This is a genomic window from Pseudarthrobacter sp. NKDBFgelt (genome assembly GCF_046097905.1).
GTDB lineage: Bacteria > Actinomycetota > Actinomycetes > Actinomycetales > Micrococcaceae > Arthrobacter > Arthrobacter polychromogenes.
The window spans coordinates 1-43,603 of record NZ_JBJURL010000034.1 but is presented as its reverse complement, the minus strand read 5'-3'; the positions used below and the strand labels follow the sequence as shown (position 1 = coordinate 43,603).

Here is a 43,603-nt window from a genome sequence, read left to right as displayed (position 1 = left end):
GGGGAAAGGGAAGCTGGCCGGTCACCTGATCGCCCCACACCCCCCACGTCTCTGCAAGGACAAAAACCATGACCGCAACACCCACACTCGAAATGCTCGATCCGGCCGCCCTGACCGTCGATATCAACGTCCGCAAAGACGCCGCCCTGACCGCCGATTTCATCGCCAGCATCAAGGAACACGGCGTAATGGAACCAGTGATCGCCCACCGCAAGGACGATGGCACCGTGCACGTCCTGATGGGCCAGCGCCGGACCCGCGCCGCCGTCGAAGCAGGGCGGGACAGCATCCCGGTAATGATCATCGAAAGCCCCGAAGAAGCCGAACGTATCGTCACGCAGGTTGTGGAGAACATCCAGCGCGCCGAACTGACCGAAGCCGATGAGGCCGACGCCTACCACCAGCTGTCCCTGATCGGCGTCTCGGCCGCCGCGATCGCCAAGAAGACCGGACGGACCAAGACCACCGTCGAGTCCGCCCTCAAAGCCAAGGCCACCGAGACCGGAGCCGCCGCCCTGGGCAAGGGCTACACCATCGAAGAGGCTTTGGTACTCGCGGAATTTGAGTCAGACGAGGAAGCCACCGCCGAACTCGAGTCCGTCATCATGGACGAACCCGACATGCTCGCCCACGTCACCCAGCAACTGCGCGACAAGCGCGACCGCGCCGCCGCGCTGGCCGCACTCACCGCCGAACTGGAAGCGGCCGGAACTACTGTTGTTCCCGAATGCGGCTACGGGGAGGACAGCGAAACACTCCGGGTCACGTCCCTGAAAAGGGCAGACGGGGAACCGGCCACCGACGAAGACGGAAACGCCGTCTACATCGAGACGAACTATCGCGGCGAACACTCCGGCGTCGCCGTCGTCACCGGCTGGAAAGACCTCGGCTTCACCCTCCGCTACTACAGCGGCTACGGCACGTCATCAGCCCCGAAAGGCCCGATGACCGAGGAACAGAAGGCCGAACGGAAGACCCTGATTGAAAACAACAAGCTGATGCAGTCCGCAACTGTGGTCAGGCGTGAATGGGTCAAAAACCTGCTGGCAAAGAAGCAGGCCCCCAAGGGCTGGCAGTACTTCACCGTCCACGCGATCACCCACCACTCGGAAACCGCCAGCGGCTACGAGGGCAAGGTGGCCGCTGAGATGGTCGGGGCGAAGTTCGAAGAATCCAACCAGTGGGCGTGGAACCCGCTCAGGGATCACGTCGCCAAGACCACCACACGGCCCGAGTTCTCCCTGATCGCGCTGATCTGCGCCGGGTATGAAAAGACCATCCAGAAGGACTCGTGGCGCTCACCCAGCCAAACCCACCGGGACTACCTGAACCAGCTGGTCGCATGGGGATATACCGCATCCGAGACTGAGCAGATCATCATCGACAGCGGAGAGAAGGCTGAGAAGGCCGGATAGACCACGGCTCCTGTGCCGGGCGGCGGATCCCGAACCCCGCCCGGCACAGACCCAATCACCGCAGGAAGGCCAGGAACCTTCCAGAATTCGGGCGGTCCGCCGCCCAGGGCGAACCACAGCAACCACTCACCAGCGGCGGACCGCCGTCCTGCGCCAGGAACCAGGAACATAGAACAGGAGCCGCGCTCCAGCAATGAGGCTGGGAAAGAACGCGGCGATCACGTCAGATAGACTGACCCATAGATTTCTTGCAGAGAAACCCGAAAGGAGCCGGCACACATGCCGGCTCCTTTCCGGGTTAACGGGGGGAATCGGATCCCCGCGTTGACTCAGCCCGGGACGTTCCGGGGATCGTTGCCGTAGCTGTTCTTGGAACCGATCTGGCCGTCCTGGTTCTTAATGACGTGTTCGACCTTGTCCGCCTGGGCCGCTTCCCGGCCTGCAGCTTCTGCTTCGTCCTTGGTGCCGTAGCCGGCGCCAAACGCCCGGGTGGTGCCCTCGCGCTTGTTCTTCCACTGGCCATCTTCGTAATACGTCTCGATATCGCCGTGAGCCACTGCACACTCCCTCTGCCGTTCCGGATACTGACACCCGCTGCAAAGCGCGGGTAGCGAAAAGCCCCGCAACACGATGAAGTGGCGGGGCCTCCCTGGCAACCACTCCGCCTGATGGGGGCCAGGCGGAGAAGCTGACACCAACCTAATAGAAAGCATGCTTACTGTTCAAGTTGCTGCACCCAAGACCGCCCGCCGAAATCACGGCTGAGTTTCCCATGGTCCAAAACCCCAACGCCGCCGACGCACCTATTTCCGGGGCCGGCGTTCTTTCGGCAGGGACGGCACCAATTCACTGGGGGAGTTGGACTCTCCAAGGCATGTCACCAACGGTCCCGGGATTGGCTTTTCAGGCACATGGGGGCTGCCGCCGTGGCGAACCAGCGGGGATGACCACAGCCGCCGGCGGCGAAACTCACCGATCGTTGTTCCCGAAGTAGCGAACCAGGCGAATCGTGCCTAGCGAGGGTGCGAAATAGTACGAAGAAAACCGCGCAAATACGCGGCAAAATCCCTATTCATTCAGTTGAATGATTGGTAGAATTGGAGTAGCAAGTCAGCCAGACGAACGAAACTAATCTTGATACGAAACCAGGTGCTGAAAATGACTGCAACACCGACCGCTTACACGGTCTACACCAAGCCGAACTGCCCCAACTGCGAGAAGACGAAGGACTACTTCGATTCCAAGGGCATCACCTACACGGCCGTGGACATCACCGAAGTGCCGGCAGCGCTGGAATACATCACCGCCGAACTCGGCTACCCCCAGGCGCCCGTTGTCGTGAACAACTCCGATGACCAGGACCGCTGGTCCGGCCTGCGCCGCGACAAGCTCGTCCAAGCGGCCATGACTCACAAGGCGGCGTAAGGACCGTGGCCACCCCGCGCCCGGTCGTCGGGTTCAAGCTCAGCCCACGGATCCCGTTGGAGGTGGATCTGTTCCGGCAGGTCAACCCCAGCGGCAGGATTCCGCACAACGCTGTGGACCCCTACGTTGTGGAACCCGCCATTGTGGAACCCCTCGTTGAGGACCTGTACGACGGCTACCCCGTCCCAGATGAGGGAGGGGATGACCGGTACCTTGAGGCGATCACCCGCGCCCGGCTCGGGGAGGGCGGGCTCTGGGACGCATACACTGCGAACCAGTACCAACCCAACGACCTCACCCACGAAGAACCGGTTGGGACCGAACCTCAAAACGAACCCACAACGCACACCGAGAACATCACCAGCACACGAGGAAAAGGAACCATCATGGCCGGCGAAACCACGCTTACTGTCATTGGAAACCTGACATCAGATCCAGAGCTGCGCTTCACCCCGAGTGGGTCGGCCGTAGCGAACTTCACCATCGCTTCAACGCCCAGGACCTTCGACCGTCAGTCCAACGAGTGGAAGGACGGCGAGACGCTTTTCCTCCGGGCCAGTGTGTGGCGGGAAGCGGCGGAGAACGTGGCCGAATCCCTGACCAAGGGCATGCGCGTGATCGTCACGGGTCGACTGAAGTCCCGGTCCTACGAAACCAAAGAAGGCGAAAAGCGCACCGTGATCGAACTCGAAGTCGATGAAATCGGCCCGTCCCTGCGGTACGCGAACGCCAAGGTCAACCGCACCCAGCGCAGCAACCAGGGCGCACAGGCCAGCGGTGGATTCGACGGCCAGGGAAACAGCAACCAGGGCACGCAGTCAGCCCCGCAGGATGACCCTTGGGGCATCCCGGCGACCAGCAACGCCGGCGCCGGCTGGGGCAACGGACCCGACTCCGAACCCCCTTTCTAACCACTCTATCTGTCGGGGTCAGCAGATACGCTGACCCCGACAGGCAGCGCCCGCTAACCCAGACCACGAGCAAAGGGAAATACCACCATGACGCATGCAGACGACCTCCGCGCCTGGGCAAGGGGCATGTACACAATCGAAGCAGCCACAGAGTTGCTGATACGGGGCTTTGGTGGGAAGTTTGCCGCCCGCGGTAACCCATGGGTGCACACCAGCACCGAGCCGCAAGGCCCCGGCCAGGTGAGTGCCTGGATCGACTTCACAGCCATCCCAGAGGAGGCGGGTGTGCTCTCCGGTGGGGAGCGTCGTTTCCTGCTCCTGGCTGCGTCATTGGCCGAGGATGTGCCGGTAGTTTTGGGTGACCTTGTGCCAGGCCTTGACCGGGATAACCTCGACCTCCTGCTTGCTGCCATCGCGCATGCCGGAGGAAGTCACCAGCACTCCGACGTCCGCTTTAATCAGGACGGGTCCATGTCGCTGGGGAAGGGCTACCTGGACAGTCTGCACCCGTGGCCGCCGGTGCTCCGTGCAGTCCAGTAAGGCCAGCGTGTGGTGATGGCGAAGCCAAAAAAGATTGCTGCGTTCACGCCCTACTACACCGAGGAACAGGCCGACCAAGTCCGTGCCGCCTTCGTGAATGCCGGCAAGACCGAAGAGGGTGACGCGAGCGTGTCGGACTTCATTGTCCGGGCCAGCATGCGCGAGGCGAAGCGTCTGCAGCGCAAGTACAACGGCGGCAAGCCGTGGCCTCCGGTGAAGGCCGGGGAGCTGCGCCGAGGGCAGAGAACGATGGATGAAATGCAGCACCGAAACGAGGAAACGTAGAGATGGGTCAGTGGACCGAAGACATGAACAAGCCCGGCGCCCGGATGTCCCTGCCGTTCCCGAAGATGCTGACGATGGACGATGTCCAGGAGATCCTGAACCTCGGTAAACCAATGGTGTACGCGCTGCTGAGAAGCGGTGAAATTAAGGCGGCACAATTCGGGCCCAGGGGCATTTGGCGGGTCCGGGAAGATGACCTGGCCTCGTACATTGATGCCGCTTACGAGAAGACGGCGGAACGGATTGCCTCGGGCCAGGTACCGGAGGGCGAGGCAGCCGCGGAGGACACAGCCGAATCCGTTTGAAGCAGATGTGGAAAGGCAACGAGACTAAGCCTCGCCTGCAAGCCCGCCCCTCGCTAGCCGCACTCGACCGTTAGGACCGGACCATGTTCATCGTCATCTTCCTCGCAGCTTTCGCAGCGATTGCCCTGGTGGGCTGGATCATCTACGCACTCACGCATCCAGTCCTGGCCAGCCAAGGCATCCTGATTTTTCTGTGCAAGGCCGCCGGTGTTATTGCCTTGCTGTCGGCCCTCGGCCTTTGGATCAGCCAAGGCTTCGCCCAGGCAATTCCCGGCTTCCTATTCATGGCAGGACTCTTCTTCGCGGCCAATAAACTCGAACTGCGTTGGCGCACCTGGTGACGTGGACATGACCCGCCTACCGGAGGACCGTTTCTGGTCCAAAGTCATCAAGGGGCCCCGGCCTGGTGACTGCTGGTTATGGTCCGGCGCCGTATCCGATGACGGGTACGGGCGGTACACCTTGAACTCCGGAGGCCACACCCAGGCTGTGCGGCCTCACCGCTACGCGTTCCATCTCGCACACGGGATCGGACTGGACGCCTTTGGGGATCTGATGCACCGGTGCGATGTTCCGATCTGTGTCCGCGCGACCACCGGAGACGACACCCATCTGCACCCGGGATCAAACAGGGAGAACATGGCTGACCGGCTCGCCAAAGGTCGGGACTCGAATGGATCCCTGTTCAGATGGCGCGGACTTTCCCGCGCTCTCTTCGCCCAACGCTCCCGAACCCTTCGCGATGAAGTACGCGCCCACGGCTGGGAACGCGGGGAGCGCATCCGGGCACTTCTTCACGGGGCTGACCCGGATGCACCAACACTTTTCTGAACGTCAAAGTTGTTAAAAAACTGTGGTCCCGGCGAATCGCCGGGACCACAGTTGGCTTAGTGGATTATGCGGCCTCAGCCGCAGTTCCCTCGTCATTCTCGGGCGCTATATCGCCTACAGCTGCTGCCGGGCCGGCTGCAGCTGGTGCCTGGTCAAGAAGCTTTTTCAGCTCGGCTCCGGTGATGCCCAGGCGGGCGGCAACGGATGCCTTCGGTTCGCCTGCGGCGACCATCGCGGCAACAGTACCGGCGGCGCCGGCGGTTGCTGCTGCTGCTTCTTCCTCAGCCCTGGCAAGGATCGCCTCCGCCTTGGTCTGCGCATCCGCACGGACCTGTTCGGCCTGTTCCTGCTGTTCAAAGAATTCCGCAGCGAGGTCAATGAGCTTTTCATGCCTGGCGGTCAGCTCCTGAGCTTTCGCCCGTGCTTTCTCGCGGGCCGCTACCTGCGTTGCGGACTTTCGTGGTGCTGCCATGTTTCGGGTCCCTCCCCTTGGACTGATCCATGGAGCAGACCTAACGGCTAGCGCCGTGTCTGGTCCATGTCCGGACGTGGCCGTTGGGGTTATCCCCCGGCGGAATCCACTCGTGACAAACCTACAGGATCGGACCTCGCTGCGCTCGGATTGTCGCCTGGATTGTTTGTCCACACGTGGACAGCTCCGAGAGGAAACGTGTCTCTACCCTGCCCACCTGTGGACAATTCAATCCGTGGCGGTTCAACACAATCGAACGAACCGTGGATAACGAAAAGCGTGTTACCCACCGCCCATTCTCATGTGCAGAACCGCATCAAAGTCTTGATGGCCAAAAGCAGCGGAATTTGCCTTCTGTATTTCTCCCCTGTCGAAAGGCAAATCGCGCTGAATCTGTCACACCTCTTGCATCATCGATAAGTGAGGTTCCTTTGGCGGTATGCTGGGTTTATGATGACCGTGCACAAGCTCAGTGCCGGCGATGGATACACGTACTACACGCGTGAAGTCGCTACCGGTGATGAGCTGCGCGCAGGGAACCGTTCGCTGGGTGATTACTACACCGTGGACGGCAACCCTCCTGGCCAGTGGGGCGGCGGTGGAGCCGCCCTCCTGAAGGTCTCAGAAGAGGTCAGCGAAGCGCAGATGAGCGCGCTTTACGGGGAAGGACTGCACCCGGATGCGGCCGCGATCCTTACGAAGGACCCCACCGCGAAAGTTGCCCTGGGGCAGCGATATAAGAGGTTCTCCCAGACCGATAACGAGCTTCAGTTGCGTATAGATCGTGGCATCGGTGACTACACACGCATGAACCATTCCGCTCCTGATGCGGATAACAGGCGATTGATCCGCACCAAGGAAGGTGCCCAATACTTCCGCGAGCTCAACGGGCGAAACCCGGCCGACAAGGAAGAACTAGGCAAGTTCATCACGGCTCAAACCAAGCCAGCAGCACAGGCTGTCGCGGGTTATGACCTTGTATTTGCGCCCGCTAAATCGGTCTCCGTTTTGTGGGCCACTGGCGGAGATGAAGCGCGCCAGCAGATCGAAGCGGCCCACCACGAAGCCATTAAAGAGACGATGGAGTTCCTGGAAAAGGAAGCGACGTTCACCCGCCGGGGACGTAACGGTGTCCGGCAGGAAGACGTTGAAGGCGGACTCGTTTATACCGCCTTCAGGCACTACGACTCCCGCAACGGTGACCCCCAGCTCCACGATCACATCGTGGTGGCGAACAAGGTCATGGGCGCTGACGGTAAGTGGTCCAGCCTGGACGGCAGGCTCCTCTACCAGTACGGGGTTGCAGCGTCCGAGCACTACAACCGCACGGTAATGGAGAAGGTCTGCGCCCGTTTGGGGGTCGGTGTCACCACCCGCAAGGTCACCGGTGACCGGCCGGTCATCGAAATTGCCGGGGTGAACGTCGCGGCAATTGAAGCCGGATCATCGCGCAGCGGCGACATCAAACCTGCCCTGGATAACCTCGTCCAGGAGTTCACCGAGAACCACGGTTACTCCCCTAACCAGAAGCAAATGATCGCGCTGGCCCAGCAGGCCACCCTGGCCACACGACCGGCGAAAAAGTCGGCCCGCCGCCTTTCGGAACTGGTCACCCAATGGCAGCAGGAATTCGCCCAGATCCCCGGCGTGCTCGTCGGGCCGGCGGCCGTCGAAGCTGCCCGTGCGCACCGTTACGATGCCCGGAATGCGGCGGACCGGAACAACACACCCCTGGTCACCCACGCTGACGAAGTAGATCCTGCCGTTGAAGCCGCCCAGGTCATCCGCACCCTGGAACGGTCCCGCGGGACGTGGGGAGAGCACCACATCGACGCCGAAACGCGGCGCCAACTCGGAATCAGGTTCGCGGAACTGACCATCCCGAAAGAACTCTTTGAACAGGTCAAGGCCCGTGCCATTGACCAGTTCTCCCTCCGCATCACCACCGACGTTCCAGCCACCGGACCGGAAGCCCTGCGCCTTCGCAACGGTGCGAGCCGATACGGGAAAGTCCACTCCACGCTCTACACCTCTTCCGGTGTCCTGCACAGTGAGGACCGGCTGCTGACTGCCGCGCAGCGGACTGTCATCCCCGCAGCGACTACCGAATTTTTCGACACTGCCGCTGCGTCCCAGGAAAAGACGTTTGATGCCGGGCAGCTGCGCATGGCCAGCGAATTCGCGTGCAGCGACAAGCTGTTGGTCATCGGTGTTGGCCCTGCCGGTGCGGGTAAAACCACTGCGCTGAAACTATCCGCGGACGCGATCCGAGCGGCCGGTGGAAACGTCATTGGCTTGGCGCCCACAGCGGCCGCCGCCGCCGTGATGGGCAAGGAGCTGGGAGCCAATGCGACCACCATCGATTCCTTTGTCCTCGGGCATCGGAACCACAGCCCGAACCGAATCCCGCTGAATCCAGGGGACGTCCTGTTCATCGATGAGGCCGGTATGGTCGGCACAGAACTGTTCGCGGCTGCGGTTACCATCGCCGAGCAGCATGGCGCTCTCGTCCGTGCCTTGGGTGATGACCAGCAGCTCTCCGCCGTCGCCTCCGGGGGTGCGATGCGCTACCTGAAGAACACCGTTGGCGCTGTGTACCTCGAAGACCTCCATCGGTTCCGCAACGCAGACGGCACCCCGAACACCGCAGAAGCCGCCGCGACGCTGGCGCTCCGCGAACCGCCGGCCGTTGGTGAAGATGACCCTTGGGAGTTCTACCGGCAGAACCGTCGCGTGGTCGGCGGAGACGTCGAAACGATGACTTCACAGGTGTATACCGCTTGGGAAAAGGACACCGCAGCCGGGAAGCATTCGGTCATGATGGCCTTCGACAATGCCACTGTCACGGACTTGAACGCGCGCGCCCAGGCCTACCGCCTCGGTACTGGTGCACTGGCTGACGGGCCGGCCGCTGCGCTGCGTGACGGGCTTGCTGCCCGCGCCGGCGACGTCGTCGTAACCCGGAAGAACGACCGTCGCCTGAGCGTGAACCACGGCAAAGACTTCGTGAAAAACAATGATGTATGGACGGTGCGGGAAGTCCACTCTGACGGTGCCATGACCGTCCGCCACCAGGACCACAACGGCACCATCACCCTGCCGGCAGATTACGTGCGGGACAACGCGATGCTCGGCTACGCAGCAACGATCCACCGCACCCAGGGCATGACGTGCGATACCACTCACGCGATGATCGGCGCAGGCCTCTCCCGCGCCCTCGCCTACGTCGCAGCGTCCCGCGGCCGGGAATCAAACCACCTTTACGGTGTCCTCACCGACGGCGAAACCCTCACCGATGTGCTGCGGTCCGTGGCAGGAAACCATGACGGTAACCTCACCGCACACGAACAGATTGACGCCGCCCGGGCAGCGGCCCGGTCCCTGCCCGAGATGGTCACCGTCTACAAAGACATTGACGACCAGGCCAACGAGCTGAGGATGGCCAACACCGCCCGGAGCATCCTGGGCGAACGAACCGCGGAACGGTTCATTGCCTCCAACGCCTGGGGAGCTGTCGCGACGCACCTGCGAAAAGCGGAATCCGAAGGCTTCAATATCGCCAACCTTCTCACTGACGCCACCGGGACACCTTTCGAAGAATCCCAGGACCCCGGGGCCGTCCTGGCGTGGAGGGTCGAGGACAAACTGGACTACTGGCGCACCCGCGCCGAAGCCCCGGCCCGCCGCCCGCTTGAAGCCGTCAGCGATCAGGCACTGGAACGCCTCGCCCGTCGCGCCACCGGGGATCTTATGCGCGCCCGCGCAGACTCCGCTACGAACCCCGCCTCCACCCCGGACCGCCAGGAACTGCACCGCAACTGGTTGAAGGAAAACAAGGAAACCCCGTGGCAGTCCCGACTCCACGGACACCTCACTGACGATGACCTCGATACCCGGATCCACCGGGCCAAAGAAACGCTGCGGACCGATGAAACGGTCAACGACTCCCCCGCTGCCGCGAAAGCCAACTGGCTCGCCGGTTCCCTGCAAAAGGAGAAGGCCTTGCGTGAACTGATGCCAGAACCCGTCCGCGCAGATGAAGCATACGAACGTGGCTCGACCACCAACTACGCCCGCGACGAATACGCCCCACGCGTCCGCGCAGCAGAACAGATCCTCCGCCGCATCGAAGCCGAACAAAACCTCCGCCGACGCCTCCCCGAACCCGTGGCCACCACACCCGCCCCGGACGGCCTTGCCCCATGGATGGCACCTGCGGACGTCATCACCCACAAGGACACACCCGCACCGTGGAGGACCGAGCTGCAGGCACGCCGCGAGGCCATGGCACTGGAAGTGAACCGTCTCGGGTCCCAGCTCGCGGCCGAACCGCCGGCGTGGGCGGCCGCCCTTGGCCCCGTCCCGTCAGATACCGCCAAGCAGCAGCAATGGCGGGATCTGGCAGTGGAGGTCAAGACCTTCCGCGACACCTACCGGATCCCCGAATCCGACACCACCGTGATCCCGGATCAGTACACCCAGCAGGGCACCGGCGCCGAGCTGAGGACCCGTGTCACCGCCATGCACAAATACTCTGCGCAGACCGCCAAGAAGCCCCTGGCCGCCGCTGACGCAGCACTTATGGCAGAGGCCGCGAACGTGGAAGCGACCGTCGCTGAAACACCCACACCCGCCGAGCAGGTAGTGGACCAGTTGCGCCAGGAACGGTCCCAGGACACCACCCTGACCCCGGAACAGGAACGAGCCGAACGCATCGCCGCGATGGCACGCCGCATCAGAGGCACCAGAAAAACGTCCACGCCAGAACAAACCCCGGAAGCAGTCACTGAAGCCATGAAGGACATAGCCGAACGCCGGAACGCTGAGAAGGACACCCAGCCCTCAGCGCCGGCAGAATCTCTGCGCGACCGGCTGGCCCGGGTCCGCCAGGAAACCGAGGCCGCGTTGGGCCAGACACCAAACGCCGCCGAGAAGATCCGCCAAGCACAAGAAACCCAGGAAGCCGAGGACGCCAAGCGGCAGGCACAACAGAACGGCCCTGCAACCGCCCCCGAGGCAGGACGCCGAGGACCGCGGCTATAACACGGCATAATTCCTAAAGTCCCCTTTATCACATGTGGTCTTGACATTCAAGGTTAAATTTGTTATACTTGTATGTATAGGGCAAGGAAGAAAGTTCCTGCGATTCGTAGTCGCGTTGCTCACTAACCGGAAGGTCGAGGGTTCGAACCCCTCCGGAGCCACTTCATGGCTCTGTAGCTCAGGTGGGAGAGCGTCCGCTTGATTTAGGTAGGGCATGGGAAGAGAGTTCTCCGCCGGTTCGCGACCGGGATGCTCACAAAACAGAAGGTCGGGGGTTCGAGTCCCCCTGGGTCCACGCCATGGGCCCATAGCTCAGTTGGTAGAGCAGCTGTCTCCTGTGGCACTCAGCATGGTGCAAGGAAAAGCACGGAACCATCGGTTCCGTGCTTTTCCTTATTCGGCCCTAGTTTTAGGCGGTGGAAGGTTCTTTCGCGCCGAGTTCTCCAAGAAATTCTGTGAATTTGTCGTCGGTCGAGTCCCGGAACGAGGGCCGGGGATCCACGTGTTCAGTGTGGCAGTTGCTCAGCCCCCAAGGTTTGGATGCGATGCGTTCAAGCATGGGCCAGAAGATGTCCCTGTGCCAGCTGGCCGGGTCGGTTACGGGGTCTTTGTGGCCGTAGTTGGCTGCCCGCCAGCTGAGCCAGGCTGCCGTGAGCTCTTCCACAACCGGAGCGTGCCGGTACCAGCAGCCGTAGATGCGGGAGGCGTCCGATACGCCGTACCGGTCGTTGATCCAGTCCACCCACTCGCGCAGCGCCTCCATGAGAGCGACGGACTTCTCACCATCTAGTTCTTTCCAGTTCCAAGGAGCTGGTGTCTTTTTCGGCGGTGATGCCAGGAGGTCTTCGACCGCCTGGCCCATCGCTTCGACGGATCCTTGCAGAACGGTAAGCCGTTCCTCGTGCTCGACCAGAACCTCTTCAATGCCCTCGGCCACCACCGATTCGCCGCCGTCCGCAGGGGAGGGCGGAAAAGGATCGCGAGTTTCTTCGGTCATCGGATTGCTCCTTGCCTGTCGCGGCTTTGTTGCGCGGTGGCCTTGTCTTCCTTAATTTGATTTGCGTCCGCGCGTTCCCACCAGGGCATGAGTTTGACCCTGGCCGGGGCGACGTTGCTGTAGTGCATGAACGCTTCTCCTACCGGCAGCTGCTGAATCTCGTTGCCTCGGATCACGGGCCGTTCTTCCTCGCTGACGGTCCGAGAAGATCCGCCGCGCCCCTGGGAAGTGGAGACGCGTTCTTTGCGGGTAGTCCCCGCGGCCCGGGCGATCTTGTCCAGTTCATCGATTTCTTCCAGGCCGGGCAGGAACAGCCTGATCGATGACGTTCCACGGATTGCCGTGGCTGCTTCGGCTCCCCACCTCTGCCGGTTCTGGGCAAAGGACTGGCTGAACCCGATGATGCGGATCCCGCGGCCGCCGGAATCCGAGAGGGCACCGGCCATGTCCGGGATGGCAGCGACATTGGGGGCTTCGTCCAGGACCATCGTCAGTACCGGCCAGAGCCGGCCCCCGGGCATGCCCTGGGAAATGCGCTGGGCTTTGCGGAACATGAAGTCGGCAAACATCGCCACGAGCGGGGCGACCGGAGAGCGTTCCCCGTCCGTGAGCAGATAGATCGTGTTCGGCTTTTCCAGGAACTTCTCCATGTCGAATCCTTCTCCCTTGGGCGGGGTCAGGGTGTCGAGGGCTTTGGGGGACGTCAAGGGTTCCAGGAGCCCGGCGAGGGTTTCCTGGATGGAGTCCACAGTTTCCCCGGCCCGGGAGGTTGTGAGTGTCCGTAGGCGGGCAGTGAACGCTGCGGGGGCCTTGTGCTGGGTCAGTATTTCCAGAGGTTCGGAGTCGGTGAAGTCATTGGCCCACTTCACGACGTCATCGATGCTCTTGTCTCCCAGCGCCGCCGCGTGGAGGAACCTGCCCAGGATCGCGGCGGCTTTGGAGTTGAAGAAATCCCCGTTCTTCACGTCTCCCATCGGCTGCGCGCCCGCCCAGGCTTTACCGCGGGCCAGCGCTTCGTCGGGATCTTCGCAGCCGTCAACGACGTTCCACCTGACCTTGTTCGACCACCCGGAAATGTCCTGAAGGTCGAACACGGAAACATCGCCCCGGCGTTCGCGGGCGATGGCGGTGAGCATGAGCAGGTCATTTTTGGTGGAGGTGGCAATCACGGCACCTGGTGCGTCCAGGGTGATGCCTACGGCCAGGAACAGGGTTTTACCGGAGCGCTGCGGGGCAAATACCCACATGGAGTCTTCGTGCTGGACGTAGAGGGTCTGTCCGTCGAGCTTGCACAGGGCGACGATCATGTCTTCTTCAGTGGCATCCGCCGGCAGCTCCAGGGATTGCTTGGCTTTGGCCAGTGCTGCGTTCTTGCCCATGCGCTTTTCGAGGTCCTTGTACCGGGGCAGCCCGTCGTCGCGGTGCTTGTTTCCGCCGAAGATGGCCGTGAGCATGCCCGTCCCGACGAGGGCCAGGACAGCAAGAACGATGAGGATCCAGGTGGCAGCTGCGGGCCAGAGGAATTCGCCGGCCTTGATCTTGGCCCATAAGGCGGAGAAGTCCGTCCAGGGCATCCCGGTGGGAGTGATCAGTTCTCCCAGGAACGCCGAGACCCAGCCCAAAACAACCAGCCCGGTGACGAGGGCGGCCAGAGCGATCTTCATGACTGAATCCGTGGACATGGGCTTGGTGGTGCTCATGCTGCTTCCTCCTGCGCGTCGGCTTCGACCTGGTTGATTGTGGCCGTGGATTTCATGGCCTTATCGGTGTCGGTGAGTTCGATTTCCAGGGCGCTGCGGACGTGGATGGCAATAAAGGGGTCTTTACCGCCGATCCGCATCATGCAGGTCCCTTTGGTTAGGCCGGCGATATCGGCCGCGGACCCGGCGGGCAGGTTGAACATGCGTTCGCAGGCCCAGGCATCATCGGATTTTTGCTGCTTGTAGAGCAGGACCGTTCCGCATTCTTTGAGCATGGCGATGGCCGGTGAGTCTTCGGGAATATCGGAGATGTGGTGGAATGCGAACATGCACGAGAGTGACAGTGCGCGGGAGAGCTTGGTGTTGCGGCGGGTGACCTTGGCAACCGAGCCCTGGACGGTGTGCCAGGCTTCCTCGATGACCAGGACAGTGGGGACCGCTTCACTCTGACGGTAGAGAGTGTTCGCCAGCCAGGTGTTGATGATCGTCATCACGATAGCCAACGCGGGCCCATCCTCCGGGAGCAGGGACACGTCAAAGACGGTCAGCCCGGCGTTCAGGGAAATTTCCTCACTCGTCGGTCCGTCTATTAGGCCGGCTAGGTCATCTTCAATCATGCGTTCAAGCTCAAACGCGGGATCCTGTCCCCACTGCCGGATTTCTTCCACGCTCAGGTTCGAGGCCGTTGCCGCGTCCGCGTCGGGTGCGTAGAGAGCGGAGAGGACGTGGCGGATATGGGCGATTTCATTGTTCGCTGCCGCCGTGCGGAGAGCCTGTTTGTGGGCCATGCGGACTGCTTTGCCTTCCTTGGGCAGCAGCGGCCGGCCAAGGGCTTCTTCAACAACAGCACGGACCAGCATTGACTGGCCCGCCGGGGTGGAGAGCGCGGTGTCGTCGTGGCTGTCTTCATTCAGCCGGGCAGCGATGCGCGGGTCCAGGATGTTGATTCTGGCCCCGCCGCCGCCGACCATGAACTTCACCGGTGTGATGCCCAGGCGTTGGGCAAGCGAGGTGTATTCCCCGCCGTTCTGGTCTAGCTGGTACTTCTTATCGATCACGACGACCCGGCGGCCAAGGAGCAGCTGCCGCAGCACCGCCCAGGTTTTGATGCCGGAGGACTTGCCTTGGCCAAGATCCCCGATGAAGCAGACGTTCGGGGATTCGAGCTCGTTGCCGTAAGACGTAAACGGGTCGTGGACGACCATCCAGCCCGATCCGGCATCGATCCCGAACGCCAGGCCCCGGTGCGAGGTGGGAGGCGAGGCGATGGCCATGTGTGAAAATTCCATCTGCCGGGTCGAGGACAGCACTCCCGGGGCCGCCGGATCGTAGTATCCCAGGCGCGAGGCACGCGGACTCTTGCGCTCACAATGCCACTGCACGGCTGCCTTGCTCTGGGCATCGTTAGTGCGCTTTTTCTTTCCTGCCCGGCGTTTGGCTGCCAGGGCATCCCCAATCGCCAGTGTGGCGCCGTGTTCGGCGTTGAGGCGCTGCTGCTTAGCGCGGGAGCGCTGGGTGCGGCGTGATGTGGTGGACAGGGCCCAGGGCATCCGCAGGCCTTTGATGAGTTTGGGGGTGTTCATCGGATTCCTCTCGTGAACGGCATGGTGGTGATCAGGGCCAGATCGTTGCGGTGATCCATCCAGTCAATGAATTCGATCCCGGCATCCGCGGCCGCAGCCTCGATCAGGTCAGCGGTGGCCAACAGCTCATCCTCTGATTCGACGGAGTAGGAGATGTAGAGCGCGTACGCGGCACCGTGGTGCCCGGAACCGGGTTTGAGGTCCAGGAGCCTTTGGCTGGATGCGCCCATGAGGACTTCTTCTGATCCGTCGGTGACGACACCGGACTTGGCGACTTCCTTGCCCTTGGCGCGGTCCATGGCCGCGTCTGTGCGGGCTTTCCCTCGTGCGGTGCGGGCATCGGAAAGTTCCATCACCATGGAGACGGTGTGGACCACGGCCGGCTGGATTCCGGAGACCAGGGATTGCAGAGCAGAAACGGGGATCGCTTCGGGGCTGAAAGCTGAGGCTGGAACATACCCGGTGCGGGTGTGCCAGTGGCCGTTGATGACCACGGAAGAATCGGAGGAATCGCCGTCCAAGTGCTGCCAGCAGTCTGCCAGGTCCGCGTTCTCATCATCGTCAATGTCGAAATCCGGATCCTGAAGGTGCCGCAGGAGCGCCGCCATCTGTTCAGGTCCCAGGGTGCGGTAATCCTGGATGCCGCCCATCATCTGCGCCTGGGCAAGAGCGGTGCGGATTTCCTGATGAATCGCCAACCCCAGTCCGGTGTCCCCGCCGCCGAGCTTGGAGGCCTTCAGGGACAACGCAGCGGACCGAGGAATGCGGAAGGTTTCGTAGGTGCGGTGCTGTTCTGAGCGGGACTGCAGAGTTTGCACCAGATCCCCGTAGGAGGTGATCAGCAGCCGGTTGATGCCCTGGGCCTGTTTGTCCTTGATCCACAGCAGGTGGTCTGTGGAATCCATGGGTACGGCGCGGGAAAGGGTCTGGACGTGGGAAATGAGGGATTGCCGGCGGGCCATGCGGGCCAGGAACTGACCGCGGGCCACATAAGCGGAGTCTTCCCGGTTTTCCTCGCGGATCCCGGAGGAAGAACCCATGACTTCCACGGTGACCGTGTAGTACGGGGTTTTGATCCGGCCGCCGTGACGGAAAACGGTCATAGGACCGGTAGGGGTCTGTACGGTGAACGGGCGGACCGTCCCGACCATGAGCGGGGCATTGTTCCGGTGTGTCACTGGGACCTCGATCATGCCCTTTTCATCGGCCCGGGCACGGTCGGCTTTTCCGGCCTTGACCATGCGGGTCTGATCCCGGAACTTCACCGGAACAAACGTCGCGGTCTTGTTTTTCCGGCGGGAGCGCTGGTGGTGCCGCTCCACGAGCAGAGCACCGAGGGACCGGTACCCGGTGATCTTGCTCGGAGTGGTCAGCACGACACCTATGCCGATGATCGCAGCGCCCAGGATCAGGCCAAGCACGATCACGTCCGAGAGAGCAATGATCGCCACCATCCCTGAAGCCAGGGCGATGCTGAGCCCAATCCACTCAGGACCGGTACGGTTCCCGCCCCACAAACCACGGCGGGAAACCTCACCACCGACAACAACCATGCGTCCCATCAGACCTACTCCCCTGCTTTTGTTCTGTTCATTACCGGCCGCTGATGTGATCGGTATCAGGCACCATCGAGTTCACGCCCTGACGGCCGCGCAATGCGGCCTGCCGTGATGCTTCACGCCCGGCCAACAGGAACGCTGTCGCCCCGCCTGCGGCGATCTTGGCGGATCCCCGAGTGGCCGCCATAGTGCCCCGGCTAACAGCCCCCGCTCCACTGCGGGCAGCAGCAGCAGTTTTTCCGGCCGGAGTACCGGCCCGGTCATCCCGTTGTGCCTGGGCAATGGTGCGGGTATCAGGTGCATCCTGGGCAGCGGCTCCTATCCCGGCGGTCCCCTGTCTGGTGCCACTGGCACTACGACGGCCGCTGCCTGTAGGTGCGCCGGCCCCGGCTGCACCACCGGTCAGACCCCCGTCAGGACCGGCCGAGAAGCTAGGCCCGCCTGATGTCTGGGCTGCCGCCCCGCTCACGGCAGCACCGGAGCGCCCACCGCCGGACGAGCCGGACTGTGCCTGCATGGTGCGACGCTGACGGATCATTGCACCGATCCCGGCGCCGGCGCCGGCTACCATCGCCGCCCCTGCAATCGAGGGCCGGTTAGCACCCAGTGAACTGGCCGAGGATGGCAGTATCGGGACGAATTTGAATAGCAGCGCGGGTGAGAACGCCAGGACGACCATTGCGGCGGCCGCGATGAACACTGAGGAGGCGTTCACCAAGGCATCCCCGGTACCCTCGCCCTGGAACGCGGGGCGGTTCGAGATGAAGCTGAACAGCGCACCCATGATCAACAGAATCAGCGGTTTGGACAAGGCGATACCAAGCCACAGCGACCCGGCCTTGGCAACGCGGCCCCGGTGTTCGGGATGGATCATGAAGCCAATCATCAACGCAATGCCTACGCCCAGCAGCGACAGGGCGAGCGGCTGCAGGGCGAACAGCCCCAGGAGCGCCCAGGCCCCGATGAACAGCAACCCGAACAGCAACACGGCTGCCAGCGGTCCGAAAACACCGCTGGACTCGTAAGAGGCGAAACGGGAAATGCTTGTGGCGAAGTCCCCGATTTGGTTTGAGGTCCATGGGCTGATCGATTCAGTAACCTGAACCAATGCGTTGTTGCCCACGTACCCCAGAACCGGGCCGAACAATGCCAACAGAACTGCAAGTGGGGCGTACCAGATCACCGATTCACGCATGGCGTCAGGGTCAATTTTTTCATCCGAGTAGTCCCGGAAGAGTTTGAAGAACATCAGTGCCAGCAACACGATCCCGACGCCGGAAAAGACTGACCAGGTGTCTCGGAAGCCGTCATCGACCTGAAACTCTGAGACTTTCAAAAGGTTCACTAAAACCTCGTTCGTGGCCGTCACTCCGGCTTCCTTAGTCGAGTTCGCAAACTTCTCAAACCCGTCCTTGGCATTGGCGATAAACGCCACCGTGTCCACCGCACCCAGCACAAACTGCCCGCCAGGCTGCGTAGAAACAGCTGTACGCAACACAGCACCAGCAAGCGGGGCGAATTCGTTCCATGTGCTCGATACCGCACATATGCCCAAGGCAGCTGGCGGTGCCCCTTCCCGCGCCAACGATGAGCAAAACTCCCGCTGTCCTTCTGCAGGCCGGTAGTCCAAGGACTTCTCAGGGGTGTCCAGGAAGCTGTTGAAAGCGCGGGCTGCCATTCCCGTGCAGTCCTGGCCGATCATCGTTGCACCGAGAAATTGAGGCCCACAGACGTTCTTGGCGAGTTCGCCGTTGAGACGGTCACGAATGCCGTCGCGCTGGTCTGCCGGCAAGCCCGCTAGCCGCTTCAATTGATCGGCATTCAACTTTTCTGAGGCGTTAATGTCATCCGCTGCTTGAGCGGATCCGGCCGTGAGAACACCGAAGCTCAGGAAGACCGCGAGGAGAGCGGCAATCAAGCCGATCCTGCTGCTAGCGCGTAGCGTTTGCATACTCCACCCAGCCTTCTTTACTCAGGTTTTCGAAGTAGCGGCCGACCAGCCCGTTATCGAGAGCGGGCATCTCTCCGGTTGAAGCGCCGACGAGACCGCCCGCAGGGCCCGGGTCAGGGAACTTGTCAGCAAGTTCTGTGTCATCAATACGCACCAGGACGTCAGAGATTTTCCAATCTCCGTCCCAAACGAGTTCCAGGGAATCGGTACCGAAGTAGCCACCGGGTTCTGCTTCACCGCCGCGCAGACCGCCATAAACCACCTGAATCAATGCACGGTTCTCGGCCTCGCAGGAAACGAGCCGGTAGAGGCCCCCGGCTTTGACATCCACTCGGTCGAGCCAGCCGCCATCGAAGCTCTTGAAGTTTCCGGACGCGGCCGCCGTCGTGTAGGTGTCGCCAAGCAGAACTGCATCTTTGATCCATGCTTCGTCCGAGGCCAACGTCTTCATCGTGGCTTTCTGGGCTTCCCAGGTTTTAGTGTTCACATCGTGCAGGACCGGCGTGTAGTTGGCTGCTGCCTGGGCGGCCGAGTCGCAGGTGCCGTTGTAGCCGATGGGCGTTTTGCCGTCGGCGGCCGTTGTGGTTCCGCCTTCTCCGATGCTGATTTTGGAGACTGGAAATCCGAGCTTGCCAGCGACCATGTCCGTTCCAGCGGTGGGTTCGGGCTGTGAAGCCTGTTCCGTGGGGCGGAGATTTATCAGGACGACGGCGACTGCCACGATCACCACGACGGCGGCAATCGCGATCAGTAGCTTCCATTTCGTTCTCATGGTCTGGTTCCGTTCTTCGGTAGGAGACAGCTGCCAACGATGAAGTGTGCCACCAGTTGGTTAGGCTCCTGCTGCGGCAGTGAGTGCGAGGATGCCGCCGATGATGACGCTGGCGCCGGCGACGGCGGCGAAGGCGACACCACTGCGCTTGGCACCGTCCGCGCCATCTGCAATGTCGTCCGAGTGGCCGCGCTGCCGTGCGATTCCCCACTTGCCCAGGTTCATCAGGAAAGCAGCGGTGACCAGGATCAGCACCAGGGCCCAGAGCCCGCCGAGGATCAGCTGGACCGCGCCTTGGAACTGAACTCCGAAGACGTTGATGTTGGGGGTCACCCCGTCCAGGGGGTTATCTGCGGCCGCGGGGATGGTGACGTTGGTGAGGATGCTCTTGAACATGGTGTGGGTTTCCTATCGGTTGGTGGTGTTGATACTTGCGTGGGCGTTGCGGTTGTCTACCTCGAGCAGGCCTGCGGCGATTTCTGCGGTGACGCGTTCGAAGGCGCGGCGGGCGGGATCGCCCACGAGCTGCCAGTCGATGATTGAGCCGTTGTCCAGGGCCGCGTCATAGGGGATATCGATGATGGACCGCACCGTGGATTCGAGCTGGGCGCGGAGGCTCGCTTGATCGGTCGCCGAGACTTTGGCGCCCCCGCCCTGGGTGATGACGACGACGGCATTGGCGACAAGGTTCTTGTAGTGCGGGTTGCCCTGGCGCTCGGACATGGATTCGAGCTGTTCGATCATTCGCAGGGCCGAGACGACGGCGTTGCGCTGGAGCCGGACAGGGATTACGAGCTGGTCTGTGACGTCGATGGAGGCCAGCCAGTTTTCGGAGCGGGTGTTGTTTCCGGTGTCCAGGACGATGGTGTCGTAGAACCGGCTGACCACCGTGTGGATGCGGTTGAATTCGTCCGCGCCGATGGACTTCATCCGATCCGGGTCTTCGTCCGATGCCAGGACGGAGAACTGGTTCTTGCCTTGGTGGCGGGTGTAGTAGGAAAAATCACCTTTACGCGCCTCGATGGTTTCGAACTTTTCCAGCACGTTCAGCAGGTCCCACACGGTGCGGGTGGAGCCGTTGGCGTTGGTCCGAACACCGAGGGTGCCCATCATTTCGTTGTTGTCCCAGACGATGGCGTGCTGGCCGGAGTGGATCCCGAAGGTTGAGCCGATTCCGACGCTGCACATGGTCTTGCCGACTCCGCCCAGGGGCTGGGCGACCATGATGCGCATGGGCCTGGAGTAGACCCGTTGGATCGCGGAAAGGTCTGTGCGGCGGGCCAGCTCGGCTGCGCCGACCTTGGGCTTGATCAGCCCGAACGTCACGGTCCGCAGGAAGGCCTGCCAGCCGGTGGCCGGTGGTAGTTCATCGTTCATGTTGTCTTTTTGCAGCACTGATGCGCTGCGCCGGCCGCTGACCAAGGGGGCCGCCTGAGCTTCCACGGCCGCCTGCTGGGCCTGTGCCGGCCCAGCGACAGAAACGGCTGGGGCCGCGGTTTCCTTGGCGGGTTCTGCGGCATTGTCTTCTACTGACGGTTCGGGGTTCAGCAGGCTGATGGGGGCGCGTGACTTCCGCTCGGCGCCTGACCAGTTGGTACTCATCGGGTCTTCCTTTCGTTTGCGGGGTTCTGACTTTTGAAAATCTGTGGTGCCGGTTCCTGGAACAGGATTGGGGCACTGTCTGTGCCTGTTCCCTGCGGGCTGCGCCGTTGGGGGCCGGTGAGCGGGTCGGTGAACAGCGGTGCTGTGCCGAAGTCGTCAGCGCCGGCGGTGGGCGTGCTCATTGGGGAGTCACCGGGCTGATGGAGGTGACGAGCCAGGGATCGTCCTGGCCGATGCGGTGGAGCATCATCGTCCACGGCCCGGCGTTGGTGTCGAAGGATGCTGTAACCGTCATGGGGTTTTGCGCTTCCCGGCTGATCGCGGGACCGTCCGTGACGGTGGAGAACGGAACGCGGGCCGGATCGATGTAGCGGGCGTCTTCCTTGTACTCGGTCGCGAGCATCGGTTCCAGGTCCTTGAACCACGTCGTCTCCTCCACTGCAGGCCGGCCGAACAGTGCCATGGCCTTCGCGGCGGTCTCTTTGACCTTCGCTTCGGCGACGGCATCCCAGGTGACGTTAGGGCCGTGGTAGTGCTCGGAGGCCTCGTCATGCTCGTGGCCGTCGCCGGCTGAGTTCGCCTCAGCCTCGGCCGTGCTGGTCGGGGCCGGCGCGGCCGCGGTGGTGGTTGTGTGTGCGGTCGGGCTCCCGGCGCAGGCCGTCAGCAGGACTGCGGTGGCCAGCAGGGGCAGGGCGAGTGCGGTTCTGCGCATCACAGGATGCCTTTCTCTTTGAGGATCGGTGTGGGGTCGATGGTGGCGTTGACCGGGATCATCGGATTAGGCAGGGCCCCGGCGTAAAACTCCATATGCAGGTGCCGACCGAAGACGTTGCCGGTCGCACCTTCAGTCCCGAGGGGGGTTCCCGCGGCAACGGTGTCGCCTTCTTTGACCTTTAGAGAGCCGGCCTCCATGTGGTACATCCCGATGGTCAGCTTCCCGTCCAGGGTTTGGCCTGTGACGCCGGTTCCGAACTGGCCTTCAAGGTTTCTGATCTTCACGATCTTCAGATCCGTGATCGCCACAATCGCCCCGGCTTGGCCAGGAGTGGAGAAGTCGATTCCGTAGTGGAAGTTGGCCAGCACTCCCCCGGCCGTACCGGGAGGAGCCGGCCGCGGGCCGTACCCGCTGGTCATGACAGCCTTCTGCAGGGGCTTGACCCACTTCCCGGCAATGTCACCGACAACCTGATTTCTCTCACCGGGGCATACCCCGGACGGGTCCACCAGGGAAGCCGATTCCCCGCCGAGTGCCTTGACGATCTGCGTGGCCTGTTCCCGGAACCGGGTGTAGTGGTGTGGATCCGCGTTCCGCTGCGTGCGGTGGATAGCAATGGTCGGTTCAAGGGTTTCCCACCCCTGAACGTTCTGGAGAGCCTTGAAGAAGTTTGTAGCGCTGGTGTGGGGGTCCATGCGGTCCTCGTAGGAACCCCACGAACCGTTTGCCCGCTGCTGGAACAGCCCGCGTGAGTCCGGGCCAGCACCGTCACCGAAATCGATGACCCGCAGCGTGGACTCACCAATGGCAGCCTGAACACCGATCAGCTGTGCGGCCACGGGCAGCTTCAGATCCGCTGCAGCCTTCATGATCGCGGCCGCGTTCTTCATCTGCTCACCATCGAACCCGGCCACTGTGCTGCCGGGGACCGCTGATGCTGCGGATACATCTGACGTGCCAGGTGCCACACAGGCAGAAGCGGCCTGAGCCGGTGTTCCGCCATCGTCAAGAACCACAACAACGAAGCCCAGGGCGAGGGCGGTAGCGGCGGCAACAGGAACAACGACTTTTCGAAACGCCTTACCTGCAACGGCTGTTGCTGCCCCAGCAGCAGCGACACCCATTAGGAAGACCGCCTGATTCTGTCGGTGCGAAACCAGCAGCCGATAAACAGGTCAGTCCCGCCCCTGCACCGCATAGTGACGCGCATGTCGCCCCTCCCCTGGGCTATTCCGGGGCCTGCCCCCGGACGGAAAAACCATCCCGGCTAAACTCAGCCGTAAGGCTAGGATGGATTTGAAACCAACGGTTAAGTATTTGCGGATGCTTAACTATTGGGATCATTCTAGCAGAATCAATCGTGCGCGTCTTGTCGTGTTTGCCCCATCCAAGGAGTGTTTGTGCCTGTCTCAGCCTCAGAGTTCAAGAGCTGGCTGGACGCTCAGTCCATCAGCACTTCCCCTGCCGCTCTGAGCGCTCTGACGGGGCTGCACCGAGGCACTTTGGGCAACCAACTGCGTCGTGGAAACGTTGCAGAATCGACGGTCGTTGCCGTGGCGCGCGCGTCCGGAGCGAATGTGCTGGAGTCCCTTGCCGCCTTTGACCCGTACAGGGACATGTACACCAGACGGATTGAGCCCACGCCGGCAGAAGTGCTAAGCCAGGTCCACCACGCAGACCTGATGGCCGAGCTACAGTTCCGCACCTCGAAGAAGTACTACCCGCGGGATCTGCGGAAACATATTCCGCTCATAGACTTCCCGCACGAGGGATCCAATCGGGCATGGATTGACGCCATCGACTCCGGCGACATCAGGCACCGCATGGCAGAGGAGACTGGCATGGCCCTGACATACATCTTCACGCAGCTCACCGAAAACAAGCTGACCCCACCGCTTGCGGTAGCAGCCTCCAGAGCAGCAGGCACTTCCTTCGCATCAGGTCTGGTGGTTGTCGGCCTCGTGCTTCCGGCCGAGGCAGGCTGGCAACCACGCGCCAGGGAGGACGAGCTGCTTGAAATCACGGACGATGCACTTGTCGAGCTAATCTCCGGCCGCATAAACCTGCTGCAGCGGCGCGTCAAACAACGTAAGGAAGCCCAGGAGTATGCGGAAAAGATGACGGAGCTTCTGGGATGAATCCACTAGGTGTCGTCCCGGTGACGCTCATGCTCATCCTATTGGGCAGTCTTACGTTCAAGCGCATAAATACACCCGCATCCGGGTTTGAGCACGCCTTGCGGGGAAAGGCGAGCAGAATCGCTTTGTCGGGCATCTTTCTCACCACCGCTTATCTGCTGCTGATACCGCCCGTGTACTACGCGCTGGATTCGATAATGCCGATAACCAACGCTACCGACCTCATCTCCAAGTACTGCGCACTGGTAGCCGTCGCCTTTCTGGGCGGGCACCTTAGTGTCGCCTACGGATCCCCCTTTGCCCGTCGGTGGACAGTGGGTGCTCCCGGAACCGTTGTGTTGGGCCTCGTCTCCGTTGGCCTGCTGTGGACTGTCGTGGCCACAGACGCCCCGTATTCATCCCCCCAGATGCTGGACTTCGCCACACAGCCCAGTGTTCGCATCAACACCTGGCTGGTGCTGTTCTACGTGGCCTACGTTGTCCTTCCCCTGGTGCGGCCGGCGTACCTTGACTCCAAGAAGAACCCTCTCCGGACAGGCCGGGCGGCTTCAGGCATGATCGCCGGTGGTTTCGCCCTCTCCCTCTTGCGCGCCGGTGCGTACCCTGTCGAGTGGTTTGGTAGCGGGAATGTGGTCTACCTGTACATGCTCATCTCCTACGCCTCCACTGCCCTCGTGGTTGTGGGGCTCGCGCTTTTTGCTTACGCACGCAGGAACAGAAAAGTGAAGACCGAGCTGGGATCCGCCCTCTCACTCGATTAGGAAGGCCGGGAGACATGACTACCCCCCAACGAGCGCAGGAAGCAGTAAAAAGCGTCTTATCGGAAGTACCGCGGGAGCACGAGGCTGCCTATCGCGTCATCTACGAGGCAGTGAAGGTGTGCCTGGCAGCTGGCATGGAGCGGCGGGCGGCTGCCGCCTACTTGGGAGTCTCGCGGTGGCGTATCGACCGCCAGGGACGCTACTTTCGGTCTTTGAGAGCGACCAGGACCTTGTTCCGGGATGCCATGGCTGCCAATCCTGCAACTGATCCTGCCGGCGAGTCCGTGGAAGCCATAGTCCGAAGAGCGTGGAAGAACTAACCCTGAGGGTCCCAAATCCCAAAATTCCGGGTTTTATGACATATTGGAATCATGCCATCCGGAATCTGTCACGAGCTTGCTGGGCCAGTCACACCCCATGCGATGACTCTTTCAAAAAGAGCGACACGCCGCGGCGACGTGCAGGGTTTCGTTTATCAAAACCGCTTAGATAGCACTATGGCAATTCAGAAGCTTGCTCAGGGTGGCCGCCCGTCCAAGGGGCCCCGGCACACGTTCGTGGTCAAGCCCGATCTTGCGCGGGCCGAAAAGCTGCGGGCCATTATGGAAATTCTTGGCACGAACGCAGTTGATTACCTGACACCGCTGGTTGCCAGGCATATAGATTCCATTGACCTTGAAGAACTGCGCAATCAGGAGACATTGCCTATACCGAAGGCCAGTTAATAACTGAAGGCCCGCACATGGCGGGCCTTCGTTAAGTATTTAGTTCAGATCTCGTTCTTGGCGGGATGTCGATCTGAACTTTTGTCCAACACCCACCCAGTGGGTGGATTTTGTCGTTCCCCCCGAAGGAGTAACTGCTGTCTATGGTACCGGAAGTCAATTCCGCGTCAACGCACGCACATAAGGGTGTCGCGGGCCAACCTAGCCCTCAGCAGGCGTGGATCCTTGCACCCCTGATCGCCGGGCAAGCGTCCTACCGCCTAGGCCGATGGATGGGCACCAGGTTCCAATACCCCCGGCCGGCAACTCCGCCCACCATTACGACGTCTCTGCCCGAGCACCCCGCAGCAGTCATGATCCACGGTACGGACGGTTCCGTAGCCACTCTCTGCATCGACCTGGATACATCCAAGGCACTGAAGAGCGTCGTGGACTCAGACGCAGCCCGGCTCAGGAAGCTCCTGGGTGAAGCGAACATCAGCTACGTGGAGGACTTCTCCCCCAGCGGCGGCAGGCACATCTACATTCCCCTTCAACAACGCCTCACCGCCGCCAAAGCCCGCGAGCTTGTCGAAGCCCTCGGCCTTCTCGCCGCAAGCCTGGACCCGAGCCCCCACCAGAACATCACCGACGGCTGCATCCGCGTCCCGGGCTCAAGGCACAAGGCTGGCGGCCACCAAACCCTCATTACTCCCCTATCCCAGGCCTACGCCACCCTCCGCGTCCGCAACTCAGCGCGTGCCATTGCAGCATTGCGCGCCGCACTGGCCCCGGAGCTGGCCCGCAACAAGGCCATCCAAAAACGCCAATCCAAAGCAGCAACAGTACGGACCACTGCTGGACAGCTGCCCGTCGCTGGCCGCAGCGAAAGCCCACTGCGCCGTATTGCACGCACTGGCATTTACGACACGGCCAAGTACGCCAGCGCCTCAGAGGCCCGCATGGGTGTGTTGAACCACTTCGCTGCGTGCGGTTGGACCCTGGAAGACGTACGGAACGAACTCACCGGCCAGTTCCCGGGCCTGGCAGCCCTCTACGGCACGCAAGCCAAACAAGCGCGGCTCCTTTCCAGCGAATGGGCCAACGCCCAGGCGTTCACCAACGCCGGCAGCACCCAAAAACGTAAGTCCCGTGAAACTGGGACAATCAATGCCCTTATTAACAACACAAGCCCTACTCAACCCACAGGGGGGGCACTCAACCGCAGCTCCGCGTCAATCCACCAACTCGTGAACGACTTGGAAAATGTCCTGTACGCCGTCTTGGACCGCCGCTTGGCAGCGAGGGGCCGCGAAGGACTCAGCCTCCGCCTCTTGATCCGCGGCCTGCTGGGCTACATGAGGGCGAAAGAAACGGATCTTCTCGATGTCGGCTGTCGTACGCTTGCGGTCGCGCTGGGAAAGCACCATGTCACCATTGCTCGCCTACTTCCCGCTCTGGCCCAGGCCTCCGATGGAATTCTCACCAAAGTCGCGGATGCTCGCTACAAGACAGCAGACGTCTACCTCATTCAGTTGCCTAGGCACCTTCAGCAACTAGCGAGGGAGCTGACGTGGCGCAAAGGACGCATCCATGCCGTTCGGCCCGTGTTCCGAAGCCTGGGAGACGTGGCTGCCCTTGTCTACGAATCCATCGAACGATCTAGGCACTCCCCCACCACCGCGGAGATTGTCCGCTTCACGAGCATCAGCCGCAACGCCGTATCGACCGCGCTGACTGAGATGGAGGCCCTGGGCATGATTTACCGCGACCACGGTTACTGGAAGAGAACGGCAGTTAATCTCACCAATCTGGCGGCAAGGCTGGGCGTGTTGGAGGACTACCAGGCCCATATAAGCCGTAACCGGTTCGAACGTGCCCGCTGGCACGCATACCTGGACCGTTTCCGGATGGTTGAGGTTGATGAAGGTGCACTGTACGACCAGGAACGGGAGGAGTATTGGCTGCCTCCTGGGGATGCTGCGATCTGGAACGTCGCATAGATGACGAACCGGGCTGCAGCGATGCCCGGGTGCCGGCACGCATTTTTCCGGGCATTACCTACAGGGCTTCCTCATGCTGGTCGTTCGCTTGCGAATGAAGCGTATACAGCAAAGCAAGCGGAAGTTGCTTCAAAAGTGTAACTTGCTTCAAAAGTGAAACTTGCAACATAAGTTTTACTTTTTTGACTTGTGAAAAAAGTAAAGACACGCAAGCCAGCTTCACAAGCGAAACAAGTAACGCTGTTTACGCTGGGATCACTTGTGAAAGGAAGGTTCGATGAAACACGATCTGGACCGCGGCGCACTCAGCAGGGTTATCGCGGTAATCAACGGCAAAGGCGGAGTCTTCAAGACCAGTCTTGTAGCCAATGTAGGTGGACTCCTCGCGGAGGCTGGCTCACGCGTGCTCCTCGTGGATCTCGATCCCCAGGGCAACCTCGCGGAGGACCTGGGCTATTCCGAGCAAGGAGATGGCGGCAGGAGCTTGGCCGCCGCCCTCTGCTTCGGCGCCGAGCCGACCTTGCTGACGAGTATCAGACCCAACTTGGATGTCATCGCCGGCGGCCCTGAACTCGATGATGCGGCAGCATTTCTCGGGGCGAAAGCCCAGAAGGACCGCGATGCAGCCCACTTGGCCCTGGCAAAGATGCTTGCAGCCGTAGCGGGGGAGTACGATCTCGTCCTTCTTGATTGCCCGCCCGGCAACGAGCCTTTGCAGGCGGCGGCCGTCGCAGCTGCACGGTATGCGCTGGTGCCGCTGAAGACGGATATGTCCAGCCGTAAAGGTGTTGCTGCGGTGGCAGCACGCATGGACAGCGTGGTGGGGCTCAACCCCTCACTGGATCTCCTGGGTGTTGTCCTGGTGGGAACCGGAACCAACTCAAAACAGGTCCACAAGGTCACCCGCGATCACCTCATCGCCGACTTTGGCACCGACGAAGTGCTGTTCCCAATGACCATCCGTCACGCAGAAGCCACCGCCCAAGCCTGCAGGGAACGTGGGCTACTGGCGCACGAACTCGAACGGGAACTCAGCAAGGCTCCCAAATGGTGGGAGGTTCTCCGTGGAGAAGCCAAAGCCACCCATGCAGGACCAAAATCTGCATCCAGCGTGGCTGAAGACCTGCATGCCGTCGCCATGGAAGTAACGCGGCGCGTAGCCGCCACGGAATCACAGGAGGTCAGCGCATGAGTGCCGCCCAAAGCTCCAGCCGTCCAGTACTCGGCCTACCGCCTCGCCCGACAGCAGCACACCCCACAGCCGATGCACCGCTAGCCCGGATGCTGCCGGGCCGCCGGCAAGAGTCGGCCGCGAAGAAGGAAGAGGTCAAGGACGTCGAGACGGCGCCCATGACCGTAAGCATCCCCACCGCTATTCGCAATCGTGCCAAAGCGGCCTACAAGGCGACCAGCTACGTCGAGGGGGATAACACCTGGGCCCATTTCGTTGCGAAAGCCATCGAAGCGGAAACCCTGCGGCGGGAAGCTGAACACAACCAAGGCGAGATGTACCCAGCGTGGGGAGAGAAGCTTCCCGGTGGCCGTAGGTTGAAGGACAGCTAATGCTTGAGCTACGAGAAGCCGCACAGTTCGATCCTGGTGCGCTTGGCTGGGGCGAATGGAAGGACGCTGCGCTTCGTGACTCCAAAGAGGAATTCAGTTTCTTTGAAGAGGGCGAAGAGGTAGCTCGGATCAGAATTTATCCTCAGTACCGTCTCCGCGCACCTTACGAAGAACTACCCCCAGGGGTTTACGTCTGCGTTGATCTTGTGGTGGTCCGCAGTGATAAGCGCGGCAAGCGTCGGGGCCCCGAAGCAGTGGCACTGATGGTTAATCGGTACGCGGGTCAAACAATGATTGCCTTTTCCGCCGCGGATAGCTTGTGGGAAGACGTTGGCTGGGTTCGAGCCGTTCGAACCGACGGTGATGACCTTGCTTGGCCCCTGTTCTTTCATCAGGTCTAAAACGACCGTTTCTGACCGGTGTTCGGCAAGCCTCCGAAAATGTCGTTTTCAGAAGTCGTCTGCACCCCTTCATGCGGAAGTATGATCCCGGTGCACGGGACTGTTGACATCCGCTTGTCAGAAGTTGCGTGCACTGCCGGCATTTTCATCAGAAGTCGTCTGCACTAGCCTGAATCATGGTCAAGAGTCGTCTGCACCGTCAGCGCCCTTAATGACATCGGATGACCCGCAGATCCTCGAGCGGGGGTGCTGGGTATGTCGGAGAGGGCGTGGGGGCGCCTACGCCGGCAGGACGAGGTCATTGCGCCTTTGGCGGCCCTCGCCACGGTCACTCACGGGGCGGCGGACAGCGCGGCCGAAGAGTTGGGCGTGGTCGCGAAGCACCTCTTCGACTTCGCACGCTACGGGTGCCGCAGTGAAGAATCTCTGCGCGGTCTTCGGGACACCTTCGCCGAGCTTCAGATACCCCTAAACTTTCTGTCACAAACAGAAAGATGACCACCCTTTGACTGACGTAGAATAAATCACAGGTTAAGTGACACAATGCGGACTCAGGCGGATTCAGAATTTTGCCGTCACTTAAACGAACGTATAAATAACAGAGGAGCGGTTCTCATGTTGGTCGGATACATGCGCGTGTCCAAGGCCGACGGCTCACAGACGACAGACCTGCAACGCGACGCCCTCATTGCTGCCGGCATGGGCCCGGACCCCCTCTACGAAGACAGGGCTTCCGGGAAGAAGGATGACCGACCCCAGTTGGCTGCATGCCTCAAAGCCCTCCGTCAGGGCGACACTCTGGTCGTCTGGAAACTCGACCGGCTGGGCCGGGACCTGCGCCACCTGGTGAACATCGTCCACGACCTGACCGAACGCGGAATCGGGCTGAGGGTCCTCACCGGCCAGGGGGCTGCCATCGACACCACCACGGCTTCCGGGAAGCTGGTCTTCGGAATCTTCGCAGCGTTGGCCGAATTCGAACGGGAACTCATCTCGGAACGAACCCTGGCCGGCCTCGCCTCCGCCCGGGCACGTGGAAGAAAAGGTGGTAGGCCCTACAAGATGACCGCAGCCAAAGTCCGGCTGGCGAGGGCGTCCATGGGCCAGCCCGACACCAAGGTCGGTGACCTCTGCAAGGAGTTAGGGATCACCCGCCAGACGCTGTACAGGCATGTATCTCCCACCGGTGAGCTTCGTCCCGACGGAATTAAACTGCTGAGCAGGACGTCGACCTTATAGTCCCAAGGAAGTAGGACATCCGGACCTGGGAGCTGGAACACTCTGTAGGCAATCACGCCGTGGTTCTAGAAGTCCGGGGAGGCCGGGTTCAGATTCGGTCGGATTGCGGTGGCGGCTCACTGATTAGTGGGGTGGCTGCGTTTTTCCTGGTGCACCCATTCCCGTGCCTGTACGCAGGAAGTTCCGGCTTTTGTTTCGGATGCGTAGACTTGCATGACTGCTAATTTGCAGGCACTGCAACAAGTGAAAATGGTGGCGCGTGAGCACTCCTATCCTCGAAGCGAGAGATGTCCATAAGACCTACGGCCACGGGGAGGGTGCCTTCAAGGCTCTCAAGGGCGTCTCCCTGACGGTGAACGAAGGTGAGTCTGTGGCCATCGTCGGCAAGAGCGGCTCAGGGAAATCCACCCTGATGCACATCCTGGCTCTGCTCGACGATCCTGATTCCGGACGCCTCACCGTGAAGGGATCCGATCCCGCACGGCTCAAAAGTTCAGTCATCAACGAGTTGCGCAACGAGGACTTCGGGTTCGTGTTCCAGCAGTTCTTCCTTATCCCCAACGCCACCGTGCTCGAGAACGTGGTGCTGCCACTGAAGATTGCCAGCGTCGGAGCCGCTGAGCGAACGCGCCTCGGGGTGGATGCCCTCCGGTCCCTGGAACTGGAGGACAAGGCGAAGAACAAAGCCACGGACCTCTCCGGCGGTCAAAAGCAGCGCGTGGTCATCGCCCGCGCCCTGGTCAATAACCCGCAGGTCATCTTCGCGGACGAACCCACCGGCAACCTCGATACCGCAACCGGTCATGTCGTCGAAGACATCCTCTTCAAACTCAACCGCGAACAGGGAATTACGTTAATCATCGTCACACACGACCACGAGCTCGCCTCTCGCTGCGACCGCCAGATCAATCTCCGCGACGGCTTGGAGGTACAGGCATGAAGACCGCCGACCTGCTCATTACCGCCGTACAGAACACATTCCGCAGCAAGCTCCGCACGGGCTTGACGGTCATCGCCATCTTCATTGGTGCATTCACCCTCACCATCACGAGCGCCATCGGTGCGGGCATTTCCAGCTACATCGACAACCAGCTTGGCGCCATCGGCGCCGAGGGGGTCCTGAACATCACGGTCGCCCCCGAAGACCAGGTCGCCGGATCCGCCGACGGTCCGGCCGTGTACGACCCGGACAAGGCCACCGCACCGGGCGGCCTGCCCGGTGGGGCCCCCGGCTTCCCGGGCGTGCTAAGCAGTGGGGACATCGACACGATCGCCGCCGTAGAGGGCATCGAACGGGTGGAACCGACCAAGCTGGTCACGGCCGATTTCATCGGAACCGAGACCGGGGAACGCTACCAACTGACCCTAAACCCCGTCTCGGCCGCAACCGTCCCAGATCTCGCCGCCGGTTCCCCCCTTTCCACAAACGACACCAGCGAACTAATCCTGCCCACCGAATACGTGGAGCCACTCGGCTTTTCGGACGCCCAGGACGCGGTCGGGGCCGAGGTGGTCCTCGGAGCAACCAACGCGGTCGGGACGCAGCAGACCCTGCGGGCGACGATCGTCGGCGTGCAAAACACCACGCTGCTGGACCTCGGGGCCAGCATCAACCAGCACCTCATTGACGCCCTGGATGAGATTCAGAAATCCGGTCGCACCACGGCCGCGAATGCCGGCTACATGGGGGCCATTGCGCACCTGGACACAGAAGCCACCGACGAGCAGGTCGCGCAAATCAAGGAGGAGCTGTCCGCGGAGGGCTTCCGGGCCCGAACCACTGAGGATCAGATTGGCGCGTTTCAGACCGTCATCAGTGGCATTATCGGCGTGCTGAATGCCTTCGCGGTCATCGCCCTCATCGCCGCGGGCTTCGGCATCGTCAACACCCTGCTGATGAGCGTCCAGGAACGGACCCGCGAGATCGGGCTGATGAAGGCCATGGGCATGGGCAGCGGCAAGGTGTTCGGACTGTTCAGCATCGAAGCCGTGTTCATCGGATTTCTCGGCAGTGCCCTCGGAGCCGCCGTGGCCGTGGGAGTCGGCACCTTGATCAGCGATGCCCTGGCCGATTCTGTGCTCTCGGGTCTGCCCGGCCTGCAGATCATGCTCTTCGAGCCGGGGTCGATCGCCGTAGTGGTACTCGTGGTGATGCTCATTGCGTTCATCGCCGGTACCCTCCCGGCGCGCCGCGCCGCGGTGCAGAACCCGATCGATGCATTGCGCTACGAGTAGGCCCAACGGATATGACGGAAACCCGCGCACAGGGACTTCGAGCCCGCAAACGGCGTTCCACCCGGCAGGCCATCGAGCGGGGGGCCGTGGACCTGGCCCTGAAACACGGCTACGATCACGTCACGGTGGAGATGATCTGCGATGTCGCGGTGATCTCCCAGCGGACGTTCTTCAACTATGCCGGATCCAAGGAGGGCGCGGTCCTGGGCATCGAACTGCCCCTGCCTGGGGAGGCGCTGCGCGCTGCGTACGTCGCCGGCAGGGGCGGCTCCCCGCTGGAGGATCTGCTCCAGACTCTGGCCGCCGCATTCACGGAGTCCGGCAGCGCCGATCCCGAGCTGTTTCGCAAGCGCCGCCAGATTATCGAAGCCAACCCGGTCCTGGCGATCAAGGAGTTCGCCCGGATGGAGGAGGCCCAGAACACGGTCGCCAGCATGGTTCGTGATCGCCTTCAGGCAGAGGCCGGTATGGAAAACGGGCACGGGGAAGAGTCCCCGGAGCTGAACGAGGACGCGCGCATGACGGTCGTGCTCTCCTTCGCGCTGATGCACTTCTGCGCAGGGGAATGGACCGCCGGCGGTGCCCCGGCCGATCCGGGGCCAATCCTCGCCGAGGGTGCAACCAGAGCCCGCCGCATCATCTCCGCCTAAACCAAGTAAATCGGCGCGGATAGGCGTCCGTCGCCCCAGACGTCCGGTAACCGGTTTTCCAAAGGCACTGGCCCCCGCGTAGTTCAAATTCAAAGCCGACAGGGCAGGTGGCCGTCAACTTTGGCTGCTGACAGCCATGAGCGATCTTTGTGGTGCCGGGGCTGACCTCCAGCAGCCGGCGGCCGTGCACAGCCTGGCTGGGTTACTGTACGCCGCGGGCTTCCTCAGTATGGATCTGCCTCAGTGCTGCAGCCATGGTGGGGGTGGATCTGAAATGCGATGACTCATGTCACACTTCGCTGGTAGTCTAATCCGCATAAAGGCCCCGCTCCGTCGCCACCGCGTGGAAAGCCGGTGAAAGATAGAGCTGCACGCCTTTCGCATCATTGGGGAAACAGACATATGGAAACGGGCAGTGCCGCCAGTTCGATGAGGATAGTGCCGACCGAGTTGGAAGGCTCTCTGAACCATGTCGGACGTGGCAGCCTTGGCGGCGTCCGGATTGCCTGGATTGAGGACGGTCTGGTGGGGATCACTCTTACTCCCGGAGTCTGGATCACGACGCTGCAGGCTTCGCAGGTCCACGAACAACTCATTGCGGCCTTCAATGATCAGCCCTTCGGCCTGCTGCTGGATGTGGCCGACGTCGCTGCGATCGACAGGGACGCGGTGACCCTACACGCGCGGGCGGTGACGTTGTCGGCCTTGGCAGTTGTGGGACGAACCCCGGTGGACAGGCCACGGACCTGCAGCGGGACGCGCTCCTTGGCGCCGGCATTGACGCGGGTTCACTCTACGAAGACAAAGCTTCGGGCAGGAAGGATGACCGGCCCCAGCTGGCAGCGTGCCTCAAGGCCCTGCGCCACGGCGACACCCTCGTGGTCTGGAAGCTGGACCGGCTGGGCCGGGATCTGCGGCATTTGGTCAACATCGTCCATGACCTGACCGAACGGGGCATTGGCCTGAAGGTGCTCACCGGGCAGGGCGCAGCCATTGACACCACTACCGCCTCCGGAAAGCTCGTCTGTGGAATCTTTGCCGCTCTCGCCGAATTCGAACGCGAACTTATCTCCGAACGCACCCTCGCAGGCCTCGGTTCCGCCCGCGCCCGTGGCCGCAGCGGCGGACGGCCCTACAAGATGACCCCCGCGAAGCTTCGGCTCGCCATGGCCTCGATGGGACAACCCAACACTAAAGTCAGTGATCTTTGCGCCGAGCTCGGGATCACCCGCCAGACCCTCTACCGCCACGTTTCACCGGGTGGGGAACTGGCGTCCAGACGGTGAGAAGCTGCTGGCCCGGAACTAGGGTGACGTTGATTCCGCTGACGGCGCCGGTGCGCCGCCTGGCCGATCTAGTGCTTTTCGATGAAGCCAAGGCTCAGAGGCATATGTTCGGTGCCTGGCCGCGGCCCTGAGGGGTTGCCTGTCCTCACGGGAGCGGCGCTCAGTGGAAATTGAACAACGGCCCGGCGACGACCAGGCCGAGATCATCGCCGAGCGCGGCGAACACCGCGAACATCACCAGGGCGGCGCCGGCCAGCGCAATATCCTTCATGAACTGGCTTTGCTCGAGGGCCTGGGTCTGAGCGTCGTCCTCTTTCCAGAAGGGATGCATCAGGATGGCCGTCGGTATGAGGAATAGGACGAGAAGCAGTGCGCCGAGGTCCTGCCAGATGCCCAGGAGAATCATCAGTGCCCCGGCGATGATCTGCACTCCCGTGGCGGGCACCAGAAGACGGGCCAGAGGAACACCCTTGCCGGCGGCATAAACGGTCATCATCTGCCGCCGTGCAATATGCGCGTAGCCAGAGGTGAGAAACAAGGCGGAGAATAGGATTCGGCCAACGAGGACGAGGACATCCATGGTGATCTCCTTCGAGTTACCCTTACTATTTGTACTTACTATTAGTACTTACTAATAGTAAGTCCACTGTGTGGGTATGGAAAGGTTTCAGGGTTCTGCAATGGACGAAACGAGCGGACGGTACTGCGAGTCCTTTCATCACGCGGTCGAGCTGCTGGGACGCCGCTGGAACGGTGTGATCATCCGTGCGCTGCTGAGCGGAACTGACCGGTTCAATGGCATCCGCGCAGCCGTCCCCGGGCTGTCCGACCGCATGCTGTCCGAGCGCTTGCAGCAGCTCGAATGCGAAGGACTCCTGATGAGGGTTTGCGGGGATCCTGCGGCGGCCCCCAGGTATGTACTTACCGAAAAGGGACAGAATCTGCGCCCGGTCATCGAGGCCATCTACACATGGGCGGCGACGCCGGTCAATCACGACTAGTTGGCGCCACTTCGGGGGAATGTATGCAGCAAATCGAAGTTGAAGGCGGCAAAGGCACTGTCGCGCTGGGAAACGACGGAATCATCCATCTTCTCTGGAACTCTGAAGCCAGAATCGAGGTCCACGACGCTCGCGCAGCGATGACAGCCGTCAACGCTGTCGCAAACGGCTCCGAATCCCCCCTGTTAGTCGATATGACAACTATCTCCATAAGCCGCCACGCTCGTTCGGTTTTTCGCGTCCCATGCGCTGCCTCACGCATTGCATTGCTCGGCAAAAGCCCCGTAGATCTGATACTTGCCAACTGGGCAATGGGCCAGCAAACCCTGCCATGCCCCACACGCTTCTTCAGTTCCAGAACCGAAGCCATCAGTTGGTTGCATCTTCCCAACCCCCCCGTCCTAAGCCGCCATCCTTGTCCGAGGATTGCAGCGGCCCCAACCCCTCGCACCCCTGTCTCGGAACATCCTGACTGCATCGGCGGCGAACTAAAGTGGTGCCGGCATAACCACGGTTGAGTTGTCAGACTCATCGAAGCAGATCAGGGCCAGGGGGACCATCCAGACGAAGATAGGTGTCAGGGCGTCGTATAGGAGGGCATAATGGCATCCCTGATCGGCGCCGGCAGGGCATTGTCTATTACTGATGACACCGCCGGCGATCGGCATGCATTTGTACCTGCCGGTTTTGGACGCCAGCTGACCGAGGCGACGAGCAGTGCTCCCATCATCGGAATCATCGCCAGCCCCGAATCGGTGGCGGTGGCGCTGGCGGCCATCTGAAAATACATCGGAAGGTAGCCGATGGCGCCGGCCATCGCCAGCACCAATCAGCGGGCCGGGGATGGTGGCCATGTCCTCCGGCAGCGTCCTATCAGTCCGATGCTCGGGTGCGCCGACGCGGCACAAACGCGCGCACGACGGCATCAATGGGTGCGCGTACGTCCGCATCCGGGTCCACAGTCAACCGCTGAATAATCATGCCTTCGCCCACTGCGGTGATGGCAGTCGCCGCCGCCGCAGGATCATGGGCTCCGAGGCTCTCCATCGAGGTTTCGATGAATGACCGGAGGTACGCGCGTCCGGTGAGCAGGGGGCGGCGGACGTCTTCGTTATGCGTGCCTTCGAGGAAGAGTACATACCGGGCAATGGTCCGGGGCCTGGATGCTGTGGTGGCGGCCTCAATGCAGTGGGCCAGCAGAGCGACAAAGGCGCCAACATCAGTCGGCGGGCTTGGCCGCCGAACCGGCACATCCAGGTCCTGGTCCGCAAGCCACTCAACCACCCCGGTCAGGAGAGCGGCGCGAGTGCGGAAATAATTCGATGTCGAACCTTTAGGAACCCCTGCGGCCATATCAACCCTGATGTGTGTGAGCGCCTTCAGGCCCTGCGTGCCAAGCAGCTCTACGGCAGCATCCAGAATCCGTGCACGAGTGAACATACTCCAATACTATTTATGTAGTGAGTGGGGTGGCGCTGCTGATAGCGGCGGCATCGTTCAGCTGCTGTGGCTGCCGTTCGTCCTGTTGATACCCGGGCTGCGTCGAAGCAAACCGGTTGTTTTCCACTCACATCCTGTCGTTTTCAGTTGCCACAAGTTGGGGCGGGCTCAGCGGGCCGCATATGCAGGCCGTCGTTTTGGTTGTTGACCATGCCCGCCTGGCTCATGGCGGTAGGATCCTCCTGCTGGGCGTGAAGCCAGAGGCAAAACATGTCAGCGGACGGATGCGTTCCAGATCAGCAGCATCGTGACGAAGAACCCGGTCACGTAGTTCAGCCACAGGAAGCGTTCCCAGCCGCGGTGGGCGAGCCCGGCGTCGTCGTCCTTCAAGGACGCGAAGGGGACGATGTTCACCACGTATGGGAGCACCAGGAGGCCGGCCAGCGGGCCGGGCCAGGGGGTGAACAGCATCAGCGCCCCGCCGAGCAGGTAGGCGGCGATGGCGAACCGGACGGTGGCGGACGCGCCGGTGACGGTGGCAATCGAGGCGATACCTCCTTCGCGGTCGGCGACGATGTCCTGGACCGCCCCGAAGGCCTGGCTTGCGATGCCCCACAGGAAGAAGGAGCCCAAGAGGGCCCAGAGCGCGGGCGTGAAGTTGGCCTGGGCCAGAACCAGTCCGTAGAGGGCCGGGCTCACAAAGTGGGTGCTGGAGGTGGCCGAGTCGAGGAAGGGGCGTTCCTTGAAGCGCAGTCCCGGCGCGCTGTAGGCGATCACCGCGAAAATGCTGATGGCCAGCACCAGCCACGACAGTGGTCCGCCGAGCAGTACCAGCACGGCGAGGAACGGCACGTTGGTGGCCACCGCGGCGCGGAGGGTGGTCCTGTGCATGGAGCGCTCGAGCACGGCGCCTTCCACGCCTCCCTTGCGGGGGTTCCGGAGGTCCGATTCGTAGTCAAAGACGTCGTTGATCCCGTACATCGCCAGGTTGTATGGAACCAGGAAGTACAGCGTGCCCACGATCCAGGCGGCATCGATCTGCCCGGCCGTGAGCAGGTAGGCCGCCGCGAACGGGTAGGCGGTGTTCACCCACGAGAGCGGACGCGAGGAGACGAGCAGGGTGCGCAGGGTCTTCATGTCCGTCGCTTCCGGGAGCGTTCGCCGAGGACAACCCACAGCGATGGCAGCAGCAGCACCGCGGCCACCGGGTAGGCGAAGTCCTCCAGGGGGGCCAGGCCGACGGCGGCTCCTGAGATCAGCTCTGAGGCGTAGCTGAAGAGTCCTGCCGCGATCATCAGGTTGTCGAAAACGGCTGTGAGCACGAGTACGACGGCGGCGGTGCCGCCTGCCGCGGCGAGCATGATCTTGCGCTGCCCGGCGCTCACCACGTGCAGCGCGGCGGTTGCCACGCCGAGTGCCACCGTGAGGAACACGGCATTAAGTGCCCAGTACATCACAAGCGTTCCTCCGTGTGTTCACTCCGGCGTGCCCGCACCTGAAGGCCGCGGCGGAACAGCAGGAACAGGTTCATGACAAGGTAACTGAGGAAGAGCAGGAAGATGGGTTCCTCCACGGGCAGTTCGGGGGCGAGTTCGATGCCGATCGTCTCGTTGTGGCCACGGAAGAATATGCCGAGGCCGATCCCGCCCAGGTCCCAGGTGAGGAAGAACGCCAGCCCGGCAGTGAGCACGGCAGCTGCGCGCCGGGCATCATGCCAGAAGAACAGGCGCAGGCGCCGGTCGAGCACGACCATACAGCCCAGCGACACCAGGAGCAACGAAAGGTAGGCCGCAGCGATCACGTGACCGTGTCCTCCCGCACCTTGTCCGGGCCCAACGGGACCGGCAGCGGGCCTGTGCTCAGGTCACGGCGCAGCCGCTTGACGACGAGTTCGGCGCTGATCAGGCACATGGGTATCCCGATCCCGGGAATGGTTGAACCGCCCGCGTAGTAGAGTCCCTGGACTTTCCGGCTGGCATTGCCGGCCCGGAAAAAGGCGCTCTGGCGCAGCGTGTGCGCCGGTCCCAGCGAGGTGCCCTTCCATGAGTGGTAGTCGCGTTCGAAATCGGCAGGTCCGTAGCTGCGCCGCAGGACGATGCGCTCTGCAAGGTCCGGGACGCCCGCCCAGTCGCTGAGCTGCTGGATCACGGCATCGGCCACGCGTTCGATCTTCCCGTCACCGCTGCCGCCAAGGCCCGGATCCGCCGGAACGGGCACCAGGACGAAGACGTTCTCATGCCCGTCCGGCGCCACCGTGGGATCGGTGGCGCTGGGCTTGCACACGTACATCGAGGCGGGGGCGGGGATGAAGGTCTTCCTGCCGAAGATGGCCCGGAAGTTTTCCTCCCAGTCGCCGGTGAACAGCAAGGTGTGGTGCTCCAGCTCCGGCAGCTCACCCCGCACGCCCAGGTACAGCAGCAGGGCGCTGGGCCCGGCGGTGCTGCGTGACCAGTAACGCTGCGGGTAGGTTTGCAGATTCCGCGGAAGGAGCGTGGTTTCCGTGTGGTGCAGGTCGGCGGCGGAAACAACGACGTCGGCCGCCATAGTGTGTTGGGTCCCGTCGCCGGTGCGGTAGCGGACCGCCCGCACGGCCGCGGGGCGCCGCCGGGTCCCGGCGGAAGAGGTGTCGATTCCGATCACCTCGGCACCTGTCAGGATAGTGGCTCCGGTGTTCCGGGCAAGGCCCTCCACGGCGTTCACCAGCCGGCCGAAGCCGCCCATCGGATAGAGCACGCCCTCGTCGAGGTCAAGGTGACTCATCAGGTGGTACATGCTCGGCGCAGTGAACGGCGAGGTTCCCAGGAACACCGCAGGGTACTCAAGGATCTGCTGCAGGCGCGGGTCGGACACATAGCCCCGGACATAGCTGTGCAGCGGCTGCAGCAGCAGACGGCCAAGGCGCGGCAGGCGGGCCAGCACGTCCGGCCTGAGCAGCGGGACGAACGACTCGAACGTCGAGTACAGGAAGCGGCGGGTGGCCATGGTGTAGGTTTCGGCGGCCGAATCAAGATACCTCTCCAGCCGTCCGCCTGCGCCGGGTTCCAGCTGCTCGAACAGCTCCGCCACGCGGCGCCGCTCGGCCGGCACGTCCAGGGGTTCAGCGAAGCCCTCCGAGAGGAGCCGGTAGCCGGGGTCCAGTTTCACCAGGTCCAGCTGTTCATCAGCTGAGGTTCCCAGGAGCCGGAAATAGTGGTCAATTACCTCGGGCATCAGGTACCAGGAGGGACCTGCGTCGAACCGGAAACCGTCCTGGCTCCAGGAGTGGGCGCGCCCGCCCACGGCGTCCTGCTGCTCCAGCACCGTGACGTGGTGCCCCTCCGCGGACAGCAGCGCGGCAACTGCCAGGCCACTGATGCCGCCACCGATCACGACGGCGGTGCGTCCGGGGGTGAGTGGCGGCTTCACGGTGCCTCTGCCCGGGCGGTGTCGGGGCTGGAGGGGGCCAGTCCCCGCCTGCCGGTGAGGACCGCGGCGGCGATCTGCACTTTCACCGGGTTGGGCACGCTGATCCGGGCCCGGATTAGCTCCGGCGCGGGGGTGGCGCGGATGCGCCCGGCGAGTTCAGCGAAGAGTTCCTGGGCCAGGGCGACGGCCAGCCGGCTGGAGCGTGGCAGCCGGCGCAGCACGGCGCGGGACTCTCGCAGATCGTGCTCGATGTCGTCCAGCAGCCGGTTCTTGTGGGTTTCATCGAAGTTGGCCGGCGAGAGGCCCGGGAAGTAGCTGCGTCCCAGGGACGTAAAGTCCTCGGCCAGGTCCCGCAAGAAGTTGACCTTTTGGAAGGCTGCACCGAGGTGGCGGGCGCCGCGCTCCAGCCGGGCCATTTCTTCCCCGCTCACCGAATGCCCGTGCAGGAAGCATTTGAGGCACATCAGGCCCACCACTTCCGCCGAACCGTAGACGTACTTGGTGAAGGACTCCGGTGTGTGTTCGATCTGGTCGAGGTCTGCCCGCATCGAGGAAAAGAACGGGCGGGTGAGGTCCGTTCCGATGCCGGTGCGGCGGGCAGTGTCGGCAAAGGCGTGGATCACCAGGTTGGTGCTGTAACCGGTGGCCAAAGCCTGTTCGGTCTCGTGTTCGAACCCGTCGAGCCGGCGCCGGCTTTCGCCAGGTTCCAGGCCCGCGGCGGACGCGACGCCGTCGACGATTTCGTCCGCGACCCTCACCAGCGCGTAAACGGACTCCACCTGGCGGCGCACGCCGGCCCCGAACAGCCGTGATGCCAGGCCGAAGGAGGTCGAATAGGACCGCAGCACCACAGCGGAGGACTTGAAGGCGGCGCTTGTGTAGTCGGCCAGGGCATCACGGTCATCGCTCATGCGGGTATCCGTTCCGTGACGACCCCGGAAATGGGCGCCAGCCCGTCGCGTAAGGCCTGGGGTACGAAGGGCTGGTCGAGGGCGCGGAGCGCGCGTCCGGTGAGGTCGGCGGCGAGCTGCATGGTCCGGTTGCGGGCACCTGCTTCAATCAGCAGTCCACGCACTTCCTCCGCACCCGCTGCGGTAAGGTCCGGGCCGGAGAGCAGCTCGGCAATCCGTGGCCATTGCGGCTCGACTGCCGCATGGGAGATCAGTGCGGTGCGTTTGCCCTCGCGCAGGTCGCCCCAGCCGACTTTGCCGGTCCGGGATTCATCGCCGAACACGCCGGTCAAATCATCGGCCACCTGGTACGCGATGCCGATGCAGCGGCCGAACTCACCCACCGCCGCCACCAGTCTTTCGTCCGCTCCTGCAAGCACAGCGCCGGCCAGCAGCGGCGCCTCGAAGGAGTACACGGCAGTTTTCAGCCGTGCCATGGTGAGCACTTCAGCAACGCTCTGGGGCGTGGGGTCCAGGGGGGCGAGCACGTCCAGCAGTTCACCGGCCGCGGAGGCAAAGACGGCCTCGTCCAGAATCTCGCCGAGCCGCCGCCGGGTGGGGAGATCAACGTCTACCTCGCCCATCAGCCGGTAGGCGTTGGAGAGGGCCAGGTCACCGGCTATGACTCCTACCGACATCCCCGTGTGATCTGCACGTTCAGGGCTCCTTCCCCGGGCTGCGGCGAGGTCGCGGTAGGTCCCCGAAACGTTGGGCACGCCGCGGCGGGCGAAGTCCCGGTCCACCACGTCGTCGTGCACAATCAGCGCCGTGTGCAACAGTTCGAAGGACGCGGCGACGGTGGCCGCCGTGGCCGTATCGTTTCCGCCGAGCAGCCTGTAGATGGTCATCACCAGACGGGGGCGGAAACGCTTCCCGCCGACCGTGGAGGTTTCCAGGTGTTCCCACATGGCGTGGTAGGCGGGGTGCATCGCTTCGGCCCGGGCCTTTGACCGGGCGAAAAAGGACGTCAGGACCTCATCGACCAGGCGGCTCTCGGTTGAACCCGCCAATGTGGTCTCCTTATCCATAGGTAAAGTAAACACGGGCGAACCATTGGAGGGAAATGAACCGCGGCGCAGAACTGGTTGTCCTGGCGGCCGAAGACGGAACACCTGTCGGTGCCCAGGAGAAAGCCACCGTTCACTCCGCGTCCACGCCGCTGCACCTGGCCTTTTCGGCACATGTGTACGACGGTGAAGGCCGCCTCCTCATCACCCGGCGCGCCTTGTCAAAGCGGACATGGCCCGGTGTCTGGACCAACTCCTTTTGCGGGCACCCCTGCCCGGGCGAGGCAACCGAGGATGCGGTGGCGCGCCGTGCTGGGCAAGAGCTTGGACTGCGGCTCGAAGGCGTGGAGCTCCGGCTGCCGGATTTCCGTTACCGGGCTGTGGACGCATCAGGAGTGGTCGAGAACGAAATCTGCCCCGTTTACACCGCGCGCGCAGCTTCCGCCTTGGATCCCAGCGAGGACGAGGTGATGGAGTGGCGGTGGGTGGAGCCGCTGGAGATCACCACCGCCGTCGCTGCGGCCCCCTGGGCCTTCAGCCCGTGGCTGAGCCTCCAGCTGCCGCTGCTCTACCCGGAACGGTTTCGCCCCGCCGCGCGGTGATTCACCGCGGGTGGTCACCGCGGGTGTCATGCCCGACGGCGGTCCCGTCCCACGCTGCGGGCCAGTCGCCAGCGCTCCCATGGCGGCGCCTCGCGCCAGTGCAGGGCCAGCG

General features: G+C 62.5%; 42 protein-coding genes and 1 pseudogene. 23 read left to right on the top strand and 20 right to left on the bottom strand.

Features of this window, described 5'->3' with window-relative positions:
* Window positions 1-68 precede the first annotated feature (68 nt).
* Window positions 69-1,415, top strand: coding sequence for a ParB/RepB/Spo0J family partition protein (locus tag ACKAE7_RS11015; protein WP_408979184.1), 1,347 nt, complete (start codon window positions 69-71; stop codon window positions 1,413-1,415).
* Between the two features lie 329 nt (window positions 1,416-1,744).
* Here ACKAE7_RS11015 and ACKAE7_RS11010 read toward each other — a convergent pair whose 3' ends face one another.
* On the bottom strand, window positions 1,745-1,972 hold the full coding sequence (locus ACKAE7_RS11010; protein WP_408979183.1) for a DUF2188 domain-containing protein: 228 nt from the start codon (window positions 1,970-1,972) through the stop codon (window positions 1,745-1,747).
* A 601-nt stretch (window positions 1,973-2,573) separates the two neighbouring features.
* On the opposite strand from ACKAE7_RS11010, the gene ACKAE7_RS11005 reads away from it, so the two are divergent.
* From ACKAE7_RS11005 to ACKAE7_RS10980, 6 genes are all read left to right on the top strand, one after another.
* A complete protein-coding gene (locus ACKAE7_RS11005; RefSeq protein ID WP_408979182.1) occupies window positions 2,574-2,840 on the top strand; it encodes a glutaredoxin family protein in 267 nt (88 codons plus the stop codon).
* A gap of 5 nt (window positions 2,841-2,845) precedes the next feature.
* On the top strand, window positions 2,846-3,751 hold the full coding sequence (locus ACKAE7_RS11000) for a single-stranded DNA-binding protein (RefSeq protein ID WP_408979181.1): 906 nt from the start codon (window positions 2,846-2,848) through the stop codon (window positions 3,749-3,751).
* Between the two features lie 87 nt (window positions 3,752-3,838).
* Window positions 3,839-4,291: a hypothetical protein gene (locus ACKAE7_RS10995; protein WP_408979180.1), complete on the top strand. Its 453-nt coding sequence runs from the start codon at window positions 3,839-3,841 to the stop codon at window positions 4,289-4,291.
* A gap of 15 nt (window positions 4,292-4,306) precedes the next feature.
* Window positions 4,307-4,576 (top strand): ParB family protein, encoded by a 270-nt coding sequence (locus ACKAE7_RS10990; protein ID WP_407106889.1) that lies wholly within the window; start codon window positions 4,307-4,309, stop codon window positions 4,574-4,576.
* A gap of 2 nt (window positions 4,577-4,578) precedes the next feature.
* The gene (locus tag ACKAE7_RS10985; protein ID WP_408979179.1) at window positions 4,579-4,881 is read left to right on the top strand and encodes a helix-turn-helix domain-containing protein; all 303 of its coding nucleotides are present in this window, start codon (window positions 4,579-4,581) and stop codon (window positions 4,879-4,881) included.
* An 83-nt stretch (window positions 4,882-4,964) separates the two neighbouring features.
* On the top strand, window positions 4,965-5,222 hold the full coding sequence (locus ACKAE7_RS10980; RefSeq protein ID WP_408979178.1) for a chemotaxis protein: 258 nt from the start codon (window positions 4,965-4,967) through the stop codon (window positions 5,220-5,222).
* Between the two features lie 554 nt (window positions 5,223-5,776).
* On the opposite strand, the gene ACKAE7_RS10975 is transcribed toward ACKAE7_RS10980, so the two are convergent.
* Complete coding sequence (locus tag ACKAE7_RS10975) at window positions 5,777-6,184, bottom strand: hypothetical protein (protein ID WP_408979177.1); 408 nt, start codon at window positions 6,182-6,184, stop codon at window positions 5,777-5,779.
* Window positions 6,185-6,634: 450 nt separating this feature from the next.
* Between ACKAE7_RS10975 and mobF the strand changes: the two genes are divergently transcribed.
* The gene (gene mobF, locus ACKAE7_RS10970; RefSeq protein WP_408979176.1) at window positions 6,635-11,227 is read left to right on the top strand and encodes a MobF family relaxase; all 4,593 of its coding nucleotides are present in this window, start codon (window positions 6,635-6,637) and stop codon (window positions 11,225-11,227) included.
* A gap of 409 nt (window positions 11,228-11,636) precedes the next feature.
* Here mobF and ACKAE7_RS10965 read toward each other — a convergent pair whose 3' ends face one another.
* The 10 genes from ACKAE7_RS10965 to ACKAE7_RS10920 all read right to left on the bottom strand — a co-directional run bounded on the left by ACKAE7_RS10965 (window position 11,637) and on the right by ACKAE7_RS10920 (window position 23,230).
* Window positions 11,637-12,224, bottom strand: coding sequence for a DUF4913 domain-containing protein (locus tag ACKAE7_RS10965; protein WP_408979175.1), 588 nt, complete (start codon window positions 12,222-12,224; stop codon window positions 11,637-11,639).
* Window positions 12,221-13,924 carry a type IV secretory system conjugative DNA transfer family protein gene (locus ACKAE7_RS10960; RefSeq protein WP_408979174.1) on the bottom strand — a complete coding sequence of 568 codons (1,704 nt, stop codon included), beginning with the start codon at window positions 13,922-13,924 and terminating at the stop codon, window positions 12,221-12,223. Before ACKAE7_RS10960 ends, ACKAE7_RS10965 begins: the two co-directional genes overlap by 4 nt.
* A complete protein-coding gene (locus ACKAE7_RS10955) occupies window positions 13,921-15,507 on the bottom strand; it encodes an ATP/GTP-binding protein (protein ID WP_408979173.1) in 1,587 nt (528 codons plus the stop codon). The genes ACKAE7_RS10960 and ACKAE7_RS10955 overlap by 4 nt, the downstream gene beginning before the upstream one ends.
* Window positions 15,504-17,069, bottom strand: a complete 1,566-nt coding sequence (locus ACKAE7_RS10950) for a hypothetical protein (RefSeq protein WP_408979172.1) — start codon at window positions 17,067-17,069, stop codon at window positions 15,504-15,506. The genes ACKAE7_RS10955 and ACKAE7_RS10950 overlap by 4 nt, the downstream gene beginning before the upstream one ends.
* A 31-nt stretch (window positions 17,070-17,100) precedes the next feature.
* Complete coding sequence (locus ACKAE7_RS10945; RefSeq protein ID WP_408979171.1) at window positions 17,101-18,984, bottom strand: hypothetical protein; 1,884 nt, start codon at window positions 18,982-18,984, stop codon at window positions 17,101-17,103.
* A 13-nt stretch (window positions 18,985-18,997) separates the two neighbouring features.
* Complete coding sequence (locus ACKAE7_RS10940; RefSeq protein WP_408979170.1) at window positions 18,998-19,789, bottom strand: hypothetical protein; 792 nt, start codon at window positions 19,787-19,789, stop codon at window positions 18,998-19,000.
* 60 nt (window positions 19,790-19,849) lie between these two features.
* A complete protein-coding gene (locus ACKAE7_RS10935) occupies window positions 19,850-20,185 on the bottom strand; it encodes a hypothetical protein (protein WP_236809825.1) in 336 nt (111 codons plus the stop codon).
* A gap of 12 nt (window positions 20,186-20,197) precedes the next feature.
* Window positions 20,198-21,391: a MinD/ParA family protein gene (locus ACKAE7_RS10930; protein ID WP_408979169.1), complete on the bottom strand. Its 1,194-nt coding sequence runs from the start codon at window positions 21,389-21,391 to the stop codon at window positions 20,198-20,200.
* Window positions 21,392-21,569: 178 nt separating this feature from the next.
* Window positions 21,570-22,103, bottom strand: a complete 534-nt coding sequence (locus tag ACKAE7_RS10925; protein ID WP_408979168.1) for a hypothetical protein — start codon at window positions 22,101-22,103, stop codon at window positions 21,570-21,572.
* Window positions 22,103-23,230, bottom strand: a complete 1,128-nt coding sequence (locus ACKAE7_RS10920; protein ID WP_408979167.1) for a M23 family metallopeptidase — start codon at window positions 23,228-23,230, stop codon at window positions 22,103-22,105. Before ACKAE7_RS10920 ends, ACKAE7_RS10925 begins: the two co-directional genes overlap by 1 nt.
* A 276-nt stretch (window positions 23,231-23,506) precedes the next feature.
* Between ACKAE7_RS10920 and ACKAE7_RS10915 the strand changes: the two genes are divergently transcribed.
* From ACKAE7_RS10915 to ACKAE7_RS10860, 12 genes and pseudogenes are all read left to right on the top strand, one after another.
* Window positions 23,507-24,244, top strand: a complete 738-nt coding sequence (locus ACKAE7_RS10915) for a hypothetical protein (protein WP_306971347.1) — start codon at window positions 23,507-23,509, stop codon at window positions 24,242-24,244.
* 197 nt (window positions 24,245-24,441) lie between these two features.
* A complete protein-coding gene (locus tag ACKAE7_RS10910; RefSeq protein ID WP_306971346.1) occupies window positions 24,442-25,005 on the top strand; it encodes a hypothetical protein in 564 nt (187 codons plus the stop codon).
* 371 nt (window positions 25,006-25,376) lie between these two features.
* A complete protein-coding gene (locus ACKAE7_RS10905; RefSeq protein ID WP_408979166.1) occupies window positions 25,377-25,730 on the top strand; it encodes a hypothetical protein in 354 nt (117 codons plus the stop codon).
* A 143-nt stretch (window positions 25,731-25,873) separates the two neighbouring features.
* The gene (locus tag ACKAE7_RS10900) at window positions 25,874-27,712 is read left to right on the top strand and encodes a hypothetical protein (protein WP_408979165.1); all 1,839 of its coding nucleotides are present in this window, start codon (window positions 25,874-25,876) and stop codon (window positions 27,710-27,712) included.
* 277 nt (window positions 27,713-27,989) lie between these two features.
* Window positions 27,990-28,904: a ParA family protein gene (locus ACKAE7_RS10895; RefSeq protein WP_306971343.1), complete on the top strand. Its 915-nt coding sequence runs from the start codon at window positions 27,990-27,992 to the stop codon at window positions 28,902-28,904.
* The gene (locus ACKAE7_RS10890; protein WP_408979164.1) at window positions 28,901-29,275 is read left to right on the top strand and encodes a ParB family protein; all 375 of its coding nucleotides are present in this window, start codon (window positions 28,901-28,903) and stop codon (window positions 29,273-29,275) included. The genes ACKAE7_RS10895 and ACKAE7_RS10890 overlap by 4 nt, the downstream gene beginning before the upstream one ends.
* Complete coding sequence (locus tag ACKAE7_RS10885) at window positions 29,275-29,676, top strand: hypothetical protein (RefSeq protein ID WP_408979163.1); 402 nt, start codon at window positions 29,275-29,277, stop codon at window positions 29,674-29,676. The genes ACKAE7_RS10890 and ACKAE7_RS10885 overlap by 1 nt, the downstream gene beginning before the upstream one ends.
* Window positions 29,677-30,291: 615 nt before the next feature.
* Complete coding sequence (locus ACKAE7_RS10880; protein ID WP_408979162.1) at window positions 30,292-30,915, top strand: recombinase family protein; 624 nt, start codon at window positions 30,292-30,294, stop codon at window positions 30,913-30,915.
* Between the two features lie 259 nt (window positions 30,916-31,174).
* Window positions 31,175-31,855 (top strand): ABC transporter ATP-binding protein, encoded by a 681-nt coding sequence (locus tag ACKAE7_RS10875; RefSeq protein ID WP_408979161.1) that lies wholly within the window; start codon window positions 31,175-31,177, stop codon window positions 31,853-31,855.
* Window positions 31,852-33,150, top strand: a complete 1,299-nt coding sequence (locus ACKAE7_RS10870) for an ABC transporter permease (protein ID WP_408979160.1) — start codon at window positions 31,852-31,854, stop codon at window positions 33,148-33,150. Before ACKAE7_RS10875 ends, ACKAE7_RS10870 begins: the two co-directional genes overlap by 4 nt.
* An 11-nt stretch (window positions 33,151-33,161) precedes the next feature.
* Window positions 33,162-33,800 (top strand): TetR/AcrR family transcriptional regulator, encoded by a 639-nt coding sequence (locus tag ACKAE7_RS10865; protein ID WP_408979159.1) that lies wholly within the window; start codon window positions 33,162-33,164, stop codon window positions 33,798-33,800.
* Between the two features lie 746 nt (window positions 33,801-34,546).
* Window positions 34,547-35,108, top strand: a pseudogene (locus ACKAE7_RS10860) (recombinase family protein).
* 138 nt (window positions 35,109-35,246) lie between these two features.
* On the opposite strand, the gene ACKAE7_RS10855 reads toward ACKAE7_RS10860, so the two are convergent.
* Window positions 35,247-35,666, bottom strand: coding sequence for a DoxX family protein (locus ACKAE7_RS10855; RefSeq protein ID WP_408979158.1), 420 nt, complete (start codon window positions 35,664-35,666; stop codon window positions 35,247-35,249).
* A gap of 100 nt (window positions 35,667-35,766) precedes the next feature.
* Here ACKAE7_RS10855 and ACKAE7_RS10850 point away from each other — a divergent pair, with 100 nt between their 5' ends.
* Together ACKAE7_RS10850 and ACKAE7_RS10845 are read left to right on the top strand one after the other, a co-directional pair.
* Entirely contained in the window at window positions 35,767-36,087 is a 321-nt protein-coding gene (locus ACKAE7_RS10850) for a winged helix-turn-helix transcriptional regulator (RefSeq protein ID WP_408979157.1), read from the top strand.
* Between the two features lie 602 nt (window positions 36,088-36,689).
* A complete protein-coding gene (locus ACKAE7_RS10845; protein ID WP_408979156.1) occupies window positions 36,690-36,869 on the top strand; it encodes a hypothetical protein in 180 nt (59 codons plus the stop codon).
* Between the two features lie 91 nt (window positions 36,870-36,960).
* Here ACKAE7_RS10845 and ACKAE7_RS10840 read toward each other — a convergent pair whose 3' ends face one another.
* The 7 genes from ACKAE7_RS10840 to ACKAE7_RS10810 form a co-directional block, all read right to left on the bottom strand.
* Complete coding sequence (locus ACKAE7_RS10840) at window positions 36,961-37,527, bottom strand: TetR/AcrR family transcriptional regulator (protein WP_408979155.1); 567 nt, start codon at window positions 37,525-37,527, stop codon at window positions 36,961-36,963.
* Between the two features lie 273 nt (window positions 37,528-37,800).
* Window positions 37,801-38,664 carry a prenyltransferase gene (locus tag ACKAE7_RS10835; RefSeq protein ID WP_408979154.1) on the bottom strand — a complete coding sequence of 288 codons (864 nt, stop codon included), beginning with the start codon at window positions 38,662-38,664 and terminating at the stop codon, window positions 37,801-37,803.
* Complete coding sequence (locus tag ACKAE7_RS10830; protein WP_408979153.1) at window positions 38,661-38,981, bottom strand: lycopene cyclase domain-containing protein; 321 nt, start codon at window positions 38,979-38,981, stop codon at window positions 38,661-38,663. The genes ACKAE7_RS10835 and ACKAE7_RS10830 overlap by 4 nt, the downstream gene beginning before the upstream one ends.
* Window positions 38,981-39,328, bottom strand: coding sequence for a lycopene cyclase domain-containing protein (locus ACKAE7_RS10825; protein ID WP_408979152.1), 348 nt, complete (start codon window positions 39,326-39,328; stop codon window positions 38,981-38,983). Before ACKAE7_RS10825 ends, ACKAE7_RS10830 begins: the two co-directional genes overlap by 1 nt.
* Complete coding sequence (crtI, locus tag ACKAE7_RS10820) at window positions 39,325-40,932, bottom strand: phytoene desaturase family protein (RefSeq protein WP_408979151.1); 1,608 nt, start codon at window positions 40,930-40,932, stop codon at window positions 39,325-39,327. Before crtI ends, ACKAE7_RS10825 begins: the two co-directional genes overlap by 4 nt.
* Entirely contained in the window at window positions 40,929-41,843 is a 915-nt protein-coding gene (locus tag ACKAE7_RS10815) for a phytoene/squalene synthase family protein (RefSeq protein ID WP_408979150.1), read from the bottom strand. The genes crtI and ACKAE7_RS10815 overlap by 4 nt, the downstream gene beginning before the upstream one ends.
* On the bottom strand, window positions 41,840-42,892 hold the full coding sequence (locus tag ACKAE7_RS10810) for a polyprenyl synthetase family protein (protein ID WP_408979149.1): 1,053 nt from the start codon (window positions 42,890-42,892) through the stop codon (window positions 41,840-41,842). Before ACKAE7_RS10810 ends, ACKAE7_RS10815 begins: the two co-directional genes overlap by 4 nt.
* 53 nt (window positions 42,893-42,945) lie before the next feature.
* Between ACKAE7_RS10810 and idi the strand changes: the two genes are divergently transcribed.
* Window positions 42,946-43,491 (top strand): isopentenyl-diphosphate Delta-isomerase, encoded by a 546-nt coding sequence (gene idi / locus ACKAE7_RS10805; protein ID WP_408979148.1) that lies wholly within the window; start codon window positions 42,946-42,948, stop codon window positions 43,489-43,491.
* The last annotated feature ends 112 nt before the right edge of the window (window positions 43,492-43,603 follow it).

Bases quoted from the DNA above. Each gene is read 5' to 3' on its own strand.
- ACKAE7_RS10905 (WP_408979166.1), top strand. From the start codon at position 25,377: ATGCCATCCGGAATCTGTCACGAGCTTGCTGGGCCAGTCACACCCCAT.
- mobF (WP_408979176.1), top strand. From the start codon at position 6,635: ATGATGACCGTGCACAAGCTCAGTGCCGGCGATGGATACACGTACTAC.
- ACKAE7_RS10815 (WP_408979150.1), bottom strand. From the start codon at position 41,843: ATGAGCGATGACCGTGATGCCCTGGCCGACTACACAAGCGCCGCCTTC.
- ACKAE7_RS10960 (WP_408979174.1), bottom strand. From the start codon at position 13,924: ATGAGCACCACCAAGCCCATGTCCACGGATTCAGTCATGAAGATCGCT.
- ACKAE7_RS10930 (WP_408979169.1), bottom strand. From the start codon at position 21,391: ATGAGTACCAACTGGTCAGGCGCCGAGCGGAAGTCACGCGCCCCCATC.
- ACKAE7_RS10975 (WP_408979177.1), bottom strand. From the start codon at position 6,184: ATGGCAGCACCACGAAAGTCCGCAACGCAGGTAGCGGCCCGCGAGAAA.
- ACKAE7_RS10990 (WP_407106889.1), top strand. From the start codon at position 4,307: ATGGCGAAGCCAAAAAAGATTGCTGCGTTCACGCCCTACTACACCGAG.
- ACKAE7_RS10910 (WP_306971346.1), top strand. From the start codon at position 24,442: ATGCCGATAACCAACGCTACCGACCTCATCTCCAAGTACTGCGCACTG.
- ACKAE7_RS10965 (WP_408979175.1), bottom strand. From the start codon at position 12,224: ATGACCGAAGAAACTCGCGATCCTTTTCCGCCCTCCCCTGCGGACGGC.
- ACKAE7_RS10950 (WP_408979172.1), bottom strand. From the start codon at position 17,069: ATGGGACGCATGGTTGTTGTCGGTGGTGAGGTTTCCCGCCGTGGTTTG.
- ACKAE7_RS10890 (WP_408979164.1), top strand. From the start codon at position 28,901: ATGAGTGCCGCCCAAAGCTCCAGCCGTCCAGTACTCGGCCTACCGCCT.
- ACKAE7_RS10870 (WP_408979160.1), top strand. From the start codon at position 31,852: ATGAAGACCGCCGACCTGCTCATTACCGCCGTACAGAACACATTCCGC.
- ACKAE7_RS10880 (WP_408979162.1), top strand. From the start codon at position 30,292: ATGTTGGTCGGATACATGCGCGTGTCCAAGGCCGACGGCTCACAGACG.
- ACKAE7_RS10835 (WP_408979154.1), bottom strand. From the start codon at position 38,664: ATGAAGACCCTGCGCACCCTGCTCGTCTCCTCGCGTCCGCTCTCGTGG.
- ACKAE7_RS10995 (WP_408979180.1), top strand. From the start codon at position 3,839: ATGACGCATGCAGACGACCTCCGCGCCTGGGCAAGGGGCATGTACACA.
- idi (WP_408979148.1), top strand. From the start codon at position 42,946: ATGAACCGCGGCGCAGAACTGGTTGTCCTGGCGGCCGAAGACGGAACA.
- ACKAE7_RS10865 (WP_408979159.1), top strand. From the start codon at position 33,162: ATGACGGAAACCCGCGCACAGGGACTTCGAGCCCGCAAACGGCGTTCC.
- ACKAE7_RS10980 (WP_408979178.1), top strand. From the start codon at position 4,965: ATGTTCATCGTCATCTTCCTCGCAGCTTTCGCAGCGATTGCCCTGGTG.
- ACKAE7_RS10830 (WP_408979153.1), bottom strand. From the start codon at position 38,981: ATGTACTGGGCACTTAATGCCGTGTTCCTCACGGTGGCACTCGGCGTG.
- ACKAE7_RS10955 (WP_408979173.1), bottom strand. From the start codon at position 15,507: ATGAACACCCCCAAACTCATCAAAGGCCTGCGGATGCCCTGGGCCCTG.
- ACKAE7_RS10840 (WP_408979155.1), bottom strand. From the start codon at position 37,527: ATGTTCACTCGTGCACGGATTCTGGATGCTGCCGTAGAGCTGCTTGGC.
- ACKAE7_RS10985 (WP_408979179.1), top strand. From the start codon at position 4,579: ATGGGTCAGTGGACCGAAGACATGAACAAGCCCGGCGCCCGGATGTCC.
- ACKAE7_RS10885 (WP_408979163.1), top strand. From the start codon at position 29,275: ATGCTTGAGCTACGAGAAGCCGCACAGTTCGATCCTGGTGCGCTTGGC.
- ACKAE7_RS10920 (WP_408979167.1), bottom strand. From the start codon at position 23,230: ATGGGTGTCGCTGCTGCTGGGGCAGCAACAGCCGTTGCAGGTAAGGCG.
- ACKAE7_RS10895 (WP_306971343.1), top strand. From the start codon at position 27,990: ATGAAACACGATCTGGACCGCGGCGCACTCAGCAGGGTTATCGCGGTA.
- ACKAE7_RS10935 (WP_236809825.1), bottom strand. From the start codon at position 20,185: ATGTTCAAGAGCATCCTCACCAACGTCACCATCCCCGCGGCCGCAGAT.
- ACKAE7_RS11005 (WP_408979182.1), top strand. From the start codon at position 2,574: ATGACTGCAACACCGACCGCTTACACGGTCTACACCAAGCCGAACTGC.
- ACKAE7_RS10845 (WP_408979156.1), top strand. From the start codon at position 36,690: ATGGCATCCCTGATCGGCGCCGGCAGGGCATTGTCTATTACTGATGAC.
- ACKAE7_RS10925 (WP_408979168.1), bottom strand. From the start codon at position 22,103: ATGCGCAGAACCGCACTCGCCCTGCCCCTGCTGGCCACCGCAGTCCTG.
- ACKAE7_RS11015 (WP_408979184.1), top strand. From the start codon at position 69: ATGACCGCAACACCCACACTCGAAATGCTCGATCCGGCCGCCCTGACC.
- ACKAE7_RS10940 (WP_408979170.1), bottom strand. From the start codon at position 19,789: ATGAGAACGAAATGGAAGCTACTGATCGCGATTGCCGCCGTCGTGGTG.
- ACKAE7_RS10855 (WP_408979158.1), bottom strand. From the start codon at position 35,666: ATGGATGTCCTCGTCCTCGTTGGCCGAATCCTATTCTCCGCCTTGTTT.
- ACKAE7_RS10850 (WP_408979157.1), top strand. From the start codon at position 35,767: ATGGACGAAACGAGCGGACGGTACTGCGAGTCCTTTCATCACGCGGTC.
- ACKAE7_RS10900 (WP_408979165.1), top strand. From the start codon at position 25,874: ATGGTACCGGAAGTCAATTCCGCGTCAACGCACGCACATAAGGGTGTC.